The organism is Shinella sp. GW821-FHT11G07, assembly GCF_058808115.1.
In genome coordinates, this window is sequence record NZ_JBXARJ010000017.1 from 1 (window position 1) to 56,228 (window position 56,228).

Annotated in this window: 52 protein-coding genes (1 of these 52 running past the window's edge); 27 read left to right on the forward strand and 25 right to left on the reverse strand. The window is 63.5% G+C overall.

The window, feature by feature from the left end:
- The 4 genes from AC1RT2_RS26320 to AC1RT2_RS26335 form a co-directional block, all read left to right on the forward strand.
- Positions 1-187, forward strand: a 187-nt coding sequence (locus AC1RT2_RS26320) for a hypothetical protein (RefSeq protein WP_493106736.1), incomplete at its 5' end; no start/stop codon positions are given.
- A gap of 47 nt (positions 188-234) precedes the next feature.
- Positions 235-1,521: an NAD(P)/FAD-dependent oxidoreductase gene (locus AC1RT2_RS26325; RefSeq protein WP_493106738.1), complete on the forward strand. Its 1,287-nt coding sequence runs from the start codon at positions 235-237 to the stop codon at positions 1,519-1,521.
- 26 nt (positions 1,522-1,547) lie between these two features.
- A complete protein-coding gene (locus AC1RT2_RS26330; protein WP_493106740.1) occupies positions 1,548-2,747 on the forward strand; it encodes an amidohydrolase family protein in 1,200 nt (399 codons plus the stop codon).
- Positions 2,748-2,790: 43 nt separating this feature from the next.
- On the forward strand, positions 2,791-3,639 hold the full coding sequence (locus AC1RT2_RS26335; protein ID WP_493106742.1) for a transporter substrate-binding domain-containing protein: 849 nt from the start codon (positions 2,791-2,793) through the stop codon (positions 3,637-3,639).
- Between the two features lie 90 nt (positions 3,640-3,729).
- Here AC1RT2_RS26335 and AC1RT2_RS26340 read toward each other — a convergent pair whose 3' ends face one another.
- Genes AC1RT2_RS26340 through AC1RT2_RS26370 form a run of 7 tightly spaced genes read right to left on the reverse strand, consistent with a single transcriptional unit; the run spans position 3,730 to position 11,823 of the window.
- Positions 3,730-4,728 carry an ABC transporter ATP-binding protein gene (locus tag AC1RT2_RS26340; protein ID WP_493106744.1) on the reverse strand — a complete coding sequence of 333 codons (999 nt, stop codon included), beginning with the start codon at positions 4,726-4,728 and terminating at the stop codon, positions 3,730-3,732.
- Complete coding sequence (locus tag AC1RT2_RS26345) at positions 4,725-5,684, reverse strand: ABC transporter ATP-binding protein (RefSeq protein WP_493106746.1); 960 nt, start codon at positions 5,682-5,684, stop codon at positions 4,725-4,727. Before AC1RT2_RS26345 ends, AC1RT2_RS26340 begins: the two co-directional genes overlap by 4 nt.
- Entirely contained in the window at positions 5,681-6,652 is a 972-nt protein-coding gene (locus AC1RT2_RS26350; RefSeq protein WP_069058171.1) for an ABC transporter permease, read from the reverse strand. The genes AC1RT2_RS26345 and AC1RT2_RS26350 overlap by 4 nt, the downstream gene beginning before the upstream one ends.
- Positions 6,652-7,647 carry an ABC transporter permease gene (locus AC1RT2_RS26355; RefSeq protein ID WP_493106948.1) on the reverse strand — a complete coding sequence of 332 codons (996 nt, stop codon included), beginning with the start codon at positions 7,645-7,647 and terminating at the stop codon, positions 6,652-6,654. The genes AC1RT2_RS26350 and AC1RT2_RS26355 overlap by 1 nt, the downstream gene beginning before the upstream one ends.
- Positions 7,648-7,689: 42 nt before the next feature.
- A complete protein-coding gene (locus AC1RT2_RS26360; RefSeq protein ID WP_493106749.1) occupies positions 7,690-9,351 on the reverse strand; it encodes an ABC transporter substrate-binding protein in 1,662 nt (553 codons plus the stop codon).
- A gap of 24 nt (positions 9,352-9,375) precedes the next feature.
- Positions 9,376-10,281, reverse strand: coding sequence for a proline iminopeptidase-family hydrolase (locus AC1RT2_RS26365; RefSeq protein WP_493106751.1), 906 nt, complete (start codon positions 10,279-10,281; stop codon positions 9,376-9,378).
- Positions 10,282-10,308: 27 nt separating this feature from the next.
- On the reverse strand, positions 10,309-11,823 hold the full coding sequence (locus tag AC1RT2_RS26370; RefSeq protein WP_493106753.1) for a leucyl aminopeptidase: 1,515 nt from the start codon (positions 11,821-11,823) through the stop codon (positions 10,309-10,311).
- A gap of 257 nt (positions 11,824-12,080) precedes the next feature.
- On the opposite strand from AC1RT2_RS26370, the gene AC1RT2_RS26375 reads away from it, so the two are divergent.
- A complete protein-coding gene (locus AC1RT2_RS26375) occupies positions 12,081-12,983 on the forward strand; it encodes a LysR family transcriptional regulator (protein WP_493106755.1) in 903 nt (300 codons plus the stop codon).
- A gap of 114 nt (positions 12,984-13,097) precedes the next feature.
- On the opposite strand, the gene AC1RT2_RS26380 is transcribed toward AC1RT2_RS26375, so the two are convergent.
- The 8 genes from AC1RT2_RS26380 to AC1RT2_RS26415 form a co-directional block, all read right to left on the reverse strand.
- Positions 13,098-14,135 carry a fatty acid desaturase gene (locus AC1RT2_RS26380; protein ID WP_493106757.1) on the reverse strand — a complete coding sequence of 346 codons (1,038 nt, stop codon included), beginning with the start codon at positions 14,133-14,135 and terminating at the stop codon, positions 13,098-13,100.
- A gap of 100 nt (positions 14,136-14,235) precedes the next feature.
- Positions 14,236-14,616 (reverse strand): DUF6481 family protein, encoded by a 381-nt coding sequence (locus AC1RT2_RS26385; protein ID WP_493106759.1) that lies wholly within the window; start codon positions 14,614-14,616, stop codon positions 14,236-14,238.
- A gap of 33 nt (positions 14,617-14,649) precedes the next feature.
- Entirely contained in the window at positions 14,650-14,874 is a 225-nt protein-coding gene (locus AC1RT2_RS26390; RefSeq protein WP_493106761.1) for a hypothetical protein, read from the reverse strand.
- A 131-nt stretch (positions 14,875-15,005) separates the two neighbouring features.
- Positions 15,006-15,215 (reverse strand): cold-shock protein, encoded by a 210-nt coding sequence (locus tag AC1RT2_RS26395; protein ID WP_069058179.1) that lies wholly within the window; start codon positions 15,213-15,215, stop codon positions 15,006-15,008.
- A gap of 275 nt (positions 15,216-15,490) precedes the next feature.
- The gene (locus tag AC1RT2_RS26400) at positions 15,491-15,685 is read right to left on the reverse strand and encodes a hypothetical protein (protein ID WP_069061322.1); all 195 of its coding nucleotides are present in this window, start codon (positions 15,683-15,685) and stop codon (positions 15,491-15,493) included.
- Positions 15,686-15,785: 100 nt separating this feature from the next.
- Positions 15,786-16,028, reverse strand: coding sequence for a BrnA antitoxin family protein (locus AC1RT2_RS26405; protein ID WP_069058180.1), 243 nt, complete (start codon positions 16,026-16,028; stop codon positions 15,786-15,788).
- Between the two features lie 262 nt (positions 16,029-16,290).
- On the reverse strand, positions 16,291-17,634 hold the full coding sequence (locus AC1RT2_RS26410; protein WP_493106764.1) for an enoyl ACP reductase FabMG family protein: 1,344 nt from the start codon (positions 17,632-17,634) through the stop codon (positions 16,291-16,293).
- A gap of 288 nt (positions 17,635-17,922) precedes the next feature.
- Positions 17,923-18,066, reverse strand: a complete 144-nt coding sequence (locus AC1RT2_RS26415) for a hypothetical protein (RefSeq protein WP_493106766.1) — start codon at positions 18,064-18,066, stop codon at positions 17,923-17,925.
- 168 nt (positions 18,067-18,234) lie between these two features.
- On the opposite strand from AC1RT2_RS26415, the gene AC1RT2_RS26420 reads away from it, so the two are divergent.
- From AC1RT2_RS26420 to AC1RT2_RS26430, 3 genes are all read left to right on the forward strand, one after another.
- Complete coding sequence (locus tag AC1RT2_RS26420; RefSeq protein WP_493106768.1) at positions 18,235-19,872, forward strand: phosphoethanolamine transferase; 1,638 nt, start codon at positions 18,235-18,237, stop codon at positions 19,870-19,872.
- Between the two features lie 118 nt (positions 19,873-19,990).
- On the forward strand, positions 19,991-20,647 hold the full coding sequence (locus AC1RT2_RS26425) for a response regulator transcription factor (protein WP_493106770.1): 657 nt from the start codon (positions 19,991-19,993) through the stop codon (positions 20,645-20,647).
- Positions 20,644-22,047 (forward strand): histidine kinase dimerization/phospho-acceptor domain-containing protein, encoded by a 1,404-nt coding sequence (locus AC1RT2_RS26430; protein ID WP_493106772.1) that lies wholly within the window; start codon positions 20,644-20,646, stop codon positions 22,045-22,047. The genes AC1RT2_RS26425 and AC1RT2_RS26430 overlap by 4 nt, the downstream gene beginning before the upstream one ends.
- Positions 22,048-22,076: 29 nt before the next feature.
- Here the strand turns inward: AC1RT2_RS26430 and AC1RT2_RS26435 are convergent, their stop codons facing one another.
- Complete coding sequence (locus tag AC1RT2_RS26435; RefSeq protein ID WP_493106774.1) at positions 22,077-22,649, reverse strand: dual specificity protein phosphatase family protein; 573 nt, start codon at positions 22,647-22,649, stop codon at positions 22,077-22,079.
- A gap of 197 nt (positions 22,650-22,846) precedes the next feature.
- Between AC1RT2_RS26435 and AC1RT2_RS26440 the strand changes: the two genes are divergently transcribed.
- The gene (locus tag AC1RT2_RS26440; RefSeq protein ID WP_493106776.1) at positions 22,847-23,353 is read left to right on the forward strand and encodes an NUDIX hydrolase; all 507 of its coding nucleotides are present in this window, start codon (positions 22,847-22,849) and stop codon (positions 23,351-23,353) included.
- Between the two features lie 34 nt (positions 23,354-23,387).
- Here the strand turns inward: AC1RT2_RS26440 and AC1RT2_RS26445 are convergent, their stop codons facing one another.
- Both AC1RT2_RS26445 and AC1RT2_RS26450 read right to left on the reverse strand, forming a co-directional pair.
- The gene (locus AC1RT2_RS26445; protein WP_493106778.1) at positions 23,388-25,481 is read right to left on the reverse strand and encodes a sensor histidine kinase; all 2,094 of its coding nucleotides are present in this window, start codon (positions 25,479-25,481) and stop codon (positions 23,388-23,390) included.
- Positions 25,478-26,218 (reverse strand): response regulator, encoded by a 741-nt coding sequence (locus tag AC1RT2_RS26450; RefSeq protein WP_493106780.1) that lies wholly within the window; start codon positions 26,216-26,218, stop codon positions 25,478-25,480. Before AC1RT2_RS26450 ends, AC1RT2_RS26445 begins: the two co-directional genes overlap by 4 nt.
- Before the next feature lie 221 nt (positions 26,219-26,439).
- Between AC1RT2_RS26450 and AC1RT2_RS26455 the strand changes: the two genes are divergently transcribed.
- The 5 genes from AC1RT2_RS26455 (at position 26,440) to AC1RT2_RS26475 (ending at position 32,790) form a co-directional block, all read left to right on the forward strand.
- Positions 26,440-27,462, forward strand: coding sequence for an ABC transporter substrate-binding protein (locus AC1RT2_RS26455; RefSeq protein ID WP_493106782.1), 1,023 nt, complete (start codon positions 26,440-26,442; stop codon positions 27,460-27,462).
- A 117-nt stretch (positions 27,463-27,579) separates the two neighbouring features.
- Entirely contained in the window at positions 27,580-28,605 is a 1,026-nt protein-coding gene (locus AC1RT2_RS26460) for an ABC transporter substrate-binding protein (protein WP_493106784.1), read from the forward strand.
- A 74-nt stretch (positions 28,606-28,679) separates the two neighbouring features.
- Complete coding sequence (locus AC1RT2_RS26465; RefSeq protein WP_493106786.1) at positions 28,680-30,902, forward strand: ABC transporter permease; 2,223 nt, start codon at positions 28,680-28,682, stop codon at positions 30,900-30,902.
- Positions 30,899-31,963, forward strand: coding sequence for an ABC transporter ATP-binding protein (locus AC1RT2_RS26470; protein ID WP_493106788.1), 1,065 nt, complete (start codon positions 30,899-30,901; stop codon positions 31,961-31,963). Before AC1RT2_RS26465 ends, AC1RT2_RS26470 begins: the two co-directional genes overlap by 4 nt.
- Positions 31,964-31,989: 26 nt before the next feature.
- Positions 31,990-32,790 carry an inositol monophosphatase family protein gene (locus AC1RT2_RS26475; protein WP_493106790.1) on the forward strand — a complete coding sequence of 267 codons (801 nt, stop codon included), beginning with the start codon at positions 31,990-31,992 and terminating at the stop codon, positions 32,788-32,790.
- 51 nt (positions 32,791-32,841) lie between these two features.
- Here AC1RT2_RS26475 and putA read toward each other — a convergent pair whose 3' ends face one another.
- Positions 32,842-36,540: a trifunctional transcriptional regulator/proline dehydrogenase/L-glutamate gamma-semialdehyde dehydrogenase gene (gene putA / locus AC1RT2_RS26480; RefSeq protein ID WP_493106792.1), complete on the reverse strand. Its 3,699-nt coding sequence runs from the start codon at positions 36,538-36,540 to the stop codon at positions 32,842-32,844.
- Between the two features lie 429 nt (positions 36,541-36,969).
- Between putA and AC1RT2_RS26485 the strand changes: the two genes are divergently transcribed.
- On the forward strand, positions 36,970-37,452 hold the full coding sequence (locus tag AC1RT2_RS26485; RefSeq protein WP_493106794.1) for an Lrp/AsnC family transcriptional regulator: 483 nt from the start codon (positions 36,970-36,972) through the stop codon (positions 37,450-37,452).
- A gap of 156 nt (positions 37,453-37,608) precedes the next feature.
- Positions 37,609-38,469, forward strand: a complete 861-nt coding sequence (locus AC1RT2_RS26490; protein ID WP_493106796.1) for an urea carboxylase-associated family protein — start codon at positions 37,609-37,611, stop codon at positions 38,467-38,469.
- Between the two features lie 3 nt (positions 38,470-38,472).
- Here AC1RT2_RS26490 and AC1RT2_RS26495 read toward each other — a convergent pair whose 3' ends face one another.
- Together AC1RT2_RS26495 and AC1RT2_RS26500 are read right to left on the reverse strand one after the other, a co-directional pair.
- Positions 38,473-39,105: a Vgb family protein gene (locus AC1RT2_RS26495; protein ID WP_493106798.1), complete on the reverse strand. Its 633-nt coding sequence runs from the start codon at positions 39,103-39,105 to the stop codon at positions 38,473-38,475.
- Positions 39,106-39,138: 33 nt separating this feature from the next.
- On the reverse strand, positions 39,139-40,359 hold the full coding sequence (locus AC1RT2_RS26500; RefSeq protein ID WP_493106800.1) for a helix-turn-helix domain-containing protein: 1,221 nt from the start codon (positions 40,357-40,359) through the stop codon (positions 39,139-39,141).
- A gap of 84 nt (positions 40,360-40,443) precedes the next feature.
- Between AC1RT2_RS26500 and AC1RT2_RS26505 the strand changes: the two genes are divergently transcribed.
- Together AC1RT2_RS26505 and AC1RT2_RS26510 are read left to right on the forward strand one after the other, a co-directional pair.
- Positions 40,444-41,142 (forward strand): DUF899 domain-containing protein, encoded by a 699-nt coding sequence (locus AC1RT2_RS26505; protein WP_493106802.1) that lies wholly within the window; start codon positions 40,444-40,446, stop codon positions 41,140-41,142.
- A 48-nt stretch (positions 41,143-41,190) separates the two neighbouring features.
- The gene (locus AC1RT2_RS26510) at positions 41,191-42,405 is read left to right on the forward strand and encodes an MFS transporter (RefSeq protein WP_069058197.1); all 1,215 of its coding nucleotides are present in this window, start codon (positions 41,191-41,193) and stop codon (positions 42,403-42,405) included.
- Positions 42,406-42,505: 100 nt separating this feature from the next.
- Here AC1RT2_RS26510 and AC1RT2_RS26515 read toward each other — a convergent pair whose 3' ends face one another.
- The 3 genes from AC1RT2_RS26515 to AC1RT2_RS26525 form a co-directional block, all read right to left on the reverse strand.
- Positions 42,506-42,730 carry a hypothetical protein gene (locus tag AC1RT2_RS26515; protein ID WP_493106804.1) on the reverse strand — a complete coding sequence of 75 codons (225 nt, stop codon included), beginning with the start codon at positions 42,728-42,730 and terminating at the stop codon, positions 42,506-42,508.
- Positions 42,731-42,740: 10 nt separating this feature from the next.
- Positions 42,741-42,938, reverse strand: coding sequence for a hypothetical protein (locus AC1RT2_RS26520; RefSeq protein ID WP_493106806.1), 198 nt, complete (start codon positions 42,936-42,938; stop codon positions 42,741-42,743).
- Positions 42,939-43,064: 126 nt separating this feature from the next.
- The gene (locus AC1RT2_RS26525; protein WP_069058200.1) at positions 43,065-43,946 is read right to left on the reverse strand and encodes a helix-turn-helix transcriptional regulator; all 882 of its coding nucleotides are present in this window, start codon (positions 43,944-43,946) and stop codon (positions 43,065-43,067) included.
- A 474-nt stretch (positions 43,947-44,420) separates the two neighbouring features.
- On the opposite strand from AC1RT2_RS26525, the gene AC1RT2_RS26530 reads away from it, so the two are divergent.
- The 7 genes from AC1RT2_RS26530 to AC1RT2_RS26560 all read left to right on the forward strand — a co-directional run bounded on the left by AC1RT2_RS26530 (position 44,421) and on the right by AC1RT2_RS26560 (position 52,061).
- Complete coding sequence (locus AC1RT2_RS26530) at positions 44,421-45,440, forward strand: amino acid ABC transporter substrate-binding protein (RefSeq protein WP_069058201.1); 1,020 nt, start codon at positions 44,421-44,423, stop codon at positions 45,438-45,440.
- An 86-nt stretch (positions 45,441-45,526) separates the two neighbouring features.
- A complete protein-coding gene (locus tag AC1RT2_RS26535; protein WP_493106809.1) occupies positions 45,527-46,675 on the forward strand; it encodes an amino acid ABC transporter permease in 1,149 nt (382 codons plus the stop codon).
- A gap of 1 nt (position 46,676) precedes the next feature.
- Positions 46,677-47,771 carry an amino acid ABC transporter permease gene (locus AC1RT2_RS26540; protein ID WP_493106811.1) on the forward strand — a complete coding sequence of 365 codons (1,095 nt, stop codon included), beginning with the start codon at positions 46,677-46,679 and terminating at the stop codon, positions 47,769-47,771.
- Positions 47,764-49,209 carry an amidohydrolase family protein gene (locus AC1RT2_RS26545; protein WP_493106813.1) on the forward strand — a complete coding sequence of 482 codons (1,446 nt, stop codon included), beginning with the start codon at positions 47,764-47,766 and terminating at the stop codon, positions 49,207-49,209. The genes AC1RT2_RS26540 and AC1RT2_RS26545 overlap by 8 nt, the downstream gene beginning before the upstream one ends.
- 33 nt (positions 49,210-49,242) lie before the next feature.
- Positions 49,243-50,874, forward strand: coding sequence for a sensor histidine kinase (locus AC1RT2_RS26550; protein ID WP_493106815.1), 1,632 nt, complete (start codon positions 49,243-49,245; stop codon positions 50,872-50,874).
- The gene (locus AC1RT2_RS26555) at positions 50,871-51,467 is read left to right on the forward strand and encodes a response regulator transcription factor (protein ID WP_493106817.1); all 597 of its coding nucleotides are present in this window, start codon (positions 50,871-50,873) and stop codon (positions 51,465-51,467) included. Before AC1RT2_RS26550 ends, AC1RT2_RS26555 begins: the two co-directional genes overlap by 4 nt.
- 108 nt (positions 51,468-51,575) lie before the next feature.
- Positions 51,576-52,061, forward strand: a complete 486-nt coding sequence (locus AC1RT2_RS26560) for a GlcG/HbpS family heme-binding protein (protein ID WP_493106819.1) — start codon at positions 51,576-51,578, stop codon at positions 52,059-52,061.
- A gap of 97 nt (positions 52,062-52,158) precedes the next feature.
- On the opposite strand, the gene AC1RT2_RS26565 is transcribed toward AC1RT2_RS26560, so the two are convergent.
- Complete coding sequence (locus AC1RT2_RS26565; RefSeq protein WP_493106821.1) at positions 52,159-54,228, reverse strand: pre-peptidase C-terminal domain-containing protein; 2,070 nt, start codon at positions 54,226-54,228, stop codon at positions 52,159-52,161.
- 276 nt (positions 54,229-54,504) lie between these two features.
- Here AC1RT2_RS26565 and AC1RT2_RS26570 point away from each other — a divergent pair, with 276 nt between their 5' ends.
- Both AC1RT2_RS26570 and AC1RT2_RS26575 read left to right on the forward strand, forming a co-directional pair.
- Complete coding sequence (locus tag AC1RT2_RS26570) at positions 54,505-55,614, forward strand: sensor histidine kinase (RefSeq protein WP_069058208.1); 1,110 nt, start codon at positions 54,505-54,507, stop codon at positions 55,612-55,614.
- Positions 55,611-56,228 carry the 5' portion of a LytR/AlgR family response regulator transcription factor gene (locus AC1RT2_RS26575; protein WP_493106824.1) on the forward strand. It continues 162 nt past the right edge of the window, so the window shows 618 of its 780 coding nt (coding positions 1-618); the start codon lies at positions 55,611-55,613; its stop codon lies off the right edge, out of view. The genes AC1RT2_RS26570 and AC1RT2_RS26575 overlap by 4 nt, the downstream gene beginning before the upstream one ends.

The following is a 56,228-nucleotide window of genomic DNA, read 5'->3' on the forward strand; positions in this document are numbered from 1 at the left end:
GTTGCGCTTCATTCCCTGGTCCTCTCAATGGGCCAGAGCTTACTTCAAAATGGATTATTTCAACGGGGCAAGGTCACAGCCGCTGGCGCACCGAACTCTCTTCCACCCAATTGCCGTTCCGCATGTCGCGCCCGCCGTCTTTCCACTTTCGCCCGCTCGCAAACCCTGCGGGAACGCCTTGTCGTAATGTTATATAATTAACGTAGCGCAAAATAAAGTCAGAAAACTGTCATCATGCATCAATCATCCGGATCGTCCCCCCGTTCAGAGAGCCAGCGTCCCGATATGGATGTTCTGGTGCTCGGCGCCGGCATCATAGGCGTCTCGGTGGCGCTGCACCTGCAGAAGCGCGGTAAATCGGTGCTGCTGGTCGACCGCCGCGCGCCGGGTGAGGAGACGAGCTATGGCAATGCCGGGCTCATCGAACGGGCAAGCGTCATTCCCTATGGATTTCCACGCGAAATCGCAACGCTGCTGAAATATGCGACGAACCGTTCCGCCGATGTGCGTTTCCACTGGCGGTTTCTGCCAAAAGTCCTTCCGTGGCTTGCCCGTTTCTGGTCGGAATCCTCCGCCCGGCGCTTGCGCCGTGCCGCGCTCGACATGCTGCCGCTTATCGAACGTTCGCTCATCGAGCACACCGCCTTGATGGCCGAAGCCGGCATTCAGCATCGGGCGCGGCGTACCGGGTGGATAGAGGCCTATCGCAGCGAAGGGGCGTTTTCGGCGGCCAAGCGTGCGGCGCGCGCTCTGGACGAATTCGGCATTCGCTACGATTTCCTCGACCCGCAGGAGCTTTCCGTCCGCGAGCCGCATCTGACGGGCCAGTTTGCAGGAGCCGTCCATTGGCTCGATCCCGCCACGACAGCCGATCCCGGCGGGCTGGTGGCGGACTATGCCGCGCTCTTTACGCGCCGCGGTGGTGCAGTGGTCCGGGGCGATGCGACGAGCCTTGCCGCATGCGAGGATGGCTGGAGCCTTGTTGCGGACGGCCGCCGCATTACCGCCCGCGAGGCCGTGGTGGCGCTCGGGCCGTGGTCGGATACGGTTTACAAGCCGCTCGGCTACCGCGTGCCGCTTGCCGTCAAGCGCGGCTATCACGTGCATATCGAGCCGGCCGGCGATGCCGTGATGAACCATCCGGTTGTCGACGTGGAACGTGGCTATCTGCTCGCGCCCATGGCGCGGGGTATCCGCCTGACCACAGGCATCGAGTTCGCCCACCGCGACGATCCAGCAACGCCTGTCCAGATCAACCAGACCGAACCCCATGCCCGCGCAATCTTCCCGCTCGGCCGACGCGTCGAGCCGGAGCCCTGGATGGGGGCACGACCCTGCCTGCCGGACATGCGCCCGATCATCGGTCCGGCGCCGCGCCACAAGGGCCTGTGGTTCGCCTTCGGCCACAATCACCACGGCCTGACGCTCGGCCCCGTCACCGGCCGGCTGCTGGCGGAAATGATGACCGGCGAAACACCCTTCGCCGATCCCGCACCCTACGCCATGAGCCGTTTCGGCTGAATTGCGGACCTTTGGAGAAGCCACCCATGTCGACTGAATTTGTTCTCATCAATGTGCGGCCGAACGGAGCGGCGGCAAAGGACGTGGTGATCCGCGATGGCCGGATCGCCGAAATCCTTCCGCACGGTTCCCGGCCCTTTGCGGCGGAGATCCGCGTCGTTGACGGCGAAGGCCTGCTCATGCTGCCGGGCCTTGTCGATGCCCATACCCATCTCGACAAGACGCTGCTCGGCATGCCCTGGTATCGCAACGATGTCGGTCTGGAACTGGTCGACCTCATCGAGAACGAGCGGCGGATGAAGCGCGAGCTCGGCATCGATCCCGCGCGCCAGTCGGCCGCACAGATCGAGCGTTCCGTGGCCAACGGCACCAGCCATATCCGCACCCATGTCGACATCGACACGGAATACGGCCTTGCCGGGCTCGAAGGCGTGCTCGCCTCGCGCGAGCGCTACCGAGACATCGTCGATATCGAGATCGTCGCCTTCCCGCAGAGCGGCATGCTGATCCGCCCCGGCACGGTCGAGCTGATGGAACAGGCGATGCGCGCGGGCGCCGACGTGGTGGGCGGCCTCGACCCGTCGGGCGTCGACCGCGATCCCAAGGGCCATCTCGACACGATCTTCGCAATGGCCGAGCGTCACGGCAAACCCGTCGACATCCACCTGCACGAACCCGACGCCCTCGGCGCCTTCGCCATCGAACTCATCGTGGAGCGCACGAAGGCATTGGGCATGGCGGACCGGGTGACGGTCAGCCATGGCTTCTGCCTCGGCATGCTGGCCGACAGGCCGCTGGCGCGGCTCGGTGGCATGATGGCGGAGGCCGGCGTGCACCTGATGACCAAGGGTGGTGCTGCGAGCCCCCGGCCGCCGGTGCTCGATCTCAGCGACATGGGCGTGAAAATCTGCTCGGGCAGCGATGGCGTGCGCGACACCTGGCAACCCTTCGGTAATGCCGACATGCTCGACCGCGCGGCCATCGTCTCGCAGCGCAACGACTTCATCAATGACATTCATATCGAACTGGCACTCGGCCTGTGCACCCATGGCGGCGCGCGCACCATGGCCCTTCAAGGTTACGGCCTGGAGCCCGGCTGCGACGCCACCTTCCTTCTGGTGCGGGCCGAAACGCCGGCCGATGCCGTCGCATCTCGCCCCGCCCGCCGATCTGTCTACCGCAAGGGTATGCCCGTCGCGAAGGACGGCGCGCTCGTCGGCGCCTGAGCGAACACACAACTTCAAACATTGGCAAAGAGGAGTAGCTAATATGTTGAACAGGTTTGGTAAAATAGTCATCACCACTCTCGGCATCGCGCTTGCTGCATCCGCGGCCGGCGCCGAGGAGCCGACGCGCACCATCACGGTCGCGACGGAAGGCGCCTATGCGCCCTGGAACTTCACGGAAGCCGGCGGCAAGCTGGCCGGCTACGAGATCGACATGCTTGCGGACATCTGCCCGCGCATGAAGGTCAAGTGCGAGGTCATCGTGCAGGACTGGGACGGCCTGATCCCGTCGCTGAACGCCGGCAAGTTCGACGCCATCGTTGCCGGCATGCTGCAGACCGAGGAGCGGGAAAAGGTCATCACCTTCTCGCGCAACTACGGCACCGGCTCGGCCGCCTTCCTCGTGCGCAAGGATTCGACGCTCGCCAACATGCCGGTCGGCAAGCAGATCGACATGGGCAAGGACAAGGAAGCGGCGAAGGCTGCCGCCGCGGAGATGCTGCCCTTCATGGACGGCATGGTGATCGGTGCCCAGGGCTCGACGACCGCGGGCCAGATCATGGCCGAACTCTTCCCGACCATCGAGTTCCGCGAATACAAGACCACCGAGCAGCACGACCTTGACTTGGAAGCCGGACGCGTCGATGGCGTGATGGCGTCACCCGTCGCGCTCGACAAGGCCCTCGAAAAGATCGGTGCCGACCAGGTAGCCTTCGCGGGCACCGAGTTCACCGGCGGCCCACTGGGCGGCGGTCAGTCCGTCGGCCTGCGCAAGGACGATACCGAGCTGAAAAAGCTGTTCGACGACGCGATCAATGCGGCCATCGCCGACGGCACCCTGTCGCGCCTCGCCATCAAGTGGTTCAAGCGGGATATCTCGCCGAAGACGTAAGCCGCGCGAAAGATCGCATGAAAAAGGGGCCGCGTTCACACACGGCCCCTTTTTCATGGGTTCAAGGCCGCGAGCGGCCATGGGCTCGCATCAGATCGTCGGAAAATGACAGGCGACCTTTCGGCCGGCGCCGTGAGAGGTCAGTTCGGGCCGCTCGGTGCGGCAGCGATCCTTGGCGATCGGACAGCGGGGATGGAAGCGGCAGCCGGAGGGTGGGTTGAGCGGGCTTGGTACGTCGCCTGTCAGAAGAATGCGCTTGCGCGTGCCGCCGGGCGTCTTCTCAACGATCGGAACCGCCGAAATGAGCGCCTGGCTGTAGGGATGGGCTGGCGCGGCGAAGACCGCTTCGGCAGGCCCTTCCTCCACGATCGAACCGAGATACATGACGGCGATGCGGGTCGAGACCTGACGCACCACCGACAGGTCGTGGGCAATGAAGATGTAGGTGAGGTTCAGCTTTTCCTGGAGATCGGCGAGCAGATTGACGATCTGCGCCTGCACCGAGACGTCGAGCGCGGAAACGGGTTCATCCAGCACGACGAGGTCGGGATTGAGCGCGATGGCCCGCGCAATGCCGACGCGCTGACGCTGCCCGCCGGAAAATTCGTGCGGATAGCGCCCGACATGGTCGGGCAGCAGGCCGACGATCTCGAACAGCTCCGCGACGCGCCGGTCGATTTCCGCAGCCGAGAGTTTCGTGTGGATGCGCAGCGGCTCGCCGACTAGGTCGCCCACGCGACGGCGTGGATTGAGCGAGGCGGACGGGTCCTGGAAGACCATCTGCAGACGCCGGCGCAGCGGCCGCAGTTCGCGAAGCGGCTTGGAGGTGATGTCCTCGTCTTCAAACAGCAGCTTGCCGTCGGAGACGTCATACAGTCGCACAAGGCAGCGGGCGAGGGTGGACTTGCCGCACCCTGATTCCCCGACGAGGCCGAGGGTCTCCCCGCGCCGCACGGCAATCGAGACGTTGTCGACCGCATGCACAGTCCGCCGGCCTTCCGCGGAAAACCGTGTGCCGATCGAGAAGCGTTTTCCGAGCGCGCGCGTCTCGAGGATCGGCCGGTCGTTGTCTGTCATCGCGTCGCTCATGCTTGCACCTCCCGGAAGCACGCGGCAGCGTGCGGACCATGGGGGAGGGCCGGTTTTTCAGTGCGGCAGGGGTCGTAGCTCAAAGGACATCGCGGAGCGAAAGCGCAGCCCTGCGGCAGGCGCAGCAGCGAGGGTGGCGAGCCGGGAATGGCCGGCAGGCGATGCGGCTTGTCGCCGGTCAGCGGCGGGATCGAGCCGAGCAGCGCGCGTGTATAGGGATGGCGCGGATCGGAGAACAACGCCGCCCGGTTGCCGCGCTCCACCACACGGCCCGCATACATGACCATGACCCGGTCGGCGAGGTCGGACACCACGCCCATATCGTGCGTGATGAAGACGACCGCGGAATTGTGGGTGGCACGCAGCTTGCGCACGAGATCGAGGATGCCGGCCTGCACGGTGACGTCGAGCGCCGTCGTCGGCTCGTCGGCGACAAGCAGCGCCGGATTGCACGACAGCGCCATGGCGATGACCGCGCGCTGGCGCATGCCGCCGGAAAGCTGGTGCGGATAGCGCGACATGGCCTCGCGTGGATTGGGGAAGTTCACCTCCGCCAGCAGTTCCTCCACCCGCGCCAGCGCTTTCGCCTTGCTGATCTTCTCATGGGCGCGGATCTGTTCGGCGATCTGCCAGCCGATCGTATAGACAGGCGTCAGGGCCGTCATCGGATCCTGGAAGATCATGGCGATCTCGCGGCCGCGCAGATGCCGCAACTCGCGCGCCGGCAGGCCGATCAGTTCCTGGCCCTTGTAGCGGATCGAGCCCTCGATCGTGGCGTTGGGATCCGTGATGAGCCCCATCACCGCCAGAAGCGAGACGGTCTTGCCGGAGCCGGATTCACCGACGACGCCGAGGATTTCGCCCTGGTCGAGATCGAAGGAGACACCATCGATGGCCCGCACCAGGCCGCCTTCGGTGCGAAACGTTACCTTGAGGTCGCGCACGGAGAGCATCATGACGTCCTCACACGGGGATCGAGAAGGATATAGACGAAATCGACCACCGCATTGGCGATCACCACGAACATCGAGGCATACATGACGGTCGTCATGATCATCGGCAGGTCGAGGTTCTGCATCGCGTCATAGGTGAGCTTGCCGATGCCGTTGAGGCCGAAGACCACCTCGGTCAGAAGGGCCGAACCGCCCACCAGTGCGCCGAAATCCAGGCCGAACAGGGTGACGAAGGAAATCAGCGAGGTGCGCAGGCCGTGGCGCAGCAGGATGCGGGTTTCCGACAGGCCTTTGGCCCGGGCGGTGCGGATGAAATCCTCCTGCATGGATTCGATGATCGCCGCGCGCAACACGCGCCCGTAGATGCCGATATAGAGCACGGCCAGCGTGATCCAGGGAATGACCAGGGTGAGGAACCAGCCCTTCGGGTCGCTCATCAATGGCTTGTAGCCGAGCGGCGGCACCCAGGAGAACAGCCAGCTGTCATGATAGCGGCTCTGGGTGATGAGGTTCATCACCTCGCCGAGCCAGTAGACCGGCATGGAGATGCCGATGAGGCCGAGCGCCATCAGCAGCTTGTCCAGCCAGCTGTCGCGCGTCGCTGCCGCGACGATGCCGATGATCACCGAGACGACCACCCAGAGGATCGCCGCGCCGAAGACCAGCGACAGGGTGACCGGAATGGCGTCGAACACCGCCGGCACCACTTTCCAGCCGCGGTTGACGAAGGAGGTGAGATCGCCGGTGATGAAGAGCTTCTGCATCATCAGGCCGTATTGCACATAGAGCGGCCGGTCGAAGCCGAAGGAGTGGCGGACCGCCTCCAGCACCTCGGGCGAGGCATTGCGCCCGGCAATGCGCGCGGCGGGATCGGATCCCGGCGTGGCGAAGAAGATCAGGAAGACGATGACGGAAATGCCGAACATCACGAACAGCATCTGACCGAAGCGGCGCAGGATGGCGTAGATCATCAGGTGCGCCCCAGTCGAACTTTCGAGCGCGGGTCGAGCGCATCGCGCAGGCCGTCGCCGAAAACGTTGAGAACCATCACGGAGACGGCGATTGCCAGGCCCGGCGCGAGCGCTACGAGCGGACGGGTATAAAGCAGCGCCTGCCCATCCTGGATGATGGTGCCCCAGCTTGCCGCCGGCGGCTGCACGCCGATCGACAGGAAGGAGAGGGCCGATTCCGTCAGCATGTTCAGGGCCATCATCAGCGGCACGAAGACGATGAGCGTCGTGGTGATGTTCGGCTGGATGTCGCGCCAGAGGATGCGCCACCCGGGCACGCCGAGATTGATGGCGGCCAGCACGAACTCGCTGCCGCGCAGCGCGAGGACCTGGCCGCGGATGGGACGCGCCACATAGGGAATGTAGACGATGCCGATGATGATGATCGGCAGCCAGAGACTGCCGGATTCGATGAGGATCGGCCCGATCGAGATACCGGAGGTGATGGTGACGATGGAAAGCGATATCGCCAGCAGGTAGATCGGGAAGGCCCAGAGAATGTCGAGCAGGCGCGACAGGATGGTGTCGGTAATTCCGCCGAAATAGCCGGCGACGAGGCCGGCCGTCGTGCCGACGGTCAGCGTGAAGATCGTGGCGGCTGCCGCGATCATCAGGGAGTTGAGCCCGCCATAGAGAAGGCGGGCCATGACGTCGCGGCCCTGGCTGTCCGCGCCGAGGAAGTAGTTGCCGAGCTCCCAGGTGGGACCGATCGGCGTGTAGCCGAGCCCGAGCCCTTCCGTCGAGGCTTCCATCACCGGAACCTCGACCCCGTTGACCATGATGACGGCGTCAAGGGTCGAGGTGAACGGGTCCACGCCCGCCCAGCGCGCGTAGAGCGGCGCGCTGAGACAGGAAAGGACGATGATGAGAAATACCGTCAGGGACACCATGGCGGCCCCGTTGCGCCTCAATCGCACGAAAGCGAGGGCCCATGGCCCTCGCGTCGCGTGCTGCATGGCAACGACTTCATTCGACACGCAGTTTGCCTCCGCCGGGTCTTACTGTACCCAGGACTGGGTGATCATCCAGTCGAACTGGCGGTTGAACTTGAAGTTTCCGAGGCGCTTGCTGACGAAGTCGAGCCGCTTCGGCGTGAAGAGGCCAATGGCCGGCGCCTGGTCGGTGACCTGCTTGTCGATTTCGCTCCACAGCACGTCGGCCGCCTTCTGGTCGGTGACGCCGAGATCCAGCGCCTTCTGCATCTTGGCATCGATGTCCTTGTCGCAGAAGCCGGCGATGTTGATCGAGGCGTCCGAGCCCTCGCGGAAGGAAGCGCAGCCGAACAGGATGTTCAGGAAGTTCGAAGCCGCCGGATAATCCTTGTACCACTGGGTCACCGACATCTGCACCTTGTTGTTGGTGTTCTGGATATAGGTGAACTGGATGTTGGCGGAGATCGGCTTGACGTCGGCGACGTAGCCGATGCTGGTCAGCACGCTCTGCAGGTAGACGCCGATGGAGCGCGAGACGGCGGTGTCCTCGACGATGACCGTCACCTTCTGGCCCTTGGTGCCCGATTCATCGACCAGCTGCTTGGCCTTCTCGACATCGGGTGCCGACCACTTGGCACCGGGATCCTTCGTGTAGGGGCAATAGTCTACGTGGCCGGGGAAGTCCGGCGGCAGAATCTGGCAAACCGGCGAGGCGAGTACCTTGCCGCCGAACAGCTTGACCAGTGCGTTGCGATCGATGGCGAAGGCGACGGCCTGGCGGGCCTTCACATTGTCGAACGGTGCAAGGCGCGTGTTGAGCGGCGCATACCACCAGGCCGAAAGCGGCGCGATGTGCAGCTGCTCCGTGTACTTGGTGCCGACCTCTGCGAGACGGTCGCTCGGCAGTGAATCGAACATCCAGTCCGCCTCGCCGTTCTGGATCGCCGTCACCGCCGCCTCTTCGGAGAGGCCGAAGTCGTATTGCACGACATCAGGATAGCCGTCCGGCTGGGCCTCTTCGCTCCACTGCTTGAAATGCGGATTGCGTGAGACGGTCATGCCCTTGTTGGGGTCGAAGGCAGAAATCATGTAGGGGCCGGTGCTCGGGATCGGCACGGAGCCCGCGTCTTCGGCCGGCGTATCGGCCGGCAGCGTCGCAGCGTGGGGCAGGGCGAGCTTGTAGAGGAACTCGGCGTCCGGCTTCGTGAGGTTGATGGTGACCGTGCCGGCGGCTTCATCACCTACGACGCCGCCTTCCAGCGTGCAGCTCTTGGTGTCGGCAAGGCATTTGTCGGCACCCACGATGCCGGCATAGAAGGTGCCGGAGGTTGGGCCGGAGACCTTGAAGATACGCTGGAACGAGGCGACCACATCCTTCACGCCGACCTCCTGGCCGGTCGAGAACTTGATGCCCTTGCGCAGTTTGAAAGTGAAAGTCTTGCCGTCGTTGCTGATGTCCGGCATCGCCTCGGCGAGGTCAGCCACGACCGTGAAGCCATCCATGCCCTCGGCCTTGCGGAAGGTGACGAGGCCGTCATAGATCGGCTGGTACATCTGCCAGCCTTGGGACGTGTAGTTGATGTGCGGGTCGAGCGTCCCGGCCGCCGATCTGGCGAGAAGCCGCATGGTGCCGCCGCGATGTTCTTGGAGATATTCGGCCTGCGCCGGGGCCAGCCAAGTGCCAGCCATGAGAGCGACGGCCGATGCCGTCAGAAGCAGTTTTTTCATGTTCGATCCCCTTTTCTATCTGTTCTATTTGTCGTGCTGATTGAGGAAGTTTCCCACCACCCGCATGCATGCATCCTGTTCCTCAACGTGGGGCATGTGGCTGGAATGCTCGAATATCTCCCAGTGCGCGCTCTTGATGCCGTCCTTGAAGGGCTGCACGGTCGCGGGCGTGGCTTCGTCGTAGCGTCCTGAGATGATCAGCGTCGGCGTGTCGATGGCCGGCAGGCGGTCGATGATGCTCCAGGTCTTCAGGGTGCCGATGACGTGGAACTCATTCGGCCCGTTCATCAGCGTATAGACGGTGGGATTGCGCGCGGCCTGTTCGAAACTTGCCGTCACCTCGGGAGGGAACGGCACGACGCGACAGACGTGCCGTTCGTAGAAGGCCGTTGTCGCCGCCTGATAGTCGGGATGGTCCGTCGTGCCCGCCATTTCGTGCCGGGTCAACGTGTCCTGCACGTCCTGCGGCAGGTCGGCGCGCAGCCGGTTCGCCTCCGCAACCCAGAGCGTCATGGAGGCGGGCGAATTGGCGATGGTGAGCGAGGTAAGCCCTTCCGGCCGCAGCACGGCATATTCCGCGCCCAGCATGCCGCCCCAGCTCTGGCCGAGCACATGGAAACCGCCGCGAATGCCGAGGTGATCGACGAGGTTTTCCAATTCGTCGATGAAGAGCTGCGGCGTCCAGAAATCCGCACCCTTTTCCGGCAGCAGGGTCGAATTGCCGCATCCCAGCTGGTCATAGTGGATGACGGCCCGCCCATCGCGGGCGAGCAGCTTGTAGGCATCGACATAATTGTGCGCGACGCCCGGCCCGCCATGCAGGATCACGACCGGCAGCTTGTCGCCGCCAAGGTCGCCACTGATGCGGTACCAGGTTTCATATCCCCTGAACGGCGCCCGGCCTTCCGTGCTGTTGATCGTCGACGGCATTCTCAATCCTTTCCCAGTCAAAGGCGCTCAAGCGTCCTTGCGGCTGGCCTGTACCCATTCTTCCAGCATCTGCACGCCGAAGGCCGTTGCCCCCTGCCGGCCGATCGGGCGATCCTCGCCGGCAAGTTCCTTGCCGGCGATGTCGAGGTGCACCCAGGGGCGATCCTCCGTGAAATGGCGCAGGAAGGCCGCGGCATAGGGGGCGTCGCCGTCTTCCATGTCCTTGGCGTGGTGGCGCAGGTCCGCCAGTGGCGACTTCAAGCCCTCGTCATAGGCGCGATCGAGCGGCAGGCGCCAGAAACGTTCGCCGACCGTCTCGCCGGCGGCGATCATGCCGCTGGCGATCGCATCGTCCGTGCTGAACAGGCCGGCAAAGATCGATCCGAGGCCGCGCATCACCGAATAGGTCAGTGTTGCGAGATCCACGATCACCGACGGCTCGAAACGTGTCGCCGCATAGTAGAGACAGTCCGCAAGGATCAGGCGGCCCTCCGCGTCGGTGTCGAAAACCTCCACGCTCTGGCCGGACAGGGTGGAAATGATGTCGCGGGGTTTCAGCGAATGGCCGGACGGCAGGTTCTCGGCAATGCCGAGCACGCCGATGGCATGCACCGGGCTCTTCTGTTTCGCGAGCGACAGGAGGAGGCCGACAACCGCCGCCGCGCCGGCCATGTCGGCCTTCATGTCGAACATCTGCGCGCCGCCCTTGATGCAGAGCCCGCCGGAATCGAAACAGACGCCCTTGCCGACGAAGGCGAGCGGCTGATCGCTCGAACCTTCGCCGCGATAGCGCAGGACTGCGAGCCGCGGGGGCCGCACCGAACCGGCACCAACCGCAAGCAGCGCCGTCGCGCCGAGTTCCTTCAGCTTGGCTGCATCGAGCACTTCCACCTCGATGCCAGCGTCCCGCAGCGGCTCCAGATGCGCGGCAAAACTGTCGGGATGTAGATGGTTGGGTGGTAGGTTGACGAGCGTGCGGGCATATTCCACGCCCTCCGCCACGGCGTTGACGCGCGCAAGCGCCGCATCCATCGCCGCCTTCTCCGCGCCCACCAGCTGCAGCCGCCAGGTCTTGTCGGCGGCTGCCACCGGCTTCGTGTTGCGCAGGTCGAAACGGTAGCGCCGCAGCCGCAGGCCGAGGGCGACGCGCGCCAGAATGTCTGCTGCTGCAAGGCTCGTGCCCTCGATCGGATCGAGAAGAACCGTCGCCTCGTCTTCGCCCTTGTCCTCCAGATGCGCCCCAAGCTTGCCGCCAGCCTGCGCCAGGGCAAAGGCTGTCAGGCTGTCCACCTTTCCAAGCGCAAGCACAACGACGCGTCGCGCCGAAACAGCGCGCGGCGAAACGAGATCGATGCAGGTACCGCATTCGGAAAGGGCCGCAGGCGCAGAACAGGCACGCGAGACGATACCGCCCATGGCCGCATCCAGCGCCGCAGCGCGCGGGCCGAGGGGCAGCCCTTCTGCCTGCAGGATCACGATAACCGGGGCTTCGACGGATACGTCGTCTGCCGCTTCGAAGACCGGCGCTGGCGATTGAGGCATATGGGCATACTTCCTGTAGCAATGCCGGTGGTCGCCGCAGCATGCACCGTCGCCTGGAAACGGCTCTCTGCCGATCCGAAACGCGACGATTGGGCCACAAGCCGACCACCGCCGATAAGAGATGGTGCCAGAGGCCGAATAAGCGTTTCCCCATGGCGACTTAGAAGGCCATCTCAAATGGATATCGCAGAAGGTTCAAGCGTCAATTTTTGTCATATCGATTGACAAAAACTCAAGTGATAATCCAAGCTCGTTTTATGGCAACACCTTCACTCAATGGCATGCGGGCTTTCGAGGCCGCGGCGCGTCTCGGCAGCATCAAGGATGCGGCGGAAGAGCTGCATCTGACGCCATCTGCCGTCAGCCGGCACATCCGAACGCTGGAAAAAACCCTCGGCCAGGAACTTTTCGAACGAGGGTTCCGGCAGGTGACGCCGACGATGCGGGGATCTTATTATGCGCGCAGCCTGTCGGAGGCCTTCGAGGCGATCTGGCGGGCGACGGAGGATGTCAGTTTTTACGACGGACCGCGCAGCAGCAAGGCGCGACCTGTCAAGCTCATGTGTGAGCCGACCTTCCTCAATCTCTGGCTGGCGGATCGCCTGCCGAGTTTCCGTCGCCAGCATCCGACGGTGGATCTCGAAATCTCCACCTCCGGCAAGCGGACCAATGTCGATTTCGCAATCGTCGACGAGTTCGACTACAAGGCCGGCCCGGCGCTGACGATGATGGTGCCGCTTCTCCTGACACCGGTCTGCGCGCCCTCCTTGCTGGATGGCGCAATCCCGCTGTGTTCGCCCGCCGACCTGTTGCGGCATCACCTGATCCACGAATGCGAGACCACGCGCTGGAAACAATGGCTGGAGCAGGAGGGTGTTTCCGACCCGCGCTCGCTATCGGGCTCCACCCTGCACGATTGCACGCTCATCATGCGTGAGGCGATGAACGGCGCGGGCATCGCGCTGGCCGATACCATCATGGCGCAGGATCTCCTGCGCCAGGGCAAGCTCGTCGCGCCCTTTGCCGCTCGCCACGCCTATCCTGCGGGTTACTACCTGCAGCAGCGCCGCAGCATCGGCAACAAGCCCGGCACCCGGCTGTTCCAGGACTGGCTGCTGGCCGAGATTGCAGAACACAAGCGGGCAATGGATATCGCCTAGCGGGGTAAGAAGGTGCGACCCGCCTGGTCTTCTCACCGCGGATATGCCCGTCCCCACAGCGCGGCGATGACGCTCATCGTGTTACGATGGCGATCGATCCGGTGTCGAAATCCACTATGCGGCGCTACGGAGCGCTTTTGCTTCTTTCAGAGACACCAACCGTTGTGATGCTTCGTCCCAGAGGATGAGTTTCACACAGCTCAGGCTCGTTCTGATCGTTATGCGCCCAAGATCGGCCAGTTCGGGATGATCCCGCAGAACCTCCGGCAACCTGTAAAACGGCACGCGGCTCGAAAGGTGATGGATATGGTGCATGCCGATATTGCCGGTTATCCAGCGCAACGGGCCGGGCAGGTCGTAGTGCGACGCGCCATGCAGGGCTGCGTGCTGGAATGTCCACTCCGGCGGCTTTGACCAGTGCGTATCCTCAAACTGGTGTTGTACGTAAAACAGCCAGACACCGGCCGATCCGGCAAGAAGCACGATCGGCAGATGGATCAGAAGGAACGGGACCAATCCGACGGCCCATATGAGGAGCGCTGCGAGTGCGACGATCACGGCATTTGTCGCCATCGTCGAAATCCATGGCAGCGCGCCGGACTTCATCATGCCGAATGGCAGTCTCTGCTTGAAGAGAAAGAGCCAGGCAGGACCGATGCCGAACATGACGAGCGGATGCCGGTATAGGCGGTAGCCGAGGCGGCCGCGGCGCGTCAAGGCTGCGTATTCCGCGACGGTGAGCGTCGTTATATCGCCGACGCCCCGTTCATCCAGATTGCCGGCCGAAGCGTGGTGTTCCGCATGGGCGCGGCGCCAGTAGTCGTAGGGCGTCAGCGTCAGGACGCCGATTACCCGGCCTGTCCAGTCATCCAGGCTACGCCGACCGAAAAACGAGCCGTGCCCGCAATCATGTTGCAACATGAAGAGGCGGAGGAGAAATCCGGCTGCCGGGAGAACGAGGACCAGGCCGAACCAGTAGCCAAAGTGTATAGAGGCCCACGCCGCGGCCCAGAGGAGGGCAAAGCAAGCAAGGGTCACGGCCAGCTCGAACGTGCTTCGGCCGAGATGGGGCTTGCGGTAGGCGGACAGGATTTTGAGCCAGGGTTTTTCAAGAGCGACGCCGTTGGGGGGGATTGCGTTCATCGAGTTCATCAGCGGTCGGCGTCTTTCTGTCCGGTTGGTCAGCTCGCGGTTGAAGGTGATGCGATCTTTAGCGGCATGAAGGCTCGGGAAATCCTGTCGCCATAGGAAATTATGCTTGGCGTGCTTTCCGATTGGCGTAACGCTGGTCGCGTGCAGCCTTTCGCGCCGCTTCGTCTTCTATCACGCGTGCAATACGTGCTTTTTCGGCGTGCTCGCGGGCGTCCGCTTCTGCCTGTGCGGCGGCCTGTGCAGCCGCTTGCAGCGCAGCTGCCTCGGCCTCGGCGCGCGCTTGTTCTTCCAGCTTTACCCGCTCGCGCTCGATGCGTCGTTCTTCGCGTGCCGCGGCAATCGCTGCGCGCTCCGCCTGGCGTGCCGCCTTGGCTGGCTCGGCGGCGGCCTGCGCTGCGCGATATGCATTCAGAAGGGCCGCTTTTGCATCGGCAGCCGCCGTGCGGCGGTCGGTAAGTTGGTTATCTCTAGAGTTCTTCAAGTCGTCGTCCTGACTATGATTGTTCTTGGGGTCTCATCTCGGCTGCGCGCGTTTTGCGATGAGGGCAGATGTTGCCGACGCGCGTTCATCGAGTTCCTTCGCAAGGCGTGCCTCGCGAAGCCGCAGGGTCTTTTCCTCTCGCGATTGGGTGAGGGAGGCAAGCTCCTCCACGGCCTTATCTTTCGCGAAGAACTGCGTTTGGATATTGCTGAAGGCAACCTCCGCCTTCTGGCGCGAGATGCTGTATTTTTCCGTCATGCGTGTTCCCGTCATGAGGCCCGACAAGCGAGCAGGAAACAAAAAGGCCAGGCTAACCGCCTGGCCTTGCTTGGATTAACGTGCTTTCGGCAGTGCCAGTACATCCGTGGTCAAAGGAAAGCGCCTATCCGTTAAGCGGCCTGGAGGTTGCAAGCCGACATTTTGCCCGACTTCTTGTCGCGCTCCAGTTCGAAGCTGACCTTCTGGCCTTCGACGAGTTCGCGCATTCCTGCGCGCTCGACGGCCGAGATGTGGACGAATGCATCTGCATCGCCATTGTCAGGCTGAATGAAGCCGAAGCCCTTGGTGGAATTAAACCATTTAACTGTGCCAGTGGTCATGATGAACCCTTTCATAGCAGCATTGAGAAACCGCCACGCCGTGGCGCGGCAGATGATGATGACGATTTTGAAAGGAAGGTTCGTTCAGGGCGCGGTGCTAATCGCGCAATAACCAAAGCTCAGCAAGCAAATTCGATGTGTCACCCTATCGTGCCTGCACGCACTTGTCTACCGTTAGTTTTCTTTTGCCCCGATGGCGTCACGAGGACGCACTCAGATCCGGGTTTCGCGGCCCATCGTCCGGAGCCGACGGTTTTCGTTCGCGTTGCCTCCGTTCAGTCGCTCGAAGCCTTTCTTTTGAATGTCATTTTCAGCACGTAGTTGCCGTTCTGCTTCCACTTGCCTTTGGTGCGGACCTGAACCTCAGGTCCCAAGGCCGCATCGGCCTCGGCGAACGCTCGTCGGAACTCGGCAATGGCGTGGTGATATTCAGTGTTGTCGCGCTTCGGCGCTTCAACTGCCAATTTCATGAGGGCCAGTATGCCCTCCTTATCATCGTCCAACGCTGTGACCCCGTGCTGATCCGGCTTTGTTGCGTCCATCGACACCGACGGGCCGGTTACATCCTCTTCAGCCGCGATCCGCCGACTGCTTCATGGTGGCTCGCAAGGTATCGTTGATCCGATCCTGCCAGCCGGGGCCATCCAACTGGAAAAATGCCAGCACATCGCTATCGAGCTTCAAGGACACGAGTTCCTTCGTGTTCGGGATCGCAGGCCGTTCGACCGCGGGAGCGGCAACCTTCTTCACCGGCTTGAAAAGCGCCTCGGCGGCATCCTTCGGATTGGTCGGTCGTCGCGGTGTCGTTGCCATGGTTGCTTCCTTTTCGTTGCTGATTCGTTTGTGCCATCCTTCTGGAGAGGATGTCGAGCGACGCGTGTCAGATGCTCGTTCCGGAAAGGGACGAACATCTGCACTTCAGCGACGGGATAACGGATAGAGCGACGGTGCGTGCGTCAAGGCGACGGCGACCGTGCATTTGGCCGGTCGCATGCAGGCCCAGGCGCTTTGCGGCAGCGTGGGCTGGAGCAGGTTGCGTTCCGGCAAGCTCCGCTTTTATCGCGGAGCGGCGGCCCTATGCCGCCTCTAGACTGTGCTGGTTCGCCGTGTTGGTTTCGTTCAGCGTGCGGGCAACAATGTCATGATTGAGCCAGAGAACGGGACCCGACGGCGCGGATGACGACCGGAAGATCAGTCGTCCTGTCGCCTCTACGACGAGCCGGCTGAGATGGTCGGAGATGAGGACCTTGCTGTCCTTGTGCATCGACGTGATCTCGTTCGACGTGCCGATCGTGATGTCGGACTGGCCCGGGCTGTTGGGCATTGGCCAGGACGAAAAATCGTAGAAGGGTCGCATCACCTCACTCGTCTGCAGATCGCTGATCTTCTGCAAAACGTCTTCGACCGTGAAGGGCTCGGCAAGAAGTTCCTGGCAAGCCTGCCATTGCGCCGCAGCCCATTCGCTTCCGCCTTCCTTCTTCAAGGCAAGCAGAAGAGGAATGAGGGGCAATTCAATGCCTGCGAAAACGTCGGACGAATTGGTGCGAATTTCAGGGCAGTTGTAGACCGTCGCCTTGATGCCGGCAGCCCATGCCTCTCCCGCAATACGCTCGAGGCGCATCTTGGCGTAGCCTTGGGTGTAGTTCGTGTAGGTCTGCCAGCGATACTCTTTCCCCACGAGAATGCCCGTCCCGTGGTAGCCGTAGGCCGAATAACGAACCTGACCCCCGGAAGCCTCGACGCGAGCCCGGATGCCTGCGCTCATCTCGATGAGATGGCGGAAAGTGTTGGCCGAGACCTCATCGAAATTCTGGAGAATGAGCTTGCCCATATCGCTATCGAGCAGAGTTTGCGACGACATGTGTCGAGCGCCCCGCCCCTTGTAGATGCGATTGGCGATTACCAGGAACACCTTTGCCTTCGGGATGCCGCCGGCCATCGTGTGCGCGAAGTAGACATTTTTTCCGTCATCGATCATGCCATCGAGAATGCTCATGACCTGCGACAGGGATGCCTTGAACCGTTCGACGCCGGCTTCCCGGCACCTGTCGATATGGGACCAGTCAAGCTTCTCGTCTTCCCAGGTCTCGAGCGTCAATGCTCCTAGCAGATCGGTGGGCGTGGGTTCGCCGGCGGGGGCATCGAGGTCGAAGCCAGCCATGACGGGAACGTTGATAATCCTGCCGCCCAGCTGGGCTTCTGCGGCTTGCAGCTCTTCATCGTTGAGCGGTCGCAGGACGTTGTCGTCGCCGCGCCGTCCAACCGTGATGCCGATGATTTCCATGCCGGCCTTTTTGGCCTGGTCCAGCAGGCCGGTGGCATAACCGCGACCGAACAGTTCGCCGAACAGAACGAAGACATCGCCTTTGCGGAAGATGTTTTCCTGCGGAATCTGCATCAAAGGAATCGGGTTTTCCATAGTGCCAGTTCTCTCGAATCCAGGTCGCAGAGCAACCAAATGAACAATGTGTAAAAAGCACTGCACATATCTGACCCAAATAGGAACTGACTTTAGGTATCACCGTAATTCAAAGCGTGAATGCGGGGAGGGGTTTTGCGCCGCCATCACCGGCGCCCGCGGAGCACAGAGCAGGCGTTGCAGCCTCTATTTTGATCCGGTGAAAAACGCTTTCTCCCGACACGAGGCCCCTGCTGCGCGCGGAAGCCGCGAGAATCATCAAGACCCTGGGAGATGCCGTTTTGGCTTCTAGCCCGCGCGCAGCATCAGGACCTGCCGCAGGCTGTCACCATGCGGTCGCGAGAGCAGCACCTGGGCGAGCGGTATCACGAAAACCAGGGCGACCAAGGCTGTGACGAACAGCATTCCCGGGTGCAGCAGTCTCGATTTCACGGATCACCTCATACTCGACTGGCCGACTTATCGGCCTTGAACCTGACACCGCGCTGAACGCCGGCATCGGGACACGTTCAGCCGGCTGTCAGCTTGCCTCGGCAGGGAAGGGACAGGGGAGCGATGCGCTGGCGCGCTTTCGCCCGACGGAACGTGAAAGGATATCCGATGCGCGAAAAAACCGGTCGTACCGGCCTGTGGCGGCCAGAGTTCGGCAGCATCACTGTTAGCATGCTGACGGCGCTTTACCTGCTGGCCGTGACGAACGGCAGCTTCTGGTCGAAGGGCTGGCTCTATCTGGATGGCAGGCTGACGACCTTCGCGTCCATCGCCATCGGCATCGCCTCTCTCTACATCGCGCTCTGCGTTGCCGTTTCACTGAAATATGTGATGAAGCCGCTCTTCATCCTGTTGATCCTGGCCAGTGCGGCGGCCGCCTGGTTCATGGATCGCTACGGCGTGATCATCGATACCGAGATGATCCGCAACGCCGCCGAGACGAATAGCGCGGAGGCCGGCCACATGATCACGCCCGGCTTCCTGCTTCACATGCTGGTCTATGGCGCGCTGCCCTCGGCGCTCCTTCTCTGGGTCAAGATCCGTCACCACCCTTTCCTCTGGAAGGTGCGCGCCAATCTCACCGTCATCGTGCCGATGATCGTCATTGCGCTCGTCGCTGGGTTTTCGCACGCCCGCGTCTACGCGGCGACCGTGCGCAACCATCGTGACTGGTTCCAGATGCTGAACCCCGTCGTGCCACTGGCGAACACCGTGAAATTTGCCGCCGGCCAGTCGTCGGAGCGCAATGTGGTGGCCGCGCCGCTGGGTGCCGATGCCCGTGTGGGGGATGCGCCGCTGGGCGAGCGCAAGCCGCGGCTGATGATCGTCGTTGCCGGCGAAACGGCGCGGGCCGCGAATTTTTCGCTCGGCGGTTACGGGCGGGAGACCAATCCGGAGCTGAAGACGAAGGACATCCGCTATTTCCGCGACACGACGAGTTGCGGCACGGCGACGGCCGTCTCGCTGCCCTGCATGTTCTCCGTCTATCCGCGCACCGAATATACCCACCGCAAGGGCCTGGAGACCGAGAACCTGCTTGACGTGCTCTCCCATGCCGGCGTGGACGTGGAATGGTGGGACAACAACACCGGCAGCAAGAAGATTGCCGCGCGCGTCAAGGAGCGTTCGGTCATCGAGGGTGGCAACCCGCAATATTGCAAGGCCGGCGAATGCCAGGACCAGGCGCTGCTCGACAATCTCGACGCCTGGATCGGCTCGGTCAAAAAGGACACCGTGCTCGTGCTGCACCAGATCGGCAGTCACGGGCCGGCCTATTCGGAACGCTATCCCGACGCCTTCCGCCGTTTCACGCCGGACTGCCGGAGTGCGGAATTCTCCGAGTGCACGCTGGAGGAAATCGTCAACGCCTACGACAATACGATCGTTTACACCGACCATATTCTCGCCAGCGTGATCGATCGGCTCGCGGCGCAACAGGACCGTCTCGACGTGTCGATGCTCTACATGTCCGACCATGGCGAATCGCTCGGGGAATTCGGCCTCTATCTGCACGGTGCACCCTATATGATCGCCCCCGACGTGCAGACCCATGTGCCGTTCGTGCTGTGGCTCGGCAAGGACGCCAAGGCGGCCTATTCCGGCGCCTGCCTCGATGCGGAAACGAGCAAACCGCAATCGCATGACAATCTGTTCCACACGGTGCTCGGCATGATGCTGGTGGAGACCAAGGTGCGCGATCCGGCGCTGGATCTCGTGTCCAGCTGCCGGCTTGGTGCGTCGTCCTGAATGGGAGGGGCGATGGCAACCGGTGCCGCCCCGTGTATTCTCATGACTCGGAAAGCGGTGGAGCGATGGCCTTAAAGGTGGCTGCAGCGTCGCCGATGCAATGCGGAGAGCCCGGCGCTTGAGAATTCTGCTGATCGAGGATGATGCCGTTCTGGGCGAGGCGGTGCGGGACTATGTGGCCGGGCTTGGCCATGCGGTCGACTGGATGCAGACGCTGGATGACGGCCGGGCGGCGACCGGAACGGTTGATTACCACCTGATCCTGCTCGACCTGCGCCTGCCGGACGGCAGCGGCCTGACCTTGCTGAAGGACCTGCGCCGTGTGGGTGCCGCCACGCCGATCATCATCCTGACGGCCCATGACCAGATTTCCGACCGGATCGAGGGGCTCAACAGCGGGGCCGACGACTACCTCGTCAAGCCGTTCAATCTCGGTGAACTCGGTGCCCGCATGCTCGCCGTCGCCAGGCGTTATGCTGGCGCGTCGCTTCCCGTGCTGGAGGCCGGGCCGCTGACGATCCAGCTCGCCGATCGTCGTGTAGTCCGGGACGGCACGCCGGTCGATCTGTCCAGCCGCGAATGGGCGGTGCTGGCGCGGCTTGCCTCGCGGCCGGACGCCATCGTCTCCAAGGGAGAGATCGAGGAGGCGCTTTACGCCTTCGGCTCGGAGATCGAGAGCAACACGGTCGAGGTCTATGTCAGCCGGCTGCGCAAGAAGCTCGGCAAGGATTGCGTCGAGACGTTGCGCGGCATCGGCTACAGGTTGGGACGATGACAGATCAACATCTGGAGACGGAGAAAACCGTGCACCGTCCGTCGTTGCGCCAGGGGGCCTTCACGCCGAAAAGCCTTGCCGGCCAGCTCATGCTGTGGATCACCGTGATCATCACCGCTCTCTGGCTCGTTGCCGTGGGTTTTGGCGCCCTCGTCATGCGCGACGAGTTCGGCGAAATTTTCGACGGCTCTCTTCAGGAAACGGCGGAGCGTCTCGTGCCCCTCGCGGTCGATGACCTACGCCACCAAGAGGATCTCGGCACGCGGGAACGCAGCGATTCGTTTCGCGCGGAACCCGGCGAAGGAAACCTTACCTATCAGGTGCGCGACAAAACGGGTCGTGTGCTCCTGCATTCCCATGCGGCGGCCGGCGAGCCGTTCGATGCGCCGCTGAAGGTCGGTTTTTTCGAGGGTGAGGACGGTCGTGTCTATACGGCGTCGACGGGCGACGGGACGATTTTCGTGCAGGTGACCTATTCCGCACAGGAGCGGCACGAGGCCGTCGTCGAAGGCTCGCTGGCACTTCTGCTGCCGGTCCTGCTCATTGTTCCGGTCACGGTTCTTGCTGTCTGGTTTGTCGTGCGCCGCGTGCTGCGGCCGGTCGAAACGCTGCGTGCGGCGATCGGCGAGAAGGACGGCGGCAATCTTGCGGCCATCGAGGAGGTCAGCCTACCGCAGGAGTTGCGGCCGATCCTGCGGTCGGTCAACCTGCTTTTGGCGCGCCTGCGCGACGTGCTGGCCGCTGAGCGGGAATTCACCTCGAACAGCGCGCATGAGCTGCGCACGCCGATTGCCGGTGCGCTGGCGCAGACGCAGCTTCTTCTCTCGGAGCTCAAGGATTCGCCCACGGGTGCGCGTGCCCGGCAGATCGAGGCTTCACTGCAGAAACTCACCAAGCTGACCGAGAAGTTGCTTCAACTCGCCCGCGCCGAAGCTGGCATTGGCGTAGCGGAAACCACCTTCGACGTCGCGGATGTCGTCAACGTCGTCGTCACCGACTTTCAGCGCGCGTCCGGGGACGGTGACCGTATCCGTTTCACGCGTGATCCCGCCGGATCGCGAACATGCGAAGGTGCCGCGGACGCCTTTGCCATCGTGCTGCGCAACCTCATCGAAAACGCGCTTCTGCACGGGCGGCCCGACGAGCCCGTCGACATCCACCTCACCGCGGCCGGCAATGTGCGCATCCGCAATGGCGCGACCCGCATGTCCGATGCCGAGCTTGTCGCCGTGCGCAAACGATTTTCGCGCGGCAGGACGCTCGCGTCAGGCTCGGGACTCGGCCTTTCCATCGCAGACAGGCTGCTTGCGCAGATGCGGGCGAGCCTCATCCTGACCTCGCCCATTCCCGGGCAGGCGGACGGATTTCAGGCCGAGATCGTGTTTTCCGCCTTGCGCTGAGGCGGCAATGCTTCGACAGAGGAGCGGTCTTACGAAGGTTCCTGAGCACGACCGAAAGCCTTCTCTAATCGCTCCCAGCTTTCATCCATGGCATAGGCCGGCGAGACGAATGGAATGCCGATATGCCCGAAGCGAAGGGAAAGCTGCCATTCGGCTGTCTCCTTGTCGACATTCGCGACCTGGTTGAGATAGATGGCCGAGGCGAGGCCGGTGCGATCGGAGCCGGAACGGCAGTGAATGAGCAGCGGTTTCGGCGCATCCCGAAGAAGGGTCGCCAGTTGGCGCGCCTCATCGACGCTGAGCTCCCGGTTCGCCGACATATCGAAGTCGATAAGGGTCAAGCCGAGTGCTCGCGCCGTGGTGGATTCTTCCTGATACCAGGCGGCATTCGGCTTGCTGCCGCGCAGGTTGACGATCGTTCTGATGCCGTAGTTTGCGACATAGCCGGCAATCTGGGCGGCGGTGGGCTGGTTGGAGCGATAAAGCTCGCCAGCCAGAACCGTCGCAAAATTCCCGGTGAGCTGGATTGCGACGAGATAGACTGCGAGAACAAGGCCGATCAGGCTGGAGAAAACACCGGACCATTTTAACAACGTGTGCATGGAGCGTTACCCAATTTCTATGGGACGCTCTTTGACGGCGTGTCCTGACAGGGCGCTGAACGAACGGTAGGAGGCGCGAGCCTCACTCTCTCCGGCTTGGGGGATCGGAGCAAATACAGGCTCGTCGTTCCGTTTTGAACTACAGGAAGTTTGCTCTAAATGGTCCCGACCGGACACAGCCTGCGGAAAGAAGAATCTTGAAAGCCACGCGGAAGGCAAAGGGGCGAACACGCAAGCCCAAGACCTTGTTGCAGCAACTTGCTGCAGCGCCGGAAAAGCTGTTTTCAGGCGCCTTCCGCCAGCAATATGCGGCCCTTTGTTTCCGTTACCTGCCCGATGGCAGCGGCATTCAAATCCTCGTGGTCACTTCGCGCGACAGCGGCCGCTGGATCATCCCCAAGGGCTGGCCGATGAAAGACAAGAAACCGCACCAGGCCGCAGCGATCGAGGCCTTTCAGGAGGCTGGTGTGCGCGGAAAGGTCAAGAAGACATCGGTCGGACACTACACCTATCTGAAGGTGCTGGACGACGGCGATGTCGCGCCCTGTATCGTGGACATCTACCAGATCGAGGTGACGGAGGTTGCCGAGAGGTTCAAGGAGAAGGCCGAGCGGACGCTTGCCTGGGTGAGCCCGGACGAGGCAGCGCGGCGCGTTCGCGAAATCGAACTCAAATCCCTGCTCGTCGAATTCGTGCCGCGTTGACGGTCGCGACCTTCGGAGGCTTCGGCCTGCGCCGTCAAACCGGAAACCCCAATTCTATCGTCGTTCCCTTTCCCGGCGTGGAGATGATCCGTGCATCGCCGCCGCTTTGGCGCATGAAGCCGTAGACGACGGCGAGGCCGAGGCCCGCACCGCCCTCGTCATTTCGCGTCGTGAAATATGGTTCGAACGCCCTGTCGACGGCCTCGGGTGACATGCCGATGCCGTTGTCGGTGACGGATACCGTGACGCCGGCATCGTTCCCGGCGCAACGAACAAGAATTGTCCCGCCAGCGGGCATGGCCGCCGCCGCATTGAGGCAGAGATTGAGGATCGATTGTTCGAAGAGTGCCGCGTCGATGAGGACGGTGGGCAGCGTCTCGGCGATCTCGAAGGCAAGCCGGCATTTTTCGCCGATGGCGATTTCCAGCACGTCCGCCATGCCGCGCAGCAGCGCGCCGATCTCCACCGCGCCCGGGTGGATCGGCTGCTGGCTGCCGATCGAGAGCATGCTGCCGGCAAGCGATCGGCCCCGGTCGGCCGCCTTGCGGATGCGGGCGAGGTGGCGTTTCTGTCGGTCGTTGAAGCCGGTTTCGCGCTCCAGCAGGCCGAGGCTGCCGGTGATGATGCCGATCATGTTGCCGACTTCGTGGCTAACCTGGTGGGTCATGCGCATGATACCGTCGAGGCGCTGGATTTTCGCGGCCTCCGCCTCCTGCCGGTCCATGTCGGTAACATCGCGCGCCAGAAGCACGATGCCGCCATCCGGCTGGCGTGACAGCGACACTTCCGTCACCCGGCCCGCTTCGGAGCGATGGCGCAGCACCGACCGGTCGTCGAGCAGGCCGGCATCGCTTTCGGCGGGCAGGAGGGCGGGGTCGATTTCCGGTAGGGGGGTCACGAATTTCCGCAGCGGCAGTTTCCGCGCCGAACCCGACCAGCCGACCAGCTCGATGACGCGCCGGTTCATAGTGATCGGCCGGCCGCGTGGATCGAACAGCGCAATGCCTTCGTTCATGCTGCGGAAAGTCGAGCGGATGGTGCGGGCAGCGGCCTCCGCCGTGCGCCGCAGCCGCGTCACGCGTTCGACGCTCTCCCGGAAGGCGCGGAACGCTTCGAGCAGGCGCACCAGTTCCGTTTCCGTGCCCCTGTAGCTCGGCGTCTCGACATCCTTGCGCCCTTCCGCCAGCGCGTTCATGCCGGTGGAGAGCGCCACGATGCCGCGCGAGACCCGCATGACGGAGCGGATGGAGAAGATCGCCATGACCAGCACAAGCAGCGCGGCGAAGGCGACGATGACGAGCAGGCGGCTCAGCGCATCGGAGGTCGAGACGAGGTCTTCGTTGAGGCCACGGGCGACGGCTTCGCTCTGCGTTTCGGTGGCGTGCGAAAGGTCGCGGGACACGGAATGCAGGCGTCCCACGGCGGCGCGGATGGAAAACATTTCGAGCAGGTAGCGCGTCTGTGCCTCGAAGACGCGCTCATAGGGCACGAGTTCGCCCGAGGAAATCCGCACGTCCGGCGCGGCCCGCTCGAGGCGGGGCGTGGTTTCCGCGACGTAGCGGCGGCGCAGCTCGCCGAGCTGGAAGAGGCTGTCGGAATTCGAGGCCGATTGCACGATGCCATTGAGCCGGCGGCGGAAATCGGCGTCGGCTATGCCGCTGCCCGTGGCGATCTCGCCGAGTGCCGCGGCCGCCTCCGCCTTGTGCTGCTGGGCAGCTTCCGCGTCACCGGCGAGCGTCGTCGTCTGCGTTCGGATCGTCTCCAGCAATTCGACGATATGGCCACCGGAAAAACCCTTCACGGTCGTCTCCTTGTTTTCCGGCTGCATGGTGCGCAGCAGCGCGTCCACCTGCGCGACAACGGCGCGGCTTTCGCTGGAGACCCGGTAGGGCGAGGTCGCGTTCATCAGGAAGGGTGCGCTGGATACGAGGTCGGAGACCTGGCGCGAGACGAGCGAGGCCTTGGCGAGACTGGAAAACGCCTGCAGCCCGTAAGCCGCCATTTCCTCCCGTGCACGCTGCAGGCCGTAGACCGCGATGGTCGCCAAGCTGAAGACGAGCACGCAGATGAAGGCGATCGCGAAGGGCAGCCTGAAGGCGATGGACGAGAGGAAAGGGCGGCTGATCACGGTGAAGGCTCACCTTCGTCCGTGCTCAGCATATAGCCCTTGCCCCGGCGCGTCTGGATGTGGCGCGGCAGATCCGGATTGCGCTCGATCTTGCGGCGAAGGCGCAGCACGAGCACATCGACATTGCGATCGATGTAGCGCTCGCTTTCCGCGCCGAGCCGGTCGAGGATGTGCGCGCGGCTGACGGGCATGTTCGGCGTTTCGGCAAGGATTTCCAGCAGGGCGAACTCGGCGCTGGTGAGAGACTTGGTTGGATCACTCAGGCAGATGGCTCGGCGTTTTTTAAGATCGACCGACCAGTCGCCGAGTTTCAGCGCCGCCGGTTCGTGCTCACGCTCGGTTTCACGCTCGGGCTTCAGCGACGGGATCGTCCGGCGCAATACGGCCTTGATGCGCGCCGTGAGTTCGATCGGCTCGAAGGGTTTGACGACATAGTCGTCCGCCGCCGTCTCCAGCCCCAGCACCCGGTCCGCGGCACTGCCCGCCGCCGTGACCATGACGATGCCGATATTGGTTTGCGCGCGCAGGCGCTGGGCGAAGGTGCGGCCCGAGGTGCCGGGCAGGTTATGGTCGACGAGCACCAAATGCACAGTTTCGCGCGCAAGCACGACCGTCGCCTCTTCCGCCGAGGGGGCGGTCAGGGGTATCCAGCCTTCCGCCTCCACCAGGTCGGAGATGAGCTCCGCCATATCCGGATCGTCCTCGACGATCAGAATCCGTATCCTCTCATTCAACACATGCACGTCCTCCCGCACGCATCATAGTAGGCGCGGTCACAATCTTCAAAGCGGCCTCGCGTTATGCGACGTGTCACATTTGTAATCTTTGTCATTTTTGCCATGCCAATGGTGTTCCAGGCTGTAAGAACGGTAACCATTCAGCGGGTTGCGGCGCGCGGCAAATATGACATCCTGACTGCGGAGATTGGGACGTTCATCGTTCCAAAGGGAGGAACATCGTGAGAGGCATCACCGCATTCGGCGCGGGCGTGGCTTTGTGGCTGTGCACCGCCACGGCCGGCATGACCGCGCCGGCGCTCACCGTGCTGTGCGGTGTCGACGAGGCGTGGTGCGCCGCGATGAAGACGGCCTATGAGGCCAAGTCCGGTCTCGACATCGCGATGACCCGCAAGAGCACCGGCGACATCCTCAACCAGATCCGCGCGGAAAAGGCGGCCCCGACCGTCGACGTCTGGTGGGGCGGCACGGGTGACACCCATTTGCAGGGCGGATCCGAAGACTTGCTGGAACCCTACCAGCCGGCGCATGAGCGCGACATGCTGCCCTGGGCGCAGAATTTCTTCGCGATGTCCGGCGGCCGTTCGGCGGGCATCTATGCCGGAGCGCTCGGCTTTGCCTACAATGCCAATCTGCTTCGGGACCTGAAGCTGCCGGCGCCGACCTGCTGGAAGGACCTGACGGACATCGCCTATCGCGGCCGCATCCAGAGCGGCAATCCGAATTCTTCCGGCACCGCGTTTACGACGCTCGCGACCCTTGTTCAGCTTTTCGGCGAGGATGAGGCCTTCCGGTTCCTCGCAGCGCTCAACCGCAATATCGACCAGTACACGACGGCCGGTTCCGCGCCGGTGAAGGCTGCGGCGCGCGGTGAAACGCTGATCGGCATTTCCTTCATGCATGACGCCGTCACGCAGAAGCAGGCGGGCTCGCCGCTCGTCATCGTCGCGCCCTGCGAGGGCACCGGCTACGAGATCGGCGCCGTCAGCATCGTCAAGGGCGCCCGGCATCCGGAAGAGGCGAAGCGCTTCGTCGATTTCGCGCTCAGCCCGGAAGGGCAGGGCACCGGGGCAGCGTCCGGCCAGAACCAGGTGCCGTCCAACGCGAAATCAGCCCTGCCGCTTGCGGCGCCGGATATCTCGCTGATCAAGATGGTAGACTATGACTTCGCCACCTTCGGCTCGCCGGAAGAGCGAAGTCGTCTGCTCGAACGGTTCGATGCGGTGATATCCGCGACGAACTGACCGCCAACGCCAACCGAATTCCGAAATCGTGAACGCGCCGCTCGCAAGCAGGCCGATGGCCTTGCTGTGGCTTGTCCGCGCCAAAAATCCAAAACCAGGCAACAGGAGGATGCCCCCATGACCAAGACCCTTTCCCTTATGCTTTTCGCCGGTACGGCGCTTGCAGCGCTGCCGGCGCAGGCGGCCGGTGATCTCAACCTCATCTGCTCGGCCGATGTCGTCATCTGCGAGCAGATGAAGGGTGATTTCGAGAAGGCCCACAGCGACATCAAGGTCAACATGGTGCGCCTGTCGTCCGGCGAGACCTATGCCAAGGTGCGCGCGGAAGCCCGCAACCCGAAGACGGACATCTGGTGGGCCGGCACGGGCGACCCGCATCTTCAGGCCGCATCGGAAAACCTGACGCTGGAATACAAGTCGCCGAAGCTCGACGAACTCAACGACTGGGCGAAGAAGCAGGCCGAAAGCTCCGGTTACAAGACCGTTGGCGTCTATGCTGGCGCGCTCGGCTGGGGCTACAACACGGAAATCTTCAAGTCGAAGGGCTTTAAGGAGCCGGTCTGCTGGGCCGACCTGCTGGCGCCGGAACTGAAGGGCGAAATCCAGATCGCCAACCCGAACTCGTCCGGCACCGCCTACACGGCGCTTGCCTCCCTCGTGCAGATCATGGGCGAGGACCAGGCTTTCGACTACCTGAAGAAGCTCAACGACAACATCTCGCAATACACCAAGTCCGGCTCGGCACCGGTCAAGGCGGCAGCGCGCGGCGAGACGGCGCTCGGCATCGTCTTCGTGCACGATGCGGTGGCGCAGACGGCGGAAGGTTTCCCGGTCAAGTCGATCACGCCCTGCGAGGGCACCGGCTACGAGATCGGCTCCATGTCGATCGTCAAGGGTGCGCGCAACCTCGACAATGCGAAGATCTGGTACGACTGGGCGCTGACCCCGGAAGTCCAGTCGCGCATGAAGGATGCGAAGTCTTTCCAGCTTCCCTCCAACAAGAGCGCTGAAATCCCGAAGGAAGCGCCGCGCTTCGAGAACATCAAGCTGATCGACTACGACTTCAAGACCTATGGCGACCCGGCAAAGCGCAAGGCGCTGCTGGAGCGTTGGGACCATGAAGTCGGCGCCGTCGCCAACTGATGATGTCCTGAGTGGCGGCGCCCGTCTCCCCCGGGCGCCGCCTTTCCACAAACAGTAAAACAGCGAGGTCGGCCATGACGCATGGCAATCGCAGGCTGGACATGGTCCTGATCCTGGGCGCGGTCGCTTTGACCCTTCTGCCCTGGTACCGGATCGAGGGCGGCTTCTACGGGTTCGGCTGGCTTGCCGGTTTCCCCCTTTCTTCCGAGGCGGCGCCCAACCTGGTGCAGGTCGCCATGTACGGCCGGTTGTGGCTTGCCGTCGCCGTGCTGCTCCTCCTCATCGCCGGTGCGGCCCGCGGCATGGCGGACCCGATGCGCCGCGGCGCCGTGCTGGCCTGGGTGGGGGCGCTCGGCGTCCTGTTCCTCGCGCTGCAGGGCCTTGCCATCAGCTTCACCGGCTGGACATGGACGATCGGCGAAACCCTGTTCGGCCCGCTTTCCGATGGCCAGCCGTCGATGGGCGCCGGCGCCGTTCTGTCGGCCGTTTGTTTCGTCTTGCTCTTTGCCTTCGGTCTAGCCGAGCGCGGCGTGATGAAGGGGGATGCCTTCGTCGTCAGTTCGATTTCGCTGCTCGTCTTCTTGGTCGTCGTCTTCGTCTTCTATCCGATCGGTAGCATGTTCATCGGCGCGGTGCAGGATTTCGACGGGTCGTTCAACCCGGACAACTTCATCCGCAACATGCAGGATCCCGGCATCTGGAGCCTCGGTTGCCTCACCGGCGGCGCACGCTGCGGCGTGGCGTGGCGCACGCTCTGGCTCGCCATCATGACCGGCCTCGGTTCGACACTGCTCGGCCTTGCCTTCGCGCTCGTCGCCACGCGTACGCGCTTTCCCTATAAGAAGGGCCTGCGCCTGCTCACCATCCTGCCGATCATCACGCCGCCCTTCGTCATCGGTCTTGCGCTGACCCTTCTCTTCGGCCGCGCCGGCGTCATCACGCAGGGCCTTTCCGACCTCTTCGGCATCGAACCCGGCCGCTGGCTTTATGGTCTCACCGGCATCTGGATCGCACAGGTGCTGTCTTTCACGCCGATCTCCTTCCTCGTGCTGATCGGCGTCGTCGAGGGCGTCAGCCCGTCGATGGAGGAGGCCTCGCAGACCCTGCGCGCCGACCGCTGGCGCACCTTCTGGCGCGTCTCGCTGCCGCTGATGAAACCCGGTCTCGCCAACGCCTTCCTCATCGGCTTCATCGAGAGCATGGCCGATTTCGGCAACCCGCTGGTGCTCGGCGGCAGCCATGGCGTGCTGTCGACGGAAATCTTCTTCGCCGTCGTCGGCTCGCAGAACGATCCCTCGCGCGCCGCTGTGCTTGCCACCGTGCTCCTGTGCTTCACGCTCTCCGCCTTCCTTGCCCAGCGCTTCTGGCTCTCCGGCAAGAATTTTGCCACCGTGACCGGCAAAGGCGACAGTGGCGCGCACATTGCGCTTCCGCGCGGCGTCTCGATCGGCGTGCATGCCCTCGTCATTCCGTGGGGCCTCTTCACGCTCGTCATTTACGGCATGATCCTCGTCGGCGGCTTCGTAAAAACCTGGGGGCTCGATAATTCGCTGACCCTCGACCATTACGCAAAAGCCTTCTCGATCAGCTTCGACAACGGGATTGCCTGGACGGGCGTCGCCTGGAACTCGTTCTGGACGACGATGGAGATCGCACTGATCTCCGCGCCGCTGACGGCCGCCGTCGGCCTGCTGACGGCCTACATCATCGTGCGCCAGAAGTTTGCCGGCAAGAATGTCTTCGAATTCGCGCTGATGATGAGCTTTGCCATTCCCGGCACGGTCATCGGCGTCAGCTACATCATGGCCTTCAACCTGCCGCCGCTCGAAATGACCGGCTCGGCGCTGATCCTGATTGCCTGCTTCGTTTTCCGCAACATGCCGGTCGGCGTGCGCGGCGGCATCGCGGCGATGAGCCAGCTGGACAAGAGCCTGGACGAGGCCTCGCTGACGCTGCGCGCCAACAGTTTCCGCACGATCCGCAAGGTCATCCTGCCGTTGCTGCGCCCGGCCATCACCGCGGCCCTCGTCTATTCCTTCGTGCGGGCCATCACCTCCATCAGCGCGGTCATCTTCCTCGTCAGCGCCGAATACAACATGGCGACCTCCTACATCGTCGGCCTCGTCGAGAATGGCGAATACGGCGTGGCGATCGCCTATTCCTCCATGCTGATCGTCGTGATGATCACCGTCATCACCGGCTTCCAGCTTCTCGTGGGCGAACGGCGGCTCCGGCGCGAAAACCGCGTCGCCGGTGTCACCCCGTCCGCCACTCTTCGTCAGGAGAAAACCGCATGATCACCCCGAAAGCCGGTTCCGTCGTCTTCCAGAACGTGAAGAAAACGTTTGGCGCCTTCACCGCCATTGCAGACCTGTCGCTGACCATCGAGCCGGGCACGCTCGTCACCCTGCTCGGCCCCTCGGGCTGCGGCAAGACGACGACGCTGCGCATGCTGGCAGGCCTCGAACATCCGACGGCAGGAAAAATCCTGATCGGTGGCAAGGACGTCACCATGCTGCCGGCCAACGAGCGCGACGTCTCGATGGTGTTCCAGTCCTACGCGCTCTTCCCGCATATGAGTTCGCTTGAGAATGTCGCCTACGGCCTCGAATCCTCCGGCCTGTCTCGAAAGGAAGCGCGGGAGAAGGCGGAGGAAGGGCTGGCTCTGGTCGGCCTTGCCGGCATGGGGCAGCGCCTGCCTGCCGAACTGTCCGGGGGCCAGCAGCAGCGCGTCGCCGTGGCCCGCGCGCTGGTGCTGGAACCGCAGGTCCTGCTGCTCGATGAGCCGCTCTCTAACCTCGACGCGCGCCTGCGTCGCCGGGTGCGCACGGAAATCCGTGAACTCCAGCAACGTCTCGGCTTCACCGCCGTCTATGTGACGCATGACCAGGACGAGGCGCTTGCCGTCTCCGATCGCATCATCATCATGAAGGATGGCGAGATCGCCCAGTCGGGCGCCCCGCGCGAGCTTTACGAGCAGCCGGTCTCCTCCTTCATCGCCGATTTCATGGGCGAGGCGAATGTCATCCCGTGCGAGGTGGTCGGCATCGAGGGCGGCGAGGCCGAGATCCGCATCGGCGGGTTCCAGCATCGGGTGCCGGCGGGCAGGGCCAAGCCGGGTGCGGCGAGCCTTGCCGTGCGCCCCGGTGCCGTCTCGTTGTCCGAAGGGCGCGGGGAGGGGCTTGCCGGCCGCATCCTGCATTCGGCCTATCTGGGCGACCATGTCGAATACGAGGTGGAAACGGAGGTCGGCACGCTGTTCATCGTCGACGATGCCGTCGACCGCATCCTGCCGGCCGCATCCGATGCCACCTTGGGCTTCCGCAGCCGCGGCATCGCGCTCATCAACAGCCAATGACCATGACCACCGCAAGGACCATCAGCATGACGTCACCTGAAAGTGCCCTCGACACCCGCTTCGCCCTCGCCAAAGCCCTTGCCCAGGAAGCGGGCGCCATGGCGCTCGATTATTTCAACCGGCGCGACACGCTGGTGATCGAAACCAAGCGCGACATGCAGGATGTCGTCTCGATCGCCGACCGCAACGTCGAAAAACTGATCCGCGAACGGGTTGCGGCCCATCTGCCGGAGGACGGTTTCCTCGGCGAGGAATTCGGCCTCACCACGGGCAGTTCGGGTTATACATGGGTCGTCGATCCGATCGATGGCACTGCGCCCTTCGTCAGCGGCATGCCGAACTGGTGCGTCTCCATTGCGGTGCTGCATGAGGGCGTACCCGTCGTCGGTGTCATCGGCGCGCCCTGCCACAACGAACTCTACGCTGCTGCCATCGGCAAGGGTGCCAAGCTCAACGGCAGGGTGCTGACGCTCGACCCGTCCCGCACGATCCGGAATGCCCTGACCGGCATCGGCGCCAACAGCTATGTCGCGCCGGAATTCGTGGCGGGCATGGTGAGCCAGTTGCTCCAGGCAGGTGGCAATTTCGTGCGCAACGGCTCAGGCGCGCTGATGCTCGCCTATGTCGCTGCCGGCCGGCTTGTTGGCTACTACGAGCCCTACATGCACGCCTGGGATTGCCTGGCCGGCTACTGCCTCGTGAAGGAGGCCGGCGGCTGGCATCATCCGTTCCCGACGGAGGGCGAACTTCTGACCAAGGGCGCGCCGGTCGTCGCAGGCGGGCCGGGCGCCCGCGCCGATCTCGAAAAACTCGCAGGGATCGCCTGAGAGGCAGAGATTGGTGCAGGCAACCGGTTCGGGTGCCTGCACCGGTTGAAATCAGCCGATCGACATCAGGCTGGCATTGCCGCCGGCGGCGGCGGTGTTGATGGAGGTCGAGACCTCTTCCAGCAGCCAGTTGAGGCAGTAGGCTTCCGGGTCGCTTGCCAGTTCCTCGGTGGTTGCCGCCTGGGTCAGCACCAGCGGGCCGGGCAGGGCTGCGATGCGGCGATTGGCGGCGAGCACGGTCTCGGCATTGCCCTCGACCAGTGCTCCGGCGAACGGGCCGGCCTTTTCCCAGTCGGCGGTCCACGAGAGGCGGGCGGCGACCGATGTGGGCAGGTCCGCCAGCGTGGACTTCAGGGATGCGACCTCGTTGATGGCGATCTCGTTGCCGGTTGCAAGCGCGGCAGCGACCTGACGCAGCAGGCCGGTTTCGCTCTCCGGCACCAGGAGGATGCGGCCGCGCGGGTGCAGGGCGTAGAGGTTGCGCTCGCCGACGGGGCCGGCAAGTTCGCGCAGCAGGCCGAGTGCCGAGCGGTTTGCGAAGCCGCGCGCGGTCTCGCCTTCCGCCGTCCTGCCCTTGCGGTCGAGCCAGGTGATGAAGTCGCGCAGCGCCGGATCGGTGTGGACCGAATCCTGCTGCGGCGGTACCGGTGCCTTCTGCACGAGACGGCCGATATAGAGTGGGCCGCCGGCCTTGGGGCCGGTGCCGGACAGGCCGCGTCCGCCGAACGGCTGGACGCCGACGACCGCACCGATGATGTTGCGATTGACATAGAGGTTGCCGGCCTTGATGCGGCTGGTGACATGCGCGATCGTCTCGTCGAGGCGCGTGTGCAGGCCGAAGGTCAGGCCGTAGCCCGAGGCGTTGATGTCGTCGATCAGCTTGTCGAGATCCGCGCGACGAAAGCGGATGACGTGCAGCACGGGGCCGAAGACCTCGCGCTGGAGATCGGAGAGTTTTTTGATCTCGATGATGGTCGGCGCGACATAGGTGCCGTGTTCGGCAATCGCCGGCAGAGGAAGCTGCTCGACCTTGTTGCCGAGGCCGCGCATGCGTTCGATGTGGCTCGCGATGCCGTCGCGGGCTTCGGCAGTGATGACCGGCCCGATATCGACATTCAGGCTGTCCGTGCGGCCGAGCGTCAACTGCTGCAGGGCGCCCTTCAGCATGGTGAGCGTGCGGTCGGCGACGTCGTCCTGCAGGCAGAGCACGCGGAGCGCCGAGCAGCGCTGGCCGGCGCTGTCGAACGCCGACGCGATGACGTCTGCGACCACCTGTTCGGCGAGTGCCGAGGAATCGACGATCATACCGTTCTGGCCGCCGGTTTCCGCGATCAGCGGGATCGGCTTGCCGCCGGCCGACAGCCGTTCGGCGAGCTGTGCCTGGATGAGGCGGGCGACTTCGGTCGAGCCGGTGAACATCACGCCGGCCGTCTTCGCAGCGCCGACGAGTGCTGCACCGAGGCGGCCATCGCCGGGCACGAACTGCAGCGCGCCGACCGGCACGCCGGCCTCATGCAGGATTTTTACGCTCTCATGGGCGATGATCGGCGTTTCTTCGGCGGGTTTTGCCAGCACCGGGTTGCCGGCAACGAGGGCGGCTGCGACCTGGCCGGTGAAGATGGCGAGCGGGAAGTTCCACGGGCTGATGCAGACGATCGGGCCGAGTGGCAGGTGGGATGGGCCGAGTGTGCGGCGGGCCTGTTCGGCGTAGTAGCGCAGGAAATCGACGGCCTCGCGGACCTCGCCGATGGCATTGGCCGCCGACTTGCCGGCTTCGCGCATGATGATGCCCATCAATGGCTCGATGCGGCCTTCCATGATGTCCGCTGCGCGGTCGAGGCAGGCGGCACGATCGGCCGGCGAAACGGTGGACCAGGCGGCGACATGATCGGCCGCCGCGGCAACGATGGCCTCGGCATCCTCGACCTTGGCCTGCGTGATGCGGCCGACCACGTCGCGATGGTCCGCCGGGTTCAGCACGTCGAGCGTTTCGCCGCCGGCCTTGCCGACTGCGAGAAGGGGCGCTGCGTGCCATTGCTTGGCGGCGGTGCCGGCAAGTTCGGCGGACAGGCCGTGAAGCGTCTCTTCGTTGGAAAGGTCGAGGCCCTTCGAATTCTCGCGGGACTTGCCGAACAGGGCGTTCGGCAGCGCGATCTGGTCGTGCGGCGCACCGACCACCGGCATGGCGGCGACGATGTCGACCGGGTCGGCGATCAGCGATTCGACGGAGACCTTCGGGTCCGAGATGCGGTTGACGAAGGAGGAGTTGGCGCCGTTTTCCAGGAGGCGGCGGACCAGATAGGCGAGCAGCGTTTCATGCGTGCCGACCGGCGCGTAGATGCGGCACGGGCGATCGAGCTTGTCCTTGCCGACGACCTCGTCATAGAGCGGCTCGCCCATGCCGTGCAGGCACTGGAACTCGTACTTGCCGACCGCAAAATCCGGGCCGGCGAGCTGGTAGATCGTGGCGAGGCTCTGCGCGTTGTGGGTCGCGAACTGCGGGAAGACCGCATCCGGTGCTGCCAACAGCTTGCGGGCGCACGCGACATAGGCGACGTCGGTGTGGATCTTTCGCGTGTAGACCGGGAAGTCCGCAAGGCCGTCGAGCTGCGCGCGCTTGATCTCGGCGTCCCAATAGGCGCCCTTGACGAGGCGCACCATGACGCGCCGGCCGGAGCGGCGGGCGAGGTCGATGATGAAATCGAGCACGAAGGGGCAGCGCTTGCCATAGGCCTGAACGACGAAACCGAGGCCGTTCCAGCCCTGAAGGTCGGCATCGAAGCAGAGGCCTTCGAGCAGATCGAGGGAGAGCTCCAGCCGGTCGGCCTCTTCCGCGTCGATGTTGAGGCCGATGTCGTATTTCTTGGCGAGCGCTGCGAGCGCCTTCACCTTGGGAAGCAGTTCGTCCATGACGCGCGCGGCCTGCGAGCGGCTGTAGCGCGGGTGGAGCGCCGAAAGCTTGATGGAGATGCCGGGGCCGTCATAGATGCCACGGCCGGCCGAGGCGGTGCCGATGGCGTGGATCGCCTTCTCGTAGTCGCGGTAGTAGCGCTCGGCATCGGCGCCTGTCGTCGCTGCTTCCCCAAGCATGTCATAGGAATAGCGGAAGCCGCGGGCTTCCAGCGGCTTGGCGCGCTTCAGCGCTTCCTCGATCGTCTCGCCGGTGACGAACTGCTCGCCCATCATGCGCATCGCCATGTCGACGCCGCGGCGGATCACCGGCTCGCCGGCGCGCGCGATCAGGCGCGTCAGGGCGGCAGACAGGCCGCGGTCGTTGACGGTGGAGGTGAGCTTGCCGGTGACGACGAGGCCCCAGGTGGCCGCGTTGACGAACAGCGACTTGCCGCCGCCGATATGGGAGGTCCAGTCCCCCTCGGAAATCTTGTCGCGGATCAGGGCGTCACGGGTGTCGGTGTCCGGAATGCGCAGCAGCGCTTCGGCAAGGCACATCAGCGCCACGCCTTCCTGGCTCGACAGCGAATATTCCTGCACCAGCCCCTCGACGCCCGTGCCCTTGTGCTTGGCGCGTAGCGCCTCGATGAGCGTGCGGGCGGTGGCGCGGATGTCGTAGCGCTGCGTTTCGGTGACGCGCGCTGCGGCCACCAGCGGCGGCAGGCATTCGGTCTCGGGACGGCGATAGGCGGCCGTGATCGCCCGGCGCAGGTCGCTCTGCGGTCGTACTGGAGGGGCGAAATGCGCGAAGGGGATGAGGGTTTCGTCGGTGGCGGGAAGCGAGGCTGGGTTCTGCATGGAAGGACCTATGAGAAGCGGTTCAGTGGCTTGCGGGGGTATCGGATAGGGTCAGCGAACGAAGGCGGTGGCCGGCTCGCCCCGGTCGTCCGGGACGTCATGAAACTGCGACGCGTGGCGGACCTGAAGGCTGGTTCCGCGCGGACGGACCGCTCTGGTTTGATGCTGCAGGCCGCGACGGGAGCCGGAATGGCGAGCGGCTTGTAGTGGCTGATGAGGTCCGGCGGCATGCTATCATCGAAGCTGTTGTCTTGCACCAATATCCCCTGTCGTCTGGCGCCGAAACATTGCCTGCGCCCGGTCACGCCAGAGGCGGCCGGGTATCGCGCAATCGTTCCTGGAAACTGGGCGGAACAATATCACGAGCCCTGAAAGCGAATGGACTTCATATCGTCCCGTGTTAGGCTATATGGGTCTATTTTTGTTCAGATGGAGGGTGATTTGCCAGATATTGTGCAGGTTGATGGGTTATTAGACGCGTTCGATCGAAAAATCCTCGAGGAACTCGCCGAGAACGGCCGCATCTCCGTGGCCGAACTGGCGGAGAAGGTTGGTCTGTCGAAAACGCCATGCCAGAACCGGTTCAAGCGCTTGATCACGGAGGGCTTCATCCAGGGGTTCAAGGCGATCCTTAATCCGGCCAAGATAAACCTCGACCACATCGCTTTCGCCGAGGTGAAACTCACCAACACGCAGGAAGACGCGCTCAACAGTTTCAACGCGGCGGTGCGGAAGATCAAGGAGGTGGAGGAGTGCCACATGATCGCCGGCCGCTTCGATTATCTCCTGAAGATCCGCACGCGTGACATCAAGAAATACCGGCTGGTGCTCGGAGAGCGGATTTCCAACCTGCCCTATGTCGCCAGCACCTCCACCAATGTGGCGATGGAGACGGTGAAGGAGCGCGGCTGACCGTTCCAGTCGTGGTGTCGTGCTCAAGCCCGCGGCTGTCGTCTTCCCGCTTGAAATCAATCTTGTTGAACAATACTAATGTTGTCATTCAACAAGTTTGCGTTTGCGCGGAGGGCGATTTCCGGCAGCAGACGGGGAGAAAAAGGGGGAAATGCCATGAAGCCTAGCCCGATAACGACCGCACCGGCTGATGCCGCTGCCCGCAAGGCGATCGCGCCGGTGGTCTGCTACCCGGTCGAAACATTGCCGCGTCCGGATCTTTCGACCTATCGCGCCTTGCGGGACGATCTCGAACTAGTCGAAACCGTCGTCGTGCCGCCGCGCGAAGCAGCGACCTGGTCGGTGCCGGCGGGGCATTTCTGCCGCATCGTCTCCAGCGAGGGGCCGCAGGTCGGCGATCTCAATCTGTTCAACGCGAACGACCTCAAGGAACGGCTGTTCACCGGCAAGACACGCGCGCTGAATGGCACCCATGTCGGCCTCGGCGACCAGCTGTTTTCCAATTTCCCGTATCTGCGCCCCATCGCCACCATCACGCACGACACGCTGGATTGGTATGGTTTCGACGACTTCGGCGGGTCGGTGCATGACGTGATCGGCACGCGGTGCGATCCCTATACGCACAATCTGCTGAGCCACGGCGGACAGTACCACCATTGCTGCCACTCGAACCTGACGCGTGCCTTTGCCGGAAAAACCGGCATGCCACTGCGCGAAGCGGAGACCTATGTGCATGACGTGCTGAACGTCTTCATGTGCACGGGCTTCACCCGCGATACGGGGCAGTATTTCATGAAGGCGAGCCCGGTACGGCCGGGCGACTATCTGGAATTCTTCGCCGAGATCGACCTTCTCGGCTGCATGTCGGCCTGCCCGGGCGGGGATTGTTCGGCGCAGCACTCTTCCGATACGGCGAAGTGCTATCCGATGGTCGTGGAGATCTACAAGGCCAAGGGCCTGCCGGAAGGTTGGGTGCCGCCGCCGGTCAACGGCTACGACGGCACCCACGGCCTGTAGCGCTTAACGCGGGCGGCGGACGGCGCGGATCTTTCCGCTGCTCCCGCCGCCGCAGAAGAAGCGATCGGCGCCGTCGGATTCGAGGCCGGACACACCGGTTCCTTCGGGCATGACGATGGTGTCGAGCACGGTACCGGTTTCCGGGTCGAGACGGCGAAGGTCGCTTTCCTCGCCTTCCCACGTGCCGTGCCAGAGTTCGCCATCCACCCAGGTGACGCCCGTCACCATGCGGTTGCTCTGAATGCTGCGGACGACCTTGCCCGTTTCCGGTTCGATCTGGTGGATCTGCTTGCTGCGATATTCGCCGACCCAGAGAAAGCCCTCCGCCCAGGTAAGGCCGGAATCACCGCCGTTGCCGGGAGCGGGAATGGTGGCGAGCACGCTGCCGGAGGCGGGATCGATCTTGCGGATGCGGTCTTCGGCGATTTGGAAGAGGTGGCGGCCGTCATAGGCGGTGCCGGCATGGGCGGCAACGTCGATCGAACGCAGCAATTTGCCATCGTCCGGGTCGACTGCATTGACCTTGTCGCCGGAGGCGAACCAGACGTTCTTGCCGTCATAGGTTACGCCGTGGACGGGTTCGCCACCGGGGAAGGGGCCGTATTCGCGGATGATATCTGCCTGGGACGTCGTCATCGTCATCTCCTTTGGATTGTTGATGACCCGATGTTAACCGCCTGGCAGCGGACCCGGGAGTAACAAGAGTGTCGAGAAAGCACCGGGTGTCGGCGTCAGCCAGCGCTGGGTGCGCCCGCGGCCGATCGACTGCACCTTTCCTGCTGCGGAAAGCTGTTCGAGTGCGCGCTGTACCGTGCGGGCGCTGGTGCCGAGCGCGATGGCGAGCGCCGAACTGGACCACGCCTCCCCATCGGCAAAGAGCGCCAGCACGTCGGCATGCGGTTCATCGAGCGGGGGCGCGAGCACCGCGACCGGTTGGCCACCGCGCGGCGCCAACAGGAAGCCGTCCCTGGTGGCGGTGATGTCTGCCAACGATGCCAACTCGGCGCGCAGCCGGCCCATTTCCACGCGTAGACGGGCGCGATGCGATTCATCGGCATGCCGGGCGCGGAAGGCGCGAAGCAGCAGGGTTTCCCGGCTGGCATTCTGCGGAAAGGCTTCGGCCAGCGTGCGCAGCAGGGAGAAGAGGATGGGTCGCGTCGCCAGCGACAGCTTGCTCTCTCCACAGCGCAGGACATGGCGGCAGGCGTCGACGACCAGACTGTCCGTGGCCAGTAGTGCCTCGACATCATCCGGAAGCAGCGAACGTTCCGCACCGTTCGCAATCAGCCGCGCTGCCGGTTTTTGCAGGATCGCGGCGTCGGCCTGCACTTCTTCGATGAGGGCCGGGATGCGTGCCTGCCGGGCAGCCTCGATGGCGCGTTGAAAGGCATCGCGCGCGGTCGCCATGCGCAACCGGCGGATCGCAATGCCAGCCGCTGCCAATTCATGGGCGGCGCGCAGCGGCGGGGACAGGGTGGCGGGATCGACGTCAGCGAGCAAGGTTGCGGCATCGTCCAGCCGGCCGATCAGGAGCAGGCGGCGGATAGCAAGGGTGCGGGCGTGCGCCGCATTCAGCCAGTCGCCGTGTGCCGCCAGTGTCGCGCCGGCCGCGGCAAGCGCCTTCACCGGCCAGGTCAGATCGCGTGAGACGAGTGCAATCTCGGCTTCGGCAACGACGCAACGCGCCCGCGCCACGGCCTCGCGCGGGCCGAAGGCACTGGCCGCACTTTTCAGCAGGACCTTTGCCCGGTCGAGATCGCCAAGCTGCGCCATCGCGATGCCGCGCAACGCCAGCGCCGGTGCATCGTCGCGTAGCGCCACGCGGTTCAGCGCGCCGAGCGGATCACCGGTGGCAAGGGCGCGGGCAGCGGCCGTGATCATCGAGTCCATGGTTTTCCCGTCACACTTGTAACTCCCACGCTCCCGGACCCTGCGCCTATTCTTGGTTCATCGAAACAAGAAAGGATGTTCGTGATGCGCAATCAAGTCGTTTCGCACGAGGACTGGCTGAAGGCCCGCCTTGACCTGCTCGCCGAAGAGAAGGAGTTCACCCGAAAGCGCGAGGCGCTGACCCGCCGCCGCATGGCGATGCCCTGGGAACGGGTGGAGAAACACTACGAATTTCAAGGACCGAACGGCCGGCAATCGCTGGAAGAGCTGTTCGAGGGGCGCTCGCAGCTCCTCGTCTATCACTTCATGCTCGGCCCGGATTGGCAGGAGGGCTGCACGCATTGCTCCTTCTGGGCGGACAATTTCAACGGCATCCCGATCCATCTTGCCCAGCGCGACGTGACCTTCAAAGCGATCTCGCGTGCACCCCTCCAAAAGATCGAGGCCTATCGGCAACGCATGGGCTGGAGTTTCCCCTGGGTGTCGTCGGGCGGCAGCGATTTCAACTTCGATTACCAGGCTTCCGCCACACCGGAAGAGCTCGCAGACGGCCGTGCCACCTACAATTTTCAGATTCGTTCGAACACGATGTCGGAAATGGTCGGCGTCAGCGTCTTTTACAGGAGCGGGCCGGGCGAGGTGTACCACACCTATTCCTGCTACGCGCGCGGTGTCGAGATGGTGAACGGTGCCTATCACTTCCTCGACCTCGTGCCGAAGGGCCGCGACGAGGATGGCCTTCGCTATCCGATGGAATGGGTGAAGCGGCACGATCAGTATTGATTTTGGGGCGGCTCAGGCCAAAATCGGCCGGCCGCGAAGGAGATGACAATGATCCATACGCATTATCGCTGGGTGATCGTCGCTGCGGGCGGCCTGCTCGGCTGCATCGCCATCGGCGCGATGTTTTCGCTGCCGGTCTTCCTGCTGCCGATCGCCAAGGATACCGGCTGGTCGGTGACGGGCGTTTCCACCGCCATGACCATCGGCTTCCTCGCCATGGCCTTCGCCAGCATGTTCTGGGGTGGGCTTTCCGACCGGGTGGGGCCGCGGCCGGTGGTGCTGGCCGGCTCGGTGCTTCTGGCGGCGAGCCTTGGGCTCGCCAGCATCGCGACGTCTCTGGTCGCGTTTCAGTTCGTCTTTGGCCTGCTTGTGGGCGTGGCGGCGGCAGCGGTCTTCGCGCCGATGATGGCCTGCGTGACGGGCTGGTTCGACACGCATCGCAGCCTCGCCGTGTCGCTGGTTTCGGCGGGCATGGGCATGGCGCCGATGACCATGGCACCCTTTGCCGCCTGGCTGGTTTCCCTGCATGACTGGCGAACATCGATGCAGATCATCGCGGTCGTGGTCGCTGTGGTGATGATCCCGACCACGTTCTTGATCAGGCGCCCGCCGGCGCTGGAGGCGGGCGGTGAAGGCCTTGCAGAGATGGATGAGGCGCAAGAAGGCATGACGACGCGCGACGTGATGAAATCACCGCAGTTCATCATCCTGTGCCTGACGAACTTCTTCTGCTGCGCCACCCATTCGGGACCGATCTTCCACACGGTGAGCTACGCCATCACCTGCGGCATCCCGATGATCGCGGCAGTCTCGATCTACAGTGTCGAGGGACTGGCCGGCATGGGCGGCCGTATCGCCTTTGGTATCCTCGGCGACCGGTTCGGCGCCAAGCACATCCTGGTGCTCGGGCTGCTCGCGCAGGCTTTTGGCGCGCTCGCCTATGTCTTCGCCGGCGGGCTCGCCTCGTTCTACGTCGTCGCCGCGATCTTCGGCTTCATCTATGCCGGCGTCATGCCGCTCTACGCGGTGATCGCGCGGGAAAACTTTCCGCTGCGGTTGATGGGCACGGTTATCGGCGGAACTGCCATGGCGGGAAGCCTCGGCATGGCGCTCGGTCCTGTCGCCGGCGGGCTGATCTACGATACCTTTGCCAGCTACACATGGCTCTATGCCGGCTCCGCGGGCATCGGCATCGGCGCCTTCCTGATCGCCATGACGTTCAAGCCGGTGCCGAAGGCGCGGGAAGCGCTGGCAGTCGCTTGAAGGAAGGGACGTGACAAAGGAGGCAGTCACCGCATAGCCGATCGCCTCTTCCTCTTCCCGCCATGTCGACCGTGATCCGGCATGGCGGGGAAGGTTTTGTTCAAGCTGCGCCGGCGGGGTCGCCTATCGGCATCAGGGCGGGGTTCGTTGCCTGCTCCCGCTTGATTTTCTCTTCCTCGCTCAGCTGCTCGTCGTCCTTCGTCTTATCTACCGCGTCGGGATCGTCGTTGGCGGGCAGGCGGCCGCGGTTGGCTCCTGGGCCATCCCGACCGGGCGGCTGTTCCACGCTGCCGGGAGCACTGGGCTTCGGTTTTTCGATTGTCATGGTCGACTCCTCAAAAGTTCAAGAACTGCCCGGGGTTCCGGCGCGCGCGCATGAGAAGGTCCAGCTCGCGCTTGGAAGGGCCGAACTTGTCGAAAAGGCGCTTGGCTTCCTGCTGCGACAGGTCGTAGGCCCGGCGGAAGGCTTCCACTGTATAACGGTCCCCCGACAGCCTTCTGTGGTCAGGGAAGAGCTTGGATTGGTCCTGCATCTGCAATCACGCCCAATGTCGTTGACGGTGCCTCAACCGGCAGGGGCGGCGATTGTTCCCAACGAATTTTGGAAAGGTTCGGGCGGGTCGCTCCCGCCCGGCGACGCTCGGGGATGAAAGGCGTTGTCAGGCGTGCAGCATGTCGCCTGTCAGCTTGGCGCGACGCGTGAGATAGCCGGCAAGCGGATCGTCGAAGGCGTTTTCCGCTGAGCAGACGGCATCGAGGAACAGGGAGAACAGGGTGGCCTGCGAGGTGACGTCCAGTTTTGCGTAGAGATTGCGACGGTGCAGCTTCACGGTTGTCGGTGCGATGCCGAGTTTTGCCGCGATCTCCTTCGCCGCGTGACCGCGCAGGATCAGTTGCACGACCTGACATTCACGGTTTGTCAGAACGCTGCGGCCAAAATTGCGCACCGCCTGCGCCAGCGCGCTTTGCAGGAGCGCTTCGCCTTCCTGGCCCCCGGGGCGGAGATCGCGGTAGTGCCGGACGATCGCCTTCACCAGGAGAGGTGTCGCGGTGCGCAGAAATGCCAGGTCCGGGCTCCTGAAGCCCGGCCGCGCGTTGCGCCGGGCAAGCGAGATGGCGAACTTGGTGTCCGCGTCGAGGCTGACGAGCACGTTGATCTCGTCCTGCATGCCCGAATATTGATAGAATTCGCGGTAATAGTCGCTGTCACCGAAGCCGCTGTCGAGCTGACTCAACTGGTGCACCCCGTCGATGCCTTCTTCCAGAGTCAGGCGGTAGAAGGGGTCAAGCCGATAATAGCCCTGCAGATATTGCTGGATATTGGAAAGGCCGCGGTCGGTGCGCCAGTCGTTGAACAGGATTTTGGGTGCGATGCCGCGGCGGTAGAGCAGCACGAGGCTGGCGTCGAAGGCGATCTGCTGTTTCAGGGCATTCATGATGCGCTCCTGAAAATCCAGTCGGCCGATGCCGTCCAGCAGTGCCATGGCAAGATCCGCAATCGCTGCGACCTGCTCATCCCCGTTTCGTGTTTCGACAGTCATGCCTTCTCCGTGGCCGATGGGGCTCCATCCTCGCCGCCCCAACTTCATGCGCGGTTTGCGATTGTCGCGCGCCGCCAGGAAATACGGAAGAGGCATATTGCACGATCTGCGATCACCATACGGAATCGAGTGCCCGACAGGGGGAAGCCGTCTCCGGGCAGCATTCGTGTGTCCGACGTAGATTGCATACGAGCAGTTGAAGTCGCCGTGTTTTGCCGAGCCGAATTTGCGTTCGGCGGACATTTGTATTGCCAGCCTGCGGTATGGAGGCTGGTTGATGCCTACCCAACATGGGCTCATGTTTATTGCACATCGGAGTTTTTGCTGGATTGTCGACATTCTATATCATGAACTGTTGATGATCCAATTTTTGCATTGTACACAATTATTGCGGTCTGAAAGATCGCACTGAGGTGGCGGCTGCTGGAGGGCGGCATGTCGTCTGCATCCAACAACACCCATGGGAGGGGAAGCATGAAACAGGCACTTCTTTCGATCTGCGCGGCCGCACTGGGCTTGACGATGGCCGGCCAGGCCTCGGCAGCGAGCACGCTGGAAACGGTCAAGGCGCGCGGCAAGCTGGTCTGCGGCGTTTCGCTTGCGACGCCGGGTTTTGCGGCACCCGACGACAAGGGTCGCATGCAGGGCTTCGACGCCGATATCTGCCGTTCAATCGCTGCCGCCGTGTTCGGTGATGGCGACAAGGTCGAGTTCGTCCCGACCAACATCAACACGCGCTTCCAGGCGCTGCAGTCCGGCGAGATCGACGTTCTGTCGCGCCAGACGACCCACACCTTCTCGCGCGATGCATCGCTTGGCCTCGATTTCGGCCCGACGGTTTTCTATGACGGCCAGGGCCTGATGGTGCCGAAGTCGCTCGGCGTTTCCAGCGCCAAGGAACTGACGGAAGCCGCGATCTGCACCCTGCCGGGCACCACGACGGCGCAGAACATTTCCGACTTCTTCCGCGCCATCAACGGCAAGTTCGAACTCGTCGTCTTCGAAAGCCCGGACGAAAACCGCGCCGCCTTCTATTCCGGTCGTTGCGAGGCGATCACTTCGGACCGTTCGGACCTCGCCTCGATCCGCGCGGTTGCCAACAACCCGGCCGACTACATCGTGCTGCCGGAGACGATCTCCAAGGAGCCGCTCGCACCGGCCTTCCGCCAGAACGATTCCCAGTGGGGTGACATCGTTTCCTGGTCGGTCTGGATGCTGATGGCCGCCGAAGAGAAGGGCATCACCCAGGCGAATGTCGACGAGAAGCTGAAGAGTGAAGATCCCGACGTGCAGCGCATGCTGGGTGCCACGGAAGAGCTCGGCAAGATGCTCGGCCTCGACAACAAGTGGGGCTACAACGTCATCAAGAGCGTCGGCAATTACGGCGAAGTGTTCGAGCGCAATGTGGGCGAGGGCACCAAGCTCGGCCTGACGCGCGGCCCGAATGCGCTCTGGAACGCAGGCGGCATGATCTACTCGCCGCCGATCCGCTGATCGCTTTCTCCTTTTAGCGATCGTCCCGGGCGCGCGCATGGCGGTGCGCGCGCCCATTTCTTTCCCAAGTCTGGCGGCGAGGATTCATGGCTTTCCTGCATGACATGCGCTTTCGCGCCTATTTTTATCAAGTCGTCGCGGTCGGCTTCGTCGTCCTCGTCGGCTGGACGATGTTTGCGACGGCGAGCGGCAACCTTGCCAAGCAGAACATCGCGACCGGCTTCGATTTCCTGACGCGACCTGCCGGCTTCGTCATCACCGAGGCGGCCATCGCCTTCGAAGCGACTGATACGGTCGGTCGGGCGATCCTCGTCGGCATCGCCAATACGGTGAAGGTCTCGCTGCTCGCGGCCTTCTTCGGCACCTTGCTCGGCCTTGCGGTGGGCATCGCGCGTATGTCGCGCAATCCGCTGCTGGCCCGTCTCGCGCTCATCTATGTCGAGCTTTTGCGCAACGTGCCGCTGCTGCTCTATCTCTTCCTCTGGTATTCGCTGATCATCCTGATCCTGCCGCCGGTCAAGCAGGCGCTGAACCTCCTGCCGGGCGTCTACCTCTCCAACAGTGGCCTCGTCGTGCCGGCGGCCGTCGTGCAGAGCGGTGGTGCCGCGCTGTTCGCCTGCCTTGTCGGCGGCGCTGCCGTCGCACTTTTCATCCGTATGATGGCGACGCGCAAGCGTATTGCGACCGGCCAGCCGAACCATGGCGGCCTGATCGCGATTGCCGTGCTTCTTGCACCCGTACTCCTGCTCTGGTTCACCGGTGGCTTCGCTGTCGACTGGGATTTCCCAACCGCCGGCAAGTTCCGCCTGACGGGCGGCTTGCATGTGCGGCCGGAATTTGTGGCACTGCTCTTCGGCCTGGCGCTCAGCGTTTCGGCCAATGTCGCGGAAATCGTGCGTGCCGGCATCCAGGCCGTCGACAAGGGGCAGTGGGAGGCATCCGCCGCACTCGGCCTTGCGCGTGGCAAGACCATGCGCCTCGTCGTGCTGCCACAGGCGCTGCGCATCATCATCCCGCCGCTGACCAACACCTATCTCACCGTCTTCAAGAACAGTTCGCTGGCGATTGCCATCGGCTATCCGGACCTCGTCATGGTGTCCAACACCGTGATGAACCAGACCGGCCAGGCAATCGAGACGATCGCGATCTTCATGGGCGTCTACCTCGCGCTGTCGATCACCATCTCGCTCATCATGAACTGGTACAATGCGCATGTCGCGCTGAAGGAGCGCTGATATGGCCGACGTCCAAATGCTTGCTCTGGCCCCGCCGCAGCCAGCGCCGACTGCTCAGCGTTTCGGCAAACTCTCCGCCTATTTCGGCACGCCCGGCAATACGATCGTCAGTCTCCTGTCGATCGCCGGCATCCTCTTCATCGCCAAGCTGGCTTTCGGCTGGCTGGTCGTCGATGCGGTGTTTTCCGGCGCGGGCGAAGCCTGCAAGGCGGCAAGCGGTGCGTGCTGGCCCTTCGTGGCGCAAAAACTGCGCTATATGGTCTTCGGCTTCTATCCCTATGAGGAGCAATGGCGGCCGCTGCTGGCTCTTTTGCTGCTCTTTAGCGCCTGCGGCTTTTCCATGGTGCCGCGCTTCTGGAGCCGAAACCTGCTCCTCGCCTGGATCATCGTCATCCTGCCGGTGCTCTATATCCTCATGGCGGGCGGCGTTTTCGGCCTCACGCCGGTGGCGACGACGAGCTGGGGCGGCCTGCCGCTGTCCTTCCTGCTCTCGTTCATCGGGTTGACCCTCGCCATGCCGCTCGGCATCGTGCTGGCTCTGGCGCGTGCCTCCAACCTGCCGGCGATCCGCGTACTGGCCGTCGGCTTCATTGAGATCGTGCGCGGCGTGCCGCTGATCAGCATTCTCTTCATGGCGACGGTCATGCTGCCGCTTTTCATGCCGGACGGCGTGACCATCGACAAATTGATCCGCGCGCAGGTGGCGATCATCCTCTTCGCCTCCGCCTACATCGCCGAGATCGTGCGCGGCGGCCTGCAGGACGTGCCGGCTGGCCAATACGAGGCCGGCAAGTCGCTCGGGCTGCACTACTGGCAGGTGATGCGCAAGATCGTGCTGCCGCAGGCGCTGAAGAAGGTCATTCCGCCGATGGTCGGCCTGTTCATCGGCTTCTTCCAGGATACGACGCTCGTCACCATCGTCGGCCTCGTCGATTTCCTCGACACAGTGCGGTCCGCCATCCGCGATCCGGAATGGCAGGGCATCGCGGTGCTCGAAGGTTATCTCGTCGCCGCCGCCGTCTACTTCACCTTCAGTGCCCTGATGGGCGCCTACAGCCGCTTCCTCGAACGATATTTCAGGACGACCCATGCCTGACGTCAGCGTCATCCGAAACGCCCATACCATCGTCGTCTACGATGCGGCGAGTGGCGGCCATGCCTATCTCAACGATGCCGACGTCGCTTTCGATGAAAGCGATTTCCTGCACATCGGCGGCCGCTATGACGGCCCGTTCGTGCAGGAAATCTCCGGCCGCGACCGCATGGTCCTGCCGGGCTTCGTCAACGTGCATTGCCATTCCGGCGAGGAGCCAATCTCGAAAAGCCTGTTCGAGGACCAGGGCACCGCCGCCCTCTGGGGCCAGGCGATGTACGAGTATTCCACGCTCATCGAAATCAGCGACGACGCGGTGAAGGCGGCACTCACCGTCATGCTCGGCGACCTGCTGCGCAGCGGCGTCACCACCTTCGTCGACATTGCCGGCCCGCACGAATGCTGGTTGCCGACGCTGGCACAAAGCGGTGCGCGCGCCTATGTCGCTCCCGGTTTCCGCGAGGCTGCCTGGCATGTCGAGAACAGCCATCGGCTGGATTTCCGTTGGAACGAAGCGCGCGGCCGCGAGGCTTTTGCCCGCGCGCTGGAAACGGTCGATGCCGCCGAAGCCCATCCCTGCGGCCGGCTCGGCGGCATCGTCGCCCCGGCGCAGGTCGAGACCTGCTCGCCGGAGCTGTTGCAGGAGGCGGCGGAGGCCGCGCGCGGCCGCAAGGTACCGATCACCATTCATGCTGCCCAGACCATGGCCGAGCACGAAGAACTGCTGCGCCGTCACGGCCTTACCGCCGTGCAGTATCTCGAAAAACTCGGGCTTCTCGGCCCGGATCTCATCCTCGGTCACTGCATCTTCCTCGACAGCCACAGCTGGACGCGGCAGCGCACGGCTGACGATCTTGACCGTCTTGCGGCCAGCCGAACGAGCGTTGCCCATTGCCCCGTCACTTTCGCGCGGAGCGGGATGGTGCTGCAATCGGTCGGCCACTATCGCCGCAGCGGCGTGAACGTGGCACTTGGCACCGACAGCTACCCCTTCAATATGCTGGAGGAGATGCGGACGGCGTTGATCAATGCCCGCATTGCCGGTGGCACGGTGTTCGACCTCTCGACGGCCGATATCTTCGAGGTGGCGACACTCGCCGGGGCAAAGGCGCTCGGCCGCAGCGATATTGGCCGCATAACCAAGGGCGCCAAGGCGGATTTCTCGCTGATCGACCTGAAGCATCCCGGCATGCAGCCGGTCTACGATCCCTTGCGCAACCTGTTGCACTGTGCCGCCGAGCGCGCGGTCGCGGCCGTCTATGTCGATGGCGCCTGTGTCATGGAAAACGACCGGCCGACCCGCGTCGACTATGACGGTGCGCTGGCGGAATTGCAGGCGGTGCAGGACTTTGCGGTGCGCCGTTTGCAGGCGAACGATCCGCGTGGGCGATCGGCATCCGAGCTGGCGCCGCTCTCCTTGCCGGTGCTGCCGCATCCGTGATGCTGCGGATCGCCAAGGGGTTGGGGAAGTCCTATGATGCTCACCCCAACCCTCGACCCGGCTTCACCTTCGATGCATCGACGCCTGACCTTTCTTCGCTCCCCAGCCGCCCTTGCCGGCGGCTGGCTGCTGCTGCTTATAGCCTTCGGTCTTTATTCGGCGGCAAGCCACCGGCAGCTGCTGGAGCAGGAGGTGTCGGAAAGCGGCCGTTCGCTGCAACGTGCGATTTCCCAGCGCGTCGCCCAGCATGATGCCCATCTGACGAGCCTGAGCGCCCTTGGCCTCGCGCAGGCGCAGCCATCGCAGGATTTCGATCTCGTCGCTCGATCGATCCTGCGGTTCTATCCGCGCATCGTCGCCATCGATCTTATCCGCCTGTCGCCGGGCGAGGAGGCGAGCGTGGTGAGTTCGGCGACATCCGCCGACGGTTCGACGGTGGATCCCGCGGAGGTTGCTCGGGCCGTGGAGGGGCTTGCATCCGGCAAGGCCGCCTATGGCCCGGATGCCAAGCCTGGCCATTATCGGCTCATGAAACGCATGAACGATACGATGGCGGTCAGCCTCGACATCGACGGCGCAAAACTCGTCGAGGGTGAAGAATTGCCGCGCTGGGCCGCGCTGGCGCTTTCGACGGCAAAGGGATTGTTGTTGGAGGTCGGTGCAAGACAGCCGGCGGCATCCTCATTTCTCGCCCGCACCGTTCGTTTCGAAGCGCCGGTCGCGAGCGCCACGCAACCGTTGCGGCTTTCCTTGGCGCGGCAGGTCACGTTGCCGCAGCTTCTTCCACCGCTGCCTTTCGCCCTGTTTGCCGCGATCTCGCTTGCCGGTCTCGTGCTCGTGCGCTCGCTGCTGCGGCATCGGCAGGATGCGGCGCTTGCCCGTGAGGTGGCGGAGGCTGCGTCCCGGCGGGAGGCGCTACGCCAGCACGAAACGAAGCTTGCCCATGCGCTGCGCATCAACAGTATGGGCGAAATGGCCTCCGGCATCGCCCACGAACTCACCCAGCCGCTGACGGCACTGCTCAGCCAGAGCCAGGCGGGACGGCGCATCGCGGCGGCAAGCGGCTTGCAGGATACACCGATCGATAGCGTGCTCGCCGCCAATGTGCTCCAGGCAAAGCGTGCGGCCGATATTCTCGTGCGGCTGCGTGCCTATGTCGGCAAGAGCGCCCTGGAGGCGGGCGTGCACGACCTTGGTCGCCACGTCGCCGATATCGTGGCACTGTCGCGCATCGACCTCGACCGGCGCGGCATCGTGCTTAACGTCGAACTGCCCGAGGCGCCGGCGCTGGCACGGATCGATCCGGTGGAGATCGAGCAAGTGATCCACAATCTCATTCGCAACGCCGCCGATGCGGTGGAGCAGGCCGGTAGGGCAGATGGCCGGGTTCTGGTCTCGTTGAAACCGGGCTCGGCAGACAGTTTCGAGATCGTCGTCTCCGACAATGGAACCGGTATTCCCTCCGACATCCTGCCGCGGCTGTTTGAACCGTTCTTCTCCAGCAAGCCGGACGGCATGGGGCTGGGGTTGAGCCTGTGCGAAAGCATCGTCGAGCGCTTCGACGGCAGCATTGCAGGGGAGAACGGGGTAGCGGGTGGCGCGGTCTTCACCGTGCGGCTGCCGGCGGCGCGGGAAACGGAAAGAAGAGAGGAAGCAGCGGAATGACGATGGCGCCGGTCTATCTGGTCGATGACGACGAGGGGGTGCGCAACGCATTGTCGCTGTTGCTCGGCACCTACGGCATTCGCATCGAAACGTTCGGCGATCCGACTGCATTTTTGGCGCGGGCGTCGAAACTCAAGCCGGGGGTGCTTCTTTTGGATCTGCGCATGCCGGCGATCACCGGCTTGCAATTGCATGAAAAGCTCGGCGCGATCGGCTGCGACTGGCCGACGATCATCTGCACGGGCCATGGCGACGTGCATGCCTGCCGCCGGGCGTTCAAGGCGGGCGTCGTCGATTTCCTGACGAAGCCGATCGACGAGCAGGTGCTGATCGAGGCGCTGCAGCAGGCCTCTAGCGCGCTGGATCAGCAGGCGGAGCGGGCGGAGGCGGCGCAGCTTGTCGCGCAACTCACCGATCGCGAGCGCGAGGTTCTGGACATGGTCGGGCGCGGCTGGTCGACGCGGGAGATTGCCGAAACGCTGAACCTGTCGCCTCGCACGGTGGATACGCACCGGGCGAACATCGCCCAGAAACTCGGCACGACCTCGGTGGCGGAGTTCGCGCGGCTGGCGTTGATCGGGCAGGCTCCGTAATCCTACGGACCGCGCTCCGTCCGTCCACCGATACCGCAGCGGGCGGAAATCTCCGAAAAGAGGGCCGTCGCCGCCAACGAGACCGAGCGGCCCCAGATGGAGATAGACATGAAGACGTTCGTTGCCACTGCCTTTGCCGCTCTCGCCCTTGCCGGCGCTGCCCAGGCTGACGTTCTCACCGAGCGCAACATGCCGCTCGACATCGCAGTCGAAGCCGCTGACGCTGCCGTTAAGGCTTGTGCCGCCAAGAAATTCAACGTGACGGTCGCTGTCGTCGACCGCGCCGGCGTCACCCGCGTCGTTCTGCGCGCTGACCGCGCCGGCCCGCATACCCTCGACAGCGCCGTCCGCAAGGCGTTCACGGCCGCTTCCTTCCGCACGCCGACCCAGAAGATCGCTGAAAACGTCGGCAAGAACCCGGCTGCTGCCCAGCTCGTGTCGATCGAAGGCCTGCTCGTCCTCGCCGGCGGCGTTCCGGTAAAGGCCGGTGAAGAAACCATCGGCGCCATCGGCGTCGGCGGTGCACCGAGCGGCGATATAGACGACGAATGCGCCCGCGCCGGCGTCGACGCCGTCAGCGCCAAGTTGAAGTAAGCCAAGCTGCGTCCAGAATGAAGGAAGCCCCGGCGTCGTGTGGACGCCGGGGCTTTTTGCTGTTTAGAGTGGAGGTCTGGCCCCCCACGCTCGGTATTTAGAGAATGAAATCGCCCTTGACGAACTCGACCGTATTGTCGAGCCGGATGGCGAGGTCGAACTTCCCGTCACCGTTGACGTCCCCATAGAGGAAGGTGTCGCCGTTCTTGTTCTCGTAGCGCAGCTCGCCTGCCTTCTTGCTGAAGGCCTTTTCACCGATGAACGTGAAGGCTTCGTTGGCCGAGGTGGTGGACCGAGCATCGATTTTGGAAAGGTCGATCTTGTCCTTCTGGCTTTGCGAAAAGTCGTAAATCACATCCTGCGCGGTGGAAATGCTGTCCTTGTAGCTCTCGAACACGAAGGTATCCACACCGGAGCCACCGTAGAGCTGGTCGGCGCCAGCGCCGCCATAAAGCTTGTCATTGCCGGCAGCACCGCTGAGCCGGTTTGCGCCGATGTTGCCCGAGAGAATGTCGGCATGCGCCGAGCCGGCAAGGCCCTCGATGGAAGCATAGGTGTCGCCTTTTGCTTCGCCGCTATTGAGCGACGGGTTTGCCAGGTTGGCCACGACGCCGGACGTCGCATCCTTGTACGAGGCGGTGTCCGTGCCGCTTCCGCCAGAAAGCCCATCGGCGCCGGTGCCGCCGATCAACACATCATTGCCGCCCCCGCCGATCAGCTTATCATTGCCGGCATAGCCGTAGATCGTCGTGTTGTTGTCACCACCCGTGATGCCATCAGCCGCCGAGGTACCCTTGAGCAACGCTTCATTGGACACGGCGGAGATCTTGAAGGTGCCCTTGACGGAGGAAGAATAGCCGGCGATGTCGAGGAAGACCTTTCCGGTATTGTTCGCTGTGAACTCGATGACCGCCGATGTGTCTGCGTCCGAGGAAATCACATTGCCGTTTGCGTCGCGCAGAACCAGTTTGAGGCCGTTGGCTGCCGCGCTGCCGGTTCCGCTTGCGGTGAACTTGTAGGTGACTCCGGCTTTGACGGAGAAACCGTACCAGTCGCTGTCCGCCTGGACATCAATCTTGCCGCCGAGGCTTCTGCCAACGAGCAGGCTGCTAGTCGTTTTGACGTTGTTGAAGACGGTGTCGAGGCTGGGATTGGCGACGATGTACTTGCCGATGTCGGTGCCATTGTCCTTGACTTCGATGAAGTAGGTGCCGCCGGCTGTGGGGGTGAAAGTGACGAGGCCGGTGGCAGACGAGTAGTTCGTCTCACCCGCCACATAGGTGCCGTTGGCATCGCGCAGGAAGATGTCGCCATCGGGCAGGCCGCTCGTGCCGGTGCCGGTGACGGTGAAGGCGTAGCTGATGCCGGCTTTGAGGGTGACCTTGAACCAGTCGGAATCGCCGCGCACATCCACGGCGCTGGTGATGCTCTTGCCGGTGGCGAGTGTAGCTGTGGTCGAGATGTTGCGCAGGATGGTATCGGCGCCGACCCAGCTCAAGTTATAGTTGCCGACGTCGTTGCCGTTGTCCTTGACATCTAGGAAGTAGACACCTGTCTGGTTTGCTGCATAGGCGATGGAATAGCTGCTGCTGCTGTAGTTCGTATCGCCGGCCACCCAGTTGCCGTTGGCGTCACGCAGGAAAAGATCCGCGTCCGGCAGCGAGGAGCCGCTGCCGTCACCGGACACGACGAAGCCATAGTCAAGGCCGGCCTTGAGGCTGATCTTGAACCAGTCGGAATCGCCAGCGACGTCCACGGTGCTCTTGACGGTCTGCCCTTGCGCGAGTGTGGACGTCGTGTTGACGTCGCGGCGGATCGTGTCGTTGCCGAGCCAGGTGAGGATGTAGTTGCCGAAGTCACTGGCATTATCCTTGACGCCGACGAAGTACGTGCCGCCGGCGAGCGCCGAGAAGCTGATCGTCATGCTGCTGGAGGAGTAGTTCGTTTCGCCTTCGAGGTAGTTACCGTTGGCGTCGTAGAGATAGAGGTCGGGATCGGGCAGGGTGGAGCCGGAACCGTCGCCGGAAAGGCGGAAGCCGTAGTCGAGCCCTGCGGAAAAGGCGGCCTTGTACCAGTCGGCGTCGCCGGCCGATGTCAGGGCGTTCTTGATGATCTGGCCCTTGATGATGGTTGCGTTCGTCGATGTGTTGCCGGGAATGCTGGACATAGGAATGAACTCCTCGAAATCGATACGGGATTCTGTTGGCTGCGGCGGACGGCAAAACCCGCACGCGGCACGGCAGGATCAATCGTCGACCACACGAAAAACTTTGCTGGTCGCCGAATCTCGATCGTTCCCGCCGCGCTTGGCACAGAGCACGGCGGGGTAACCGGAGTGAGCGGTTTTCTGCGAATGGCGTTCTGGTGGCGACGAACGTCTATCGACAGTCGGGCCATTGCGAGAAATAGTCCCGTCAGGATGCGGTTGAATGCGAGGTAGGAAATGGCCAGTCTGACCGAGGCCGGCTTCGGTCTGGTAGCACGGGGCGACAAGGGACGAGAAAGGGGGCGGGCGGAGCAGCGCGCGGCCATTCGCAAGCTTGCCGCCGCCTATTGGGCCGCCGTATTCGTGTCGACCAGCGTGTTGTGGGCCATTGCCGGAACCGATCCGGTTGAATCGGCGCCGGGCAAGCTTGCGTCGATCGCTTTTGCGCTGTTGCTCACTATCGGGATGACCTGGTTGTTGAAACGGACGCTCGCCCGGCCCTTGTGGCAGCAGGCTGTGGCTGCCTTCGGCCTTTCCCTGCTCGCCACGCCGATTTCGGCGGGCATCGATTTCCTTATCTATGTTGTTTGCGTCTATCCGGAGCCGGCGCTTTTAGACCCGCGCGAGTTCGCCTTCGGGCTGATTTTCGGCATGTCGCTGTTCTTCGGCTGGTGCTGCCTCTATCTCGCGCTCAGCTACAGTTTTGCGCTTGCCGAAGGCGAACGCCGGATGGCGGCGCTGCGGGAGGAGGCCCTGTCGGCGCAGATGCGCGCGCTTGCCTATCAGGTCAATCCACATTTCCTGTTCAATACCCTGAATTCGATGGCCGGGCTCATCGAGGAGGGCGCCAATATCAATGCGCGCGCTATGGTGCTTCAGCTCTCCGGCTTCCTGCGCAAGACCCTGTCGCTTGATCCGACGCAGGACATTCCGCTGCACGAGGAGCTGGCCTTGCAATCGGATTATCTGGCAGTGGAAAGCACGCGCTTTTCCGATCGCATGAACGTTGTGTTCTCGGTGGACGACGCGGCGCGGAGTGCTCGTGTCCCACCGCTCATTCTTCAGCCGATCTTCGAGAATGCGGTGAAGTACGGTGTCGGTGCGACACGCGGCGCGGTGGAGATCGCGCTACGCGCCGAGGTAAAGGATGGAGCCCTTGCCTTGACAGTCGAGAATGACGTGCCCTTGGACATGAAGGGAACACTGCCGCCCGGCATGGGCATAGGGCTCAGGAATGTTGCCGACCGTATGGCAACCCATTTTTCGGAAGGCGCCACGCTTTCGAGCGGCTATGTCCGGCCGGGCCGCTTCGCTGTTTCACTGATCCTGCCGCTGGTGCGTTCATGACGGAAATTATAGATTTGACGGCGATCGTCGTCGATGACGAGCCGATCGCGCGGCGGCGTCTTTCACGCCTGCTGACATCGATCGGCGGCGTGCGTGTGGTCGCGCAAGCGGGTGATGTCACCGCTGCGATAGATGCGGCGCGCGAGCATGCGCCGGATCTTCTGCTTCTCGACGTTCAGATGCCCGGTGGCGATGGTTTCGATGTTGTCGATGCGCTCAGGGACAATGCTCCGGCCATCGTCTTCGTGACGGCTTACGACCATTATGCGCTGCCCGCCTTCTCCGCCGATGCGGTGGATTATCTGACGAAGCCGGTGGAGGAGGGCCGCCTTGCCGCGGCGCTCACGCGTGTCCGGCAACGCGTTGCAACGCGCAATGCGGCGGAGCGCCTGACGGAGATGACGGCGGCGTTCGAGGCACTTCGCCAGGCGGTGCGGCAGGACCAGAATGGCCTGCCACCGTTCTGGGTACGCTCGCGCGGCCGGCTGGTGCGCGTGGCTGCCGCCGGTGTAACGCGCATCGACGCGGAGCGAGACTATGCCCGTATCTATGCGGATGGTGAAACCTACCTGCTTGACGAGACGCTGGCATCGCTCGAAAGCCGGCTGCCGGCG

What these genes read in the sequence shown, in the direction of transcription:
- AC1RT2_RS26435 (WP_493106774.1), bottom strand. Translation starts at nt 22,649, where the DNA reads ATGCACACGTTGTTAAAATGGTCCGGTGTTTTCTCCAGCCTGATCGGC.
- AC1RT2_RS26520 (WP_493106806.1), bottom strand. Translation starts at nt 42,938, where the DNA reads ATGCAGGACCAATCCAAGCTCTTCCCTGACCACAGAAGGCTGTCGGGG.
- AC1RT2_RS26405 (WP_069058180.1), bottom strand. Translation starts at nt 16,028, where the DNA reads ATGGCAACGACACCGCGACGACCGACCAATCCGAAGGATGCCGCCGAG.
- putA (WP_493106792.1), bottom strand. Translation starts at nt 36,540, where the DNA reads ATGCAGAACCCAGCCTCGCTTCCCGCCACCGACGAAACCCTCATCCCC.
- AC1RT2_RS26400 (WP_069061322.1), bottom strand. Translation starts at nt 15,685, where the DNA reads ATGAAATTGGCAGTTGAAGCGCCGAAGCGCGACAACACTGAATATCAC.
- AC1RT2_RS26470 (WP_493106788.1), top strand. Translation starts at nt 30,899, where the DNA reads ATGATCACCCCGAAAGCCGGTTCCGTCGTCTTCCAGAACGTGAAGAAA.
- AC1RT2_RS26510 (WP_069058197.1), top strand. Translation starts at nt 41,191, where the DNA reads ATGATCCATACGCATTATCGCTGGGTGATCGTCGCTGCGGGCGGCCTG.
- AC1RT2_RS26515 (WP_493106804.1), bottom strand. Translation starts at nt 42,730, where the DNA reads ATGACAATCGAAAAACCGAAGCCCAGTGCTCCCGGCAGCGTGGAACAG.
- AC1RT2_RS26340 (WP_493106744.1), bottom strand. Translation starts at nt 4,728, where the DNA reads ATGAGCGACGCGATGACAGACAACGACCGGCCGATCCTCGAGACGCGC.
- AC1RT2_RS26410 (WP_493106764.1), bottom strand. Translation starts at nt 17,634, where the DNA reads ATGGAAAACCCGATTCCTTTGATGCAGATTCCGCAGGAAAACATCTTC.
- AC1RT2_RS26555 (WP_493106817.1), top strand. Translation starts at nt 50,871, where the DNA reads ATGACGATGGCGCCGGTCTATCTGGTCGATGACGACGAGGGGGTGCGC.
- AC1RT2_RS26390 (WP_493106761.1), bottom strand. Translation starts at nt 14,874, where the DNA reads ATGACGGAAAAATACAGCATCTCGCGCCAGAAGGCGGAGGTTGCCTTC.
- AC1RT2_RS26325 (WP_493106738.1), top strand. Translation starts at nt 235, where the DNA reads ATGCATCAATCATCCGGATCGTCCCCCCGTTCAGAGAGCCAGCGTCCC.
- AC1RT2_RS26505 (WP_493106802.1), top strand. Translation starts at nt 40,444, where the DNA reads ATGCGCAATCAAGTCGTTTCGCACGAGGACTGGCTGAAGGCCCGCCTT.
- AC1RT2_RS26570 (WP_069058208.1), top strand. Translation starts at nt 54,505, where the DNA reads ATGGCCAGTCTGACCGAGGCCGGCTTCGGTCTGGTAGCACGGGGCGAC.
- AC1RT2_RS26565 (WP_493106821.1), bottom strand. Translation starts at nt 54,228, where the DNA reads ATGTCCAGCATTCCCGGCAACACATCGACGAACGCAACCATCATCAAG.
- AC1RT2_RS26395 (WP_069058179.1), bottom strand. Translation starts at nt 15,215, where the DNA reads ATGACCACTGGCACAGTTAAATGGTTTAATTCCACCAAGGGCTTCGGC.
- AC1RT2_RS26460 (WP_493106784.1), top strand. Translation starts at nt 27,580, where the DNA reads ATGACCAAGACCCTTTCCCTTATGCTTTTCGCCGGTACGGCGCTTGCA.
- AC1RT2_RS26560 (WP_493106819.1), top strand. Translation starts at nt 51,576, where the DNA reads ATGAAGACGTTCGTTGCCACTGCCTTTGCCGCTCTCGCCCTTGCCGGC.
- AC1RT2_RS26525 (WP_069058200.1), bottom strand. Translation starts at nt 43,946, where the DNA reads ATGACTGTCGAAACACGAAACGGGGATGAGCAGGTCGCAGCGATTGCG.
- AC1RT2_RS26430 (WP_493106772.1), top strand. Translation starts at nt 20,644, where the DNA reads ATGACAGATCAACATCTGGAGACGGAGAAAACCGTGCACCGTCCGTCG.
- AC1RT2_RS26370 (WP_493106753.1), bottom strand. Translation starts at nt 11,823, where the DNA reads ATGCCTCAATCGCCAGCGCCGGTCTTCGAAGCGGCAGACGACGTATCC.
- AC1RT2_RS26335 (WP_493106742.1), top strand. Translation starts at nt 2,791, where the DNA reads ATGTTGAACAGGTTTGGTAAAATAGTCATCACCACTCTCGGCATCGCG.
- AC1RT2_RS26530 (WP_069058201.1), top strand. Translation starts at nt 44,421, where the DNA reads ATGAAACAGGCACTTCTTTCGATCTGCGCGGCCGCACTGGGCTTGACG.
- AC1RT2_RS26490 (WP_493106796.1), top strand. Translation starts at nt 37,609, where the DNA reads ATGAAGCCTAGCCCGATAACGACCGCACCGGCTGATGCCGCTGCCCGC.
- AC1RT2_RS26350 (WP_069058171.1), bottom strand. Translation starts at nt 6,652, where the DNA reads ATGATCTACGCCATCCTGCGCCGCTTCGGTCAGATGCTGTTCGTGATG.
- AC1RT2_RS26345 (WP_493106746.1), bottom strand. Translation starts at nt 5,684, where the DNA reads ATGATGCTCTCCGTGCGCGACCTCAAGGTAACGTTTCGCACCGAAGGC.
- AC1RT2_RS26330 (WP_493106740.1), top strand. Translation starts at nt 1,548, where the DNA reads ATGTCGACTGAATTTGTTCTCATCAATGTGCGGCCGAACGGAGCGGCG.
- AC1RT2_RS26485 (WP_493106794.1), top strand. Translation starts at nt 36,970, where the DNA reads ATGGAGGGTGATTTGCCAGATATTGTGCAGGTTGATGGGTTATTAGAC.
- AC1RT2_RS26380 (WP_493106757.1), bottom strand. Translation starts at nt 14,135, where the DNA reads ATGAACTCGATGAACGCAATCCCCCCCAACGGCGTCGCTCTTGAAAAA.
- AC1RT2_RS26540 (WP_493106811.1), top strand. Translation starts at nt 46,677, where the DNA reads ATGGCCGACGTCCAAATGCTTGCTCTGGCCCCGCCGCAGCCAGCGCCG.
- AC1RT2_RS26465 (WP_493106786.1), top strand. Translation starts at nt 28,680, where the DNA reads ATGACGCATGGCAATCGCAGGCTGGACATGGTCCTGATCCTGGGCGCG.
- AC1RT2_RS26550 (WP_493106815.1), top strand. Translation starts at nt 49,243, where the DNA reads ATGATGCTCACCCCAACCCTCGACCCGGCTTCACCTTCGATGCATCGA.
- AC1RT2_RS26365 (WP_493106751.1), bottom strand. Translation starts at nt 10,281, where the DNA reads ATGCCGTCGACGATCAACAGCACGGAAGGCCGGGCGCCGTTCAGGGGA.
- AC1RT2_RS26360 (WP_493106749.1), bottom strand. Translation starts at nt 9,351, where the DNA reads ATGAAAAAACTGCTTCTGACGGCATCGGCCGTCGCTCTCATGGCTGGC.
- AC1RT2_RS26420 (WP_493106768.1), top strand. Translation starts at nt 18,235, where the DNA reads ATGCGCGAAAAAACCGGTCGTACCGGCCTGTGGCGGCCAGAGTTCGGC.
- AC1RT2_RS26545 (WP_493106813.1), top strand. Translation starts at nt 47,764, where the DNA reads ATGCCTGACGTCAGCGTCATCCGAAACGCCCATACCATCGTCGTCTAC.
- AC1RT2_RS26475 (WP_493106790.1), top strand. Translation starts at nt 31,990, where the DNA reads ATGACGTCACCTGAAAGTGCCCTCGACACCCGCTTCGCCCTCGCCAAA.
- AC1RT2_RS26500 (WP_493106800.1), bottom strand. Translation starts at nt 40,359, where the DNA reads ATGGACTCGATGATCACGGCCGCTGCCCGCGCCCTTGCCACCGGTGAT.
- AC1RT2_RS26375 (WP_493106755.1), top strand. Translation starts at nt 12,081, where the DNA reads ATGGCAACACCTTCACTCAATGGCATGCGGGCTTTCGAGGCCGCGGCG.
- AC1RT2_RS26495 (WP_493106798.1), bottom strand. Translation starts at nt 39,105, where the DNA reads ATGACGACGTCCCAGGCAGATATCATCCGCGAATACGGCCCCTTCCCC.
- AC1RT2_RS26355 (WP_493106948.1), bottom strand. Translation starts at nt 7,647, where the DNA reads ATGCAGCACGCGACGCGAGGGCCATGGGCCCTCGCTTTCGTGCGATTG.
- AC1RT2_RS26535 (WP_493106809.1), top strand. Translation starts at nt 45,527, where the DNA reads ATGGCTTTCCTGCATGACATGCGCTTTCGCGCCTATTTTTATCAAGTC.